Here is a 55910-nt window from a genome sequence, read left to right as displayed (position 1 = left end):
GGCAATGGAGCTGATCACAACTTCGGCCTGGCTCGACGTCTCGTTCAGTTTGGCCTGCAGTGCCTGGGTGGCCTCGTGGGCGGCAATCTCAACGGGCGGCCGGTTGTGCCAGACGATGTACGTTACCAGCAGCGGCAATTCGGCGGTGAAGAATGCCAGGATGAAACGGTCGATGCCATGGTCGCCGCTTGGGAAGATAATCTGCCAGGCTATGAAAAAGTTGCTGATGATAGCCAATGTGCCGATGCCGGCAAACCCGAACAGGCCGCTGAAACTGGCCAGTACCAGCCACAGCGAAAGGTATGGCGACACCAGGCCGCCGGTCATATAAATCAGTACGGACAGCGTAATGGTCAACAAGGTATAGGCTACGGCATCCAGTATGCCGGCCGACGAACGCCTGGCTCCGCGCAGCAAGGCTGCGGTGGCGGTCACCGCCGTGATGCCCGCCAGGACGCCGACGAGGGTCGGGATGCGCAGCGCGTTGTCAAGCACGGCATCACGGCTGAGCGACACTACGAACAGCACCAGGATGATGCCGGTCATAATCAGACTCAGTATGCTGAGCCGGCGATACCAGTGTGAGCCAGCGGCAATACGCTCCATCAGGTTCATGGCAACGTTCCCCTACTCCCTGACCTTCATGCGGATATGTCCCCTCCCATTCCCGCTAAACTTTTACTTCAGTATACATGTTGGCGCGGCAATACTACAAGCCGCCATACCCGTAGCCATAGCCCTGGAAGCTGCTGCTGGCCTTGTGGTAATCGCTGATCTTAAGCAGTGGCAAGCCCTCGATCGGACCACTGGCCGGCATGACGAACAGCTCGCTGCCGCCCTTGCTGACCAAAAGGTATTCCTCGCTGAACCATCCATAGGCCGCGTATTCGGAGCCAGTGGCGATCTCCTTGCCATCGGTGCCCTGTTTGTTGCCGGTGATGAGGGCGAATTTGCCGTCGCGCTCATCAGACCAGAACGATTTGTCGCCCTTGGGGGATATCAGATACGTCGGCGAAGGCGTATTCTCGGCTTCGATGACTTTGGCCTCCTCCGCGTCGCGGACCTGGCCGTTCTCGTATTCGAGGTAGAGGTTCGAATCGCCGGCGTTGCGGGTCCAGCCCCTGAAATAGACTTCCTGCGGGGCATAGGCGACGCCGTACAGACTGCTGATATCGACAGCTTTGAACGTCTTGGCGGCCTTGGTATTGTTACCGTCCGGCTCGGCGCGCATGATGGCTGACTCGCGCGACTCGAGATTGTGGGTTATCTCAGGACTTTCCACCAGGCCGGTCGTCTGCCAGATCTTGGTGTAGACCACGGCGTTCTCAATGATGTTGTATGAGCCGAGTGTCTCGTAGCCGTTCATTTCCGGGCGGTCACCAAAAGCTTTGTTCTCATCCAGGGTGATCGGCTTCTTATTGACGGCGTCATAGCTCTTGAGGACGGTCCGTTTCTCCTGCCACGGCGAGGTGTTAGGGTCCTGAGTGGCATAGAGGAAGTAATGGCCGCTCCAGCCTATCGGGGTGACGTTCAGCCCGCTCTCTTCAATCGGGATGACCGTGTCATTCTCGGTGATGATGAGATACAGGCCGGCAGGTTGGGCTGAACTTTGGCGCTTGGCGCTGAGTGCGGCGTACTTCCAATCGCGTGAGGCAAGCAGCGCCGTACCATTGTCGGCTTCGGTGCCCTTGCCTGCCAGCACGACGGTTCGGCCGGAGCCGTCAAGGTTCGACTTGACCACATCGATCGTGCCGCTGGCTTTGGACAGGAAGTAGACGGTGCCGCTCGGCGTTAACCGCGCCGTGTTCTTGTCGGCGCCACCCAACGGGTCGATGGTCAGCTTTGCCTCGTGAAAATCCTTGCCGGTGATGGTGGCTTCGCGCTTGTCGCCGGTGCTGGCGATGACCAGGCTGGCTTCGCCGTTCTTGTCGGTCAGGGCAGTCGTTTCCTTGTCCAGGCTGACCGTACCGCCGATGACCGGTGCCTGATTGATGGCGTTGACTACCTTGACGGTGACCTGTCTGCCGGTGGCCACCAGGCCTTGTTTGTAGATAAGATTATGGAACAGCTCGACTTCCACCGGTTGCTGGGACTGCTTGTAGTGCTTCTTGGTGATCGTGGCGGTATGATAGCCAGGCTTGACGCCCTGCAGTATCACCTTGCCCGTCTGGTCGGTCTCGCCCTTTATGCCATCGATGGTGACTGTGGCCTTGCTGACCGGTTTGTCAGTCTGCTTATCGGTCAGGACAACAGTGACACTGCGGGTGACGACCAGGCTGCCGATGCCATAGCGGGCGCTGGGCACGAAATATGCCCCGACGACGCCGATAAGCAGCAGTGCCGGAATAGTGAACCATTTCTTATGCCAGCACCAGGCAAAGAACCGCCGTACGGGGCTGCCCGGCTTCTCTTCCTGGGCGCTGCCTTCCAGCTCGATGTGATCGCTATCGGTGTCGGCGCCCGAAGACGCCAGCCATGATTCAGCAGCCGAGTGGTCAGCCAGCCCATCGCGGTGCTCGTCGGTCATGGCGGGTGGCGTCAGGGCGACATCTTCCGGTCGCGTATCCTGCCTGGGTGAAGGTTGAGAAGTTTGCGGATTGGCTTGCGGCACCGGCCGCGGTTCGGAGTCGTGTTTGTTTTGAGGTTTCATACGATGCCTACGTTAAATCCTCTTTAGCATAAGTGTTTCGAAGTTGAAAGTAAATGGCGGCTGGCCTATGTGAACCGCTTGTGGTAAAATTTAATTCAACGTTAATTAACATCGAATACAGAAACGAATGGCACGCTTACCGATTCCTGGCTCAGACGAAAATACTTGGGGTGACATTCTTAATGAATATCTTTCACAGACCTTGGGAAGCGACGGTACCCTTAAGGAAAACTCGGTCGGTGTCGAACAGCTCAAGCCCAATTCCGTCGGTGCCGACCAGCTGATAGAGAACTCCGTGACGGCGGCCGTTATCGCCGACGGCTCAATTACCGAGGCGCAGCTCCATGCCGACGTGCAAACTAAGCTGAATGCCGTCGACCCCACCCTGGACGGCCGCTTACAGACGGTCGAGGAGGCTACCGCCCGCCTGTTGGCTGCACCTCTTGGGCTGACCGACCAGGCGACTATTGCGACCAACGCTGCGCTCTCCACGCATTTCCGAGTGACCGTGGCAGCCGATCGTACGTTGGGCGTGCCGGCTAATCCCGCCGACGGCATGAATGCCCTTTGGGAACTGACAGCCAGTGGTGATAATCGTGTCGTCATGTTGACAGTCGGCGTGGCGGGTGGTTTTGAGCTGACTGGTGCTGTACCGTCGGTTGAGATTGCCATCCCCGATAGCAAGACGGCCGTGTTATTTGCGCGCTACAATGCAGGGCGGCAGCGCTGGACGACACTGGCCCTGACGGTCACCGCGTAATGGAAGAATACCGCGCCTTTCCCGCCACCAATGGCCCCGACTCCTCCGTGAATGATGGCGAAGTTAATATAGCCATGGATTTCCGCGTCAGGAACGCCAGCCTGTTGACGCAGGCGTGGTTTTACCGTGGCACCACATCAGTCAACCCGGACAACGTCCGGGTGTATCGTATTACTAACGTAGGCGCCACCGCTGGTGAAGTTGTTGTAGAAAGTACACCAACATTCAGCGGCACCGGCTGGCAGGCGACAACGTTCGCTGAGCCAGTCGAAGTAGTACCTGGCAATGAGTACCGGGTGGTGTTCCATATGCCGGCTGGCAGCCATATCACGGCTGCGACGGCAAGTTATTTCAACGGGTCGTTCGGCGGCATCGTTAATGGCGCGCTGGTAGTGCCATCAGTTACAATGGGGCCATATCAGAAAGTTGCTCAAGGTGTCAGTAATTTTAAGACCGGTGCGCTCGGTTTCCCTTCCACCACCTTTAATGGCAATAACTACTGGTTGGACATAACCGTCACGGGCATACCGGACGAATATCGCATCTGGCCTTTGACGAACGGCGGCTCTTCCGGCGACGACACGGCCATCGTCAATCTGGGAACGGAATTTTACGTGACGCAGACCTGCTGGGTAAAACGTGTGTACTATTATCACGACTCCGGCTCGGGTATCGCTCCGCCGACGGCGGCGCTCTGGGAAGTTAACTCGGCGACGGCTGGCACCTTGGTGGGCGGTGCCAACCTCGGCACATTTGAGACCGCTTTGATTGCCGGCTGGCAAACCCTGACCCTTCCGGAGCCCGTGCAGATAGTGGCCAACCAGCGCTACCGCATTGCCGCCCTATTCCCCAGTAAGTACCCGGCGACCGCGCATTACTGGTCGACCGGCGCAGGCAACGGCGGGCATATCAATGGCCCATTGGTTGCTCCCAATGCCACCGAGGCCACTGGCGGCGGCCAGGGCAGCTTTCTCTACCAAGACAGCATCGGATATCCTGAAAATCAGTTTAACCAGACGAACTACTGGGTTGACGTCGCCATCAGTGACACATCCTTGGCCCCGCTGGAACCGACGGTCAATGCCGGCAATGGCCGTCCCGTGCTGAATGGTGGCAGCGTGGTGCTTGACGCCCAGGTGGATCCGCCCGAGGGCGAGACGATTACGGCTTATTCCTGGACCGTCGAGACCGGTGGTGGCAGTCTGGCGGATGCCACGACCGCAGCCCCGACATATACCGCCCCGGACAACGGCGAGGGCGTCGCCATCATACGCTGCACGGCAACAGCTTCCAACGGCGCGGACGGCAGTGATGTCATCCGCGTGGCATACGCCTCCAACATCATCGTGGCCGAAAATAAGCTGCCTGGCACTTCCCGTAGTATATGGGATTTGGCGCACTCCAACTTTGGCGGCATGGAGGAAGTCCAGGGGTTCTGTGATGGGTTCAGCGTCAACAAGGACGAGGTAGTCAGCTTTAAGATAGCCCAGTCCGATACTGGCGACTGGGCGGCGGATGTCTATCGTTTGGGCTACTATGGTGAGAATGAGGGTGCACGCCTGATTGAAAGCCTGACGCCGACTGCTCAGCAGCTGAGCGACTCCAGGAACCAGCCCGTCCCGCTGAATGTCGATCCCGGCAGGACAAAGCCGTCGCTCGACTGCGGCAACTGGACCGAAACGCTCCACTGGACACCGCCGGCCTGGGCGGTATCCGGCGTGTATATCCTGCGCATCAGACGCGTTGGCGGCGGTGTCGGCCATATCATTTTCGTCCTGCGTGATGATGAGCGCGAAGCCGATATCATGATGATGCCGGCTGATTCGACCTGGCAGGCCTACAATGCATTTGGCGGCCTTGGCGCTGACTTGCTGACGGGCAATAGTCTGTATTATGGCGTGGATGTCAATCAGTACGAGCTTAACTGCGCCCGGTTTATCAGCTATAACCGGCCAATCGTCAACCGTATCGCCGCGAACGTCGGCCAGGCCTACGGTGCTGTGGAATACTCGAACTTCTTTACCAGCGAGTACAACATGGTGCGCTTTTTGGAACGTAACGGCTATGACGTGAAGTACTACGGCTGTATCGATGCGGCAGGCGACCCCGAAGGTGATTTGTTAAGGCCGGTCAAGGTCGCAATGATGGTCGGCCATAGTGAGTACTGGTCTGACCATATGCGTGCTGGCTGGGAGGCCGCCAAGCAGCGCGGCACCTCCGTCTTCAGCTGCTCCGGCAATGAAGTCTACTGGCGCCTGGTTGGCAGCGACCTGGATGCTTCCGGTCGTCCGCGCACGTGGGAGTGCCAGAAGACGACCATCAATGGCCGTGGTGCTGAACGCCCCGAATGGACGGGCGCCTGGCGAGACCCGGACGGCTTTGGCGAGGGCGGCGGACGCCCCGAGAACTTGCTGACGGGTACGATATTCGTCGTCAACGGCCCTGATTTCCGCGAGCTGAAGGTGCCATTTGAAGGCGGTTACTCCAAGCAGCCGCTCTGGAGGCTTACTGCCGTCGCTGATATTACCCAGGGTGAATGGATCAGTCCTCCACAGATCCTTGGTTTTGAATGGGATACATTCGGGCCTGATGGAGTGACGACCGGTGCGGCCGAGTTCCTGGCCGAGCCGCATGCCCAGGCACGCTTCTGTTCTCGCGTTACATACAACATCAATGCCGGCATGCTGCTGACTGACGCAGGCGATGTCTACGACGCCGCCGGTGCCGCAGAGCACCGCCTGGTGGTGCAGCCGTCGGGCACGAACGGTGGCATCACCTTCGGCACCGGCACGGTCAACTGGTCGTTCGGGCTTGAGTCTGCCAATACGTACCAAATCGGCGGCAATAATACCTCTACGCCGCTACGTCAGGCCACCGTCAACATACTGCGTGATATGGGCGTAGTGCCGGCAAGCCTTATGGCCGGACTGGTCGTGCCCGACCCGGTTGAATGGTTTTCGCCTTCGGATGCTGCCAGTACCGGATTCTTCGGTGTCCTGGACAACCAGCCGTCTTAGCGCCGGATGCGCAGGAAGGCGTCGGCTATGGCCTGCTGGCCGGTCGCTGTCGGATGAAATGGCTGCGCATCGCGCGACCCTTGGACCCATGGGTCACCGGAGCATAGTTCGTGACCGCGGAAATTAATTGGCACGTAGGTGGCGTAGCTGCGACCACTGACTGATCTGCTGATAGTGCTGTTAAGGCGGCTCGTCTGCGACCTGAGCCAGCTCATTTCGGTGCTGGTGATGCCTTCGCTTTCGCCGCAGCTGGTGCTGGAAAATGGAAAGTAGTAGCCGCTTATCAATACGCGCGGCGGCGCGCCGTTGCTCAATGTTTCGATCCGGTTGAACATCTTGTGTAGTTCCAGTCTGAGGTCGAGGGCGTATGCCCGGGTGAGGCCGCGGTCCAGTGCCGAGCCGCAACGCCAGGTGTAGCAATCACGGATGTAGCCGGCCCAGCGCATATCGTTCGCGCCGATAGTGATGGTCATTAATGCCGGTGTGCCAAACGCGAAGGCCTGATCAATCTGCGGCGTTATATCATAGCCGTTCCGCTCCTGTTCGCCATACATGCCTTCATCGACTTTGGCGCCGGAACAGGCCAGGTTGATGACGTTGGTGTTGAGCGCTGCAGCGATGCGGCGGGGGTAGGCATCGAGCGTGCGGTCGCATAGTGCGTCCTCCTGGCCGGATAGCCCGATGCCGGCAGCGACTGAGTCACCGAGTGCCACGTACGGACCGTTTGGTGCGGGGAGCGCCGCGGCGGACGGGGCGGGCGCCAGGCCGATGACTGCGATAACCGCTGCGGCCGAGAGGGCCGGGCGCCAAAAAGCGGTGATGACTCGATGCATGATGACCTCCTGTGGGTGTCTATGTATTAGCGACTGAGGGCGCGGCGCTGGATGCCGTCGTGTACTACTATTATACCATATTCAGGCCGATAATCTGCAATTGAAAGACCCGGAGAGCTGCTGCTCCCCGGGCCGTGCCTACCTCGGCAGGCGGTTCATGCTGAGGATGAATTCGTTGATGCCGCCGAACTTCTTCCCCGCTGAGCGCCTGATGCTGGCGTAGCGTTCGTACAGCCCGATGATGTCGCGCTGCGCCAGTTCCGCCTCATCGACGGCGGCGGCGTACTCCTGGGCACGCTCCACCTGGGCGTCGGCCCGTGCCTGAATGACGCGCCGCTGGGCGGTGATGTGATCCTGCTTCAGTTCAGCGGCGATCTGTTCGCGCTGCACGGCGAGGGCGGCCTTCTCGCCTAGCTCAGCGTTCTTGAGGCGCGTAGCTTGGTCGACCGTGCCCTCGGCGATCCGCACGGCCACCTCACGCTCACGCAGGTTCAGCGCCTGTTCGGCCACGGACTCTTCGCCCGGGCGAAGGGACTGTAAGCGGATGTGCAGAACGCGGTAGATGAGCACCAGCGCTGCAAGGCCCAGTGTCAGGACGACGGCCGGCCAGATCAGTTCCTGCGGTGACATACCCCACCTTTCCAGGGTTGTAGCATATGGATGACGAACATACTATACCGTATATTTGCCAATAGTCAAAGTGCGCCTTGTCGCACCTGTTTTGACATACTCCGCAAAGATTCTATAATACTTGACGACGTGCGTTAGATTGCATGCGTCAACCACTGCCGGCAGACTGCTGCAACTGGAAGGGGTACGGGTATGAGTCATATCTTGCGCCGCAACGGGGTTCGCTTTGGCGGCCATTTCCTAGGTGCGCCCGATGTGAGCATGGTGCCGATCCGCCTGGCCGAGCGGAGCTTGTCGCGGCCCATCGAGATCGTCCACTGGTTCCAGGCTTGGAACGATGGTGATCGTCAGTGCTTTTCGCCCGTCTGGTTCGAGCGTATCGGCTGGCGCTTGCCACTGGTGACCTGGGAGCCTTGGGCGCCGGGCTGCGGTGTGGAGCAACCTGCGTACCGACTGTCGGACATCGCTGGTGGCCGGTATCACGGCTACGTCAGCCGCTGGGCGGCTGCCGCCGCAGCCTACGGGCGTGAGTTGTACCTGCGCCCGATGCACGAGTTCAACGGCAATTGGTACCCATGGTGCGGTGGCGTCAACGGCAATACGCCGGACGACTTCATCCGCGCCTGGCACTACCTGCGCCGGGTCTTCGCCGAAGCCGGTGCCGAGAATGTGCGCTGGGTCTGGGCGGCCAACGCCGACGACGTGCCGTACGACAACTACCTCGAGTCGTACTACCCCGGTGACGCAGCGGTGGACATCCTCGCCCTGGACGGCTACAGCGCCGCCGAGGTTGAAGGCATGTCCTGGCGCAGCTTCCACCACCTGTTCCGGCAGCCCTACGAGCGTCTCTGCCGGCTGGGCGGCCAGCCGGTCTGGATCACCGAGACGGCGTGCGGTCTGGACGGCGGCAGCAAGCTCAACTGGGTGGCAGGCATGCTCGGAGCGCTTCCGGAGATGCCGCGCATCGAGGCCATCTGCTGGTTCGACCTGAAGAAGGAGACGGACTGGCGGCTGACGGAGGATGCGGAGGCGGCGAGGATGCTGCGGTACGGCTGAGGGGTGGCCCTCCACTTGCCTGATGGCGGGTGGAGGGTTTTTACTTGGTGACCTGTACGAGGCTAACCACGAAAAGCGCCCACCTTGCGGTGAGCGATTTTCGTGGTGACCCCTGCGGGGTTCGAACCCGCGATCTTCAGGATGAGAACCTGATGTCCTGGACCACTAGACGAAGGGGCCGTATGTAAAGCCAAGCCGGCTTGGCCGGTCATTGCATAACAGCGTGAATTATATCATGCCATGCCAGATGGCTGCAAGCGCCACTAAGCTGCCTGGTCGAACGCCTGCCCGATAGGCGTTTCTTCGGGCGGTGGCGCCGTGGCCGCATCGCCCGGGGTGAATGGTATGTCGGGTCCGGCCCACCAGGTTCTGCCGCCGTGCGTGAACAATTCGACACCTGCTTCCCACTGCACGGCCGGCTCCTCCGTCCGGGCATTGAATGCTGCGACCCAGGCGGCTATTTGTTCGGGAGACATGGTTTCTTTCGGTTCGACGGGCGTACTGGTCCATCGTATCGACTTGATGCTGTCCATGGGCGGCAAGTGATGCTCCTCTCCATCGGCCAGCTGTGATGCGTAAGTGCGTAGCGCACGATGTCTTCCTTCGCCACGGAGTGCCGACCGTATAGCCGCTTCATGCTGTGGTGCTGCGGCGATCAGCGTCTCAACTTGATCCAGTGTGAGGTCGCGGACGTAACCGCCCTTGTCATCAAATGTCTCGTAGCTGAAGGCCAGAAATTCGCCCAGGCCGAAGGTTTGAATCACGTAGTTGCTGAGTGCGATGATATCCATGGCAGTGGTCTCGGGCGTGGTCGCGTACCGCTTATATAACAAATACTCGGCCGATTCGATGTCGTAGACTACGCGCTCGGTGTGATGCCTGCCTTTATCGGGATGATGACGCGAAAGCAGCTCCAGTATCTCCTGCTCGACCGTAGCGTCGACGAGGCTTATCAGTTCGATAATCTGCCATTGAGCCAGGTGTTGCAGCATGTATAGCCGGCCGTCTTCATCAAGCCGCTGGTATAGCTCATAAGCTACCTCTCCGCAATCAAGCTCGATGTACAGGCGGTCAAAAAGTTCCTCTTCGGTGAGGTCGGCAAGTTCATTGCTGGCGGTATAGCGCTCGCGAAGCCTATCTTCGCCGGGCGCCATCTCAATAGACATGATTACTAATACTGTATCACTATTGCCACGAAACTGTACGCTCAGTAGTAATCGCGGTCAGCCAGGTCTGGCCGGCATTGAGCTTGACGGGCTGCTTATTGCCGTCGATGAACCGAAGCGGCGCCTTAACGTCGGCCTTCTGCCACTCGCCTTCCGTCACTGTGCCGTCCTGGAAGATATACGCGGCACCGCTGCCGGATGTCTCCATCTGTTCGCGATAGCCGTCTTCGAACCCGGCCGTCATCGGTATTTTCATGACGATGACGACATTAGGGGAGATCTGTCCCGACTCGCGGTCGATGTGTGCCTCGCCGCCCTGTTGCCGGTCGTAGCTGTTTGTCTCCTTCTTGTAAGTATAGGTAGGGTTATAGAGCGGCCCGCTGATAGTGACGTTGATGCTGCTCGCATTCGGTTCGGCGGCGGGCGCGTCAGCTTTGCGCGGCCAGCCTTCAAAGATGCTTTCGGTGTAGCTTTTGCTTTGGTTCAAGGCATCGAGACGGTCGAACGTGGTATAGACGTTGTGCGGAGCGTAGCGGTCGGTGCTGCGATAATACGCGTCGGCGTTGAAAAACTGGTCGATATCGCGGTAGCCCTCGCCGCGCACCATTTCCAGCGCCCGGGCGCTGCCGCCGACATGGGCAATAGCCGGGTTGTACGGTGTTATCCATTCGACGAAGTACGGACGGAGACTGCGGACCGGGCCTATCAGGCCGGGCCGGGCCGCTTGGTACAGCGCCGCAAAACGGGTGATGCCGCCTTCGGCGATGGCTTCGTAGACCACCCCGGCTTCCTTCAAGCCTGATTGCGGACGGGCATCCGGGCTGTTCTCGACCATGATGGCGGTGACGGTCCGTTTAGTCATGGCCTCATCAGGCATTTCCCTGCCCGTCAGCGGTGAGTAGTATTTTTTGGGCGGTGCCTTCGCCTCCGGCTTTTTGACGGTCATGTCGACTGGCTTGTAGGAAGCAAAGACGACTGCCCAATACGTCACGGCTCCTGCAGCGATCAGGAGGGTGGATACGACAATAAGCACCCTCACCCGCTTGCGCTTATGCCACGGCTCACGACCCTCCGATTGTGGCGAGGGCTCTGGCGGCGATGGTTGCTGCGGCTCTGGTGCTGCTGCAGGCGGCAACGGTGAGACTGGTGGTAGTGTTTGTGTTGGCTCCATTTGCTACTTATTATAGCAAAGCGTTTGTGTCTATTGCTTTTTCACGTGAAATATTGTTAAGAATCATATGCGCTTACTGCAAGGTGCTACGCAGACGCGACAGACTGGCATCCTTGCCAAGCACATGCAACGTCTCAAACAGTCCCGGCGCGACATTGCTGCCGGTGACGGCCACACGCACCAGGCTGAAGAGCACTCCTGGCTTGGCGCCTAGCTGTTCTACCAGCGCGCGCAGCTGCTTTTCAAGATCGTCCTCGCTGAAGTCGCTGTTTTCGAGCGCACTGATGACGGCGGCAAGAGCGTCGTGCCGTTCGGTGCCTGTCAGCTTGCGCAGCTGCTTGTTGGCGGCTACTTGCTCTGTGACTGCTTCACTGCTGGGTGCGACAAAGAAGAACCGTGTCAGTTCCGGCAGCTCGGCAAAGAACTTCAGCCGCTCGTGCACGAGACGCAGCACGGCTTTTTTGTGTGCGTCGTCGGCATCCGCTGCTTCTGCCGGCCAAAAGTCTGCAACCTTTTCATATAGTTCATCCAGCGACAGCCGGCGGATGTGTACACCGTTCAGGTACGTCAGACGCTGTTCGTCAAAGATACCGCCGCTCTTCTGAATACGGCTGCTGCTGAATTTTTCAATCAGTTCCTGGACGGTGTACACCTCTTGCTCGGTGCCATCGTTCCAGCCAATAGTAGCCAGGAAATTCAGCACGGCGCTCGGCAGGTATCCCAGGTCGCGGTAGGCCAGGATGGGCTTGGCGCCATAGCGCTTGCTGAGCTTGCGCTTGCCACTTTCATCCAGGACGGGAGGTACAGTCAGGTTTACAGGTGGCGTCAGCCCGAGTGCTTCGTGGGCGGCCAGGAACTTGGGAATGCTCGAAAGGAATTCCTGGCTGCGGGTGACGTGCGTGATCTTCATCAGGTGGTCATCGATGATGTGGCAGAAGTTGTATGTCGGGAAGCCGTCACTTTTGATGATGATGAAATCGTCAACCATCTCCGGCCCCATGGTGATGTCTCCCATGACGGCATCATGCCAGCTATATGACTTCGGCTCCAGCCTGATGCGAAGCGGCTGGCTGCCGTCCCAGGCGGGTGGCTGATCAGGGCGATGGTCGCGGTACAAAAACGGCCGTTTTTCAGCCTGTGCCTGCTCGCGAAGGGCCTGCAATTCTTCCGGACTGTAGGGATCGGCGTAGGCCTTCCCCGCTTCGTACAGTTTCTGTGCCCACTCCTTGTAGATATCGAGACGCTGGGACTGGGTATAGGGAGCGTAGGGGCCGCCAGTATCAGGGCCCTCATCCCAATCAAGGCCGAGCCAGCGCAGGCTGTCCATGATGTTTTGGATGGCGCCTGGCACTTCACGTTTCTGATCGGTATCCTCGATGCGCAATAGGAACTGGCCGCCAGCCTGGCGGGCTAGCAGCCAGGCAAAGACAGTGGTACGGATGGTGCCGCCATGCAGGGCGCCGGTCGGGCTGGGAGCAAAGCGGGTGCGGACGGTTGGGGTGTTCTCATTCATTGTTTGCTAGTATAAGTCACTCGCCGGCAAACTCCAATTTGTCATTAAGCCTTAATGAAGAACCCGGAATATTGATACATTTTTGGCAAGTAAAGAAATCGTTAATACATGCGCTGTATGATGAGGCTGGCGTCTTACAGAGTGCTGGAAGCAATCTTCTGGATCTGCTCGCTTGAAAGCGGCGCGTTGCCATCGATTGTGTACAGCACGCCACCGTTCACCCAAGTCGCCTTGTTGTCGTAGAGGTAGATGGTCAGGCCGCGCTCCTGCAGCGTAGCGTATTCACGGCTCTGTTTGACGACGAAGTTGTCGAGTACCGCCTGGCTGTCCCAGCTTGAGGCTTTTTGTACCAGGCTGTAGGCGTACTGGTTGGTATTCGACTTAAAGCGGACCTTCACCTCTCCGGGGCTGTAGGCAACGGGGCCGTTAAAGCTGTAGCCGGAGGGCTGGTAAGAGGGATAAGTGGCGGCGAATCCTGCCTGGGCGGCGGCGACCTTGATGGAGAGACTGGGAAGGTTCAGGTATGTCAGATACCCGCCGAGCAGGACGATGGCGCTGACGCCGGCGACGATCGAGGCCAGACGAGGATGGCGGCGCTGCTTCTTGTGGGCGACGGGCTGTTGTTCGACGTCGACGTGGCGCAGCTGCTCCTTGATAAGGGCTTCCTTCAGCTCACTGCCCTGTAGCGGCGCAGGCCGGGTCGGCTGCGCGGCGGCGACGGCCGGATGCGCGGCTTTGTGCTGGCCAGTAGGCTGGCCCTGAGGGGCGTGCTGGTGCGCGGCCGGCGTGGCTACGCTTTGCCTGGAGACTGGTGCCTGCTGTGGTGCCGCAACGGCTGCACGGACGGGGTGAGGCTGCTGAGTTTGGATTGCGTGCGGTTGGCGTGGTTGTGAAGGGCGAATCGCCTCGGTCTGCCGTACTGCGGGCGCGGGCGAAACAGGTTGGGCTGCCTGGCGAAGATTGACAATCTCGGTTTCACGCGGCCGGACGTGCAGACTGGAAGGTTGTGGCTGTGAAAAGCGGCGGATCTGCGAAGAGCGTTTGACTGGCTGCTTGGGTAGCGCGGAGGCATGTGGTGCTTTGAGGACGGAGCGCATCAGGGTTTTTGACTTCTGTGGGCGGCCATGAACCGCCGTGGCGGCGGTACGGACGGTGCGCTGCATGCCATCGGTCGAACGGACCGGCGCGGGTGCGGGCACGGGGGCTTGGGCGGGAGTCGGCACCGGAGCCGATGAAGGTTGGGCGTATGCCGATTTCGGTAAAGGCATGCCGGTAAGGGCATCATATGGCTGACCGTTGATTGTAATGATGTTTGAACCCCGCATAGTGTTCTTTGTATACCCCTGACTTAGCAATCTCACCAGATGAACATGAAATTGATGGCGGTTATGTTTTTATCCAGTACTTCATATGATAGAAGTTAACTTTCTAATATGCAAGTGCTTCGGAATGTATCAACCTGCAGCACTTTATATAAGTGACCTGTTATACTATACCGCAGCATTATGTATAACCAAGATCCTGCCATCCGCCGCCGGCGCGACCGTCTCCGCTTCTTCGGCTATGGCGCCATGACAATCGCTACTATTCTGCTGGCCGTGCTCAGCATCTATTTCGTATTAGGATACCGGGTGAATAAGTCACTTCAGGTTGAGCAAGGCGGCCTGATGAAGTTCGACTCACGTCCGCGCGGCGCCACAGTGACGCTGAACGGTGTCCAGGCGCGCCAGACCCGCTACCAGGTCAATGCCGAGACCGGTGAGCACACTATCCGCTATGAACGCGAGGGATACCATCCATGGCAGAAAACCGTCAGTCTGCACGCTGGCGAAGTGCTATGGCTTGAATACGCCCGTTTGATTCCGACCCTGGTCACCACGCAGCCGGTCGCCGACCTGGCTGCTGTTCATCAGGCGTCCACCGCGCCCGATCGCGAGTGGATGTTGCTTCATGCTACGCCGGAAACGCCGGTATTCAGCCTGGTTGACGCCCGCAATGAGGGTAAGCCGGTCATCACGGAGCTGGCATTGCCGGCTGCCGCCTTCACCGTTCCGGCCGAAGGTAAGCCCTCCCTCTTTGACATCCAGATGTGGAGCCGGGATAGTGACTTCGTCCTGATAAGACACAGCTTCAATGACGCTGACGTCGAATATATCCGCCTCCCGGTCGGAGACCCGGCCCGCGCCGAGAACGTATCCCGTCTGTTCGGCCTGCCGCTGGCGTCGCTACGCTTTGCCGAAGGCAGCAACGCCGTATTCTTTGCCCAGGGTACCGATGCCAGCCTGCTGCGCCTCGATCGTGGCGACCCCGCGAAGCCGGTTACCATTGCCAAATCGGTGGTGGCGTTTGACGAATTGAACGAGGGTTCGGTGGCGTACGCCGTACGCCCTGACCCGGCCGTCGCGGAGCGGCAATTGTTTATCTGGCAGCGCAATGGTGAGAAGCGGACGCGCATCAAGACCATCAACGAAGACGTGCCAATGCAGCTGCAGTTCAATCAGTACTACAGCCATACATATCTGACCGAAGTCTATGGCAGTCACTTGGAGGTGACGGAGGACCCCCTGCTTGCACCACGCAAGACAATCATCAGCCAGTCCTTGAGCTTTACGCCAGCTGCGCTGCAGGCCTCACCGGGCAACCGGTTCATCATGAGCCAGACCGGCGAGAGCATCGCCGTCTTCGACATTGAACTGTCTCAGCTCTACACCTTCACCTCTCCCGCAGAGGCCCGTCTGCCGCTGCAATGGGCTGATGACCATCACATCGCCATGACGGGCAATGGCTCGTTGCGCCTGGTGGAATTTGACGGTACTAACAGCCAGCACATCACGGCCTTCGCCGGCATCGGTGATGTCCTGGTTGGCACCGAAGGCCGCTCATTGCTGAGCATTGGCAAGCAGGATAACGGCAGTCTGCGCCTGCAAAGTTCGACCCTGCTGACGCCGGCAGACCAATAACTATAGCCCGAACACTCGCTGGAACAGGCTGGGCTCATTGCCCGGAATGTCTGATTGCCTGCCATTCTTGCCGGCATCCTTATTGTCTGTAGCCGCGCTGGGGTCGGGGCTGATCTGGTCGGCAAATACGAGCAACCGCTGTTTTGAGGTGCCGATCGGCACACAGGTCACCAGGGTGGCAACCGGCTTGTCATTCGGCAGGACCAACTTTGACACTTCGGTGGGCAGGATGACTTCGGTCCGGCTGATGCGGTAGATGAACCGTTTTTTCTCGTGATGGATATAGAACAGATCGCCGGGCTTGAGCCGCTCCAGCAGGACGAAAGCAAACTTGAAGTTGCCGGGCACGAGCACATCATTGCTGGAGTGACCCAGGATGACGTTGTTGCCTTTCTGTCCTGGCATGCTGTTGGCGCCGGGAATCGGATAGTGGACGACGCCGTTTTCCAGCAGTTTCTGAGTGGAATCGTTATCGAGTGAGGTCAGGCCGTAGACGATCGGCACATCGACGTTGATCTTGGGAATGATCAGTCGCGGCTCCGAGCCGACTTCGGTGTTGGCGTTGGGGTCGACGATGACGTTGTCGCTGACCGTACTGCTAGGGCTGATGTACGAGTTGACCTCGGCGGCCAGCACCTTGTTGTACTGCAAAAAGAAGAACAGGCCGCCGACTATCAGTGCCGTCAGTACCGGGATGAAGTGCGAGCTGGCCCGGACCCGGCGGGCGTGCGACTTGACCTTGCGGGTCAGCTCCTGGCGCAAGGCGTCGGCGGCTGCCTGGCGCTGATTGGTCTGACTGGTGCTCTCGCCCGTCAAGGCAGTCGGCGCCTGGGGGTTCAGCAGTTGTTGCTTCTGCAGCTCGGCGTTGTAGTACTGGGCATAGTACTGCTGGTAATACTGTTGCCAGGCGGCGTGATACTGGTTCCAGTCGTAGCTGCCGGCTTCGCTATGCTCGCGGTTATAGACTGAATCATCGGCCAGCTGTCCGGCCGCCTGTTGTGTGGCGGTTTGATTGGCGACCTCGGCATGTGGCGGATTGACGGCGTAGATATTGTCGAGCTGAGCGCGGGCCAGGCCGGCGGTCGGTGCGTCACCTGCTGCAGGCTGACTGGCCGCCGGGTACGGCTGCGACGACGAAATACCCGCTTGCTGCGGGAGTGGATAGACGGAAGCGTCGTCGGTAGGAGGTGAATTGCTGCGCATGGATAATTACTACTCTTTATTGTACAATGATTACGCCGTCGACTGAAGTCTAAAGCTTATGCTTTAGCCGCCTGGGCCAATGCTTACGCGTGACTGCAGCTCCGACACCCGGCATCTGGGCAGATGGCGGAACTGGTAGACGCGCTGGACTCAAAATCCTGTTCCAGTAATGGAGTGAGGGTTCGATTCCCTCTCTGCCCACCAAAGAAATGGCCCCGCCAAAGTGCGGGGTCATTTCTTTGGTCGATTGGAGAAGTAATATCGATTCCCAGCCCAGACAAAGATCAATACCCAGAAAAGTAATCCGTTCGGATGTACCCTCTCCTCACACCCATCCCCCTCAACATTTTCTTATACGCCCTCACCATCCCCCCAGGCCCCGAAACAAAGAATGTATGCAACCCCACATCCTTCACATACTCTTCCAGCATCGCTTCATCAAACCTCCCCCTTAAGCCATCCCACCCATGCGCCTCCGCATCCGTCGTCAGCACAAAGTAAATCTTCATGCCCACCTCCCGCGCCTCCTCAAACACCTCCCGGTACATCACATCCTCCGCCTTTGCCACCAGATAGAACAACGTCACATCCCGGCGCTCACCGGTGTCGACCAGGTACTTGATCATGCTCCGAAAGGGCGTGATACCGATGCCGCCGGCAATGAACACCAGCTTCTCATTCCGATCATCTGGCAGCACAAAGTCGCCACCCAGATTACTGGCCCGTACATATTGCCCTTCCTTCAGTCCCGTCAGTGCCTTCTTAAACGAGCTTGATGCCTCCGCCGTCTTTAATCCCAGGTGGATCTCCGGCTCGGTCGGCGACGAAGCGATGGTGAAATACCGCCGCACGCCCCGGGCATCGCTGCCCTTGTGCGGCACGGTCCATTCCAGGTACTGGCCCGGTTTGTAGTGAAGTGGCCGTTCGGGCGTGAACAGAAACTGATAACAATCATGGCCGCACTGACGGATAGACTTCAGCTTCAGGCGGTAACTGCCCTTGGCGTTGACTGCAAAGGCGAACAGGTTCGCCAGTACCAGTGCGACTTCTGGTGTCGAATACACAGGGCCAAGTTGCCAGCGCGATGCAATCAAGCCGCCCGCCAGCGCGCCATACAGCAGCAGATACCGCCGACGGCTGGGCGACGTGAACGGCTCAGTCAGCATGATGGCACCAAAGAACACCAATGGCCACGAGGTGATGGCTTCAAGCAACACCCCGCCGACCGGGCGGCCATCCTGCACGGCAAAGTAGGCCAATACTGCCAGTGCCGTGGCCACGAACGCACCTAACAACTGGAACCGCTGCATCCGCCGCAATACCACCAAACTGAACAATGCTACCGCGGGCAGCATGACCAGACTGCCGACCCACCAGCTCGCCTGACCGATGCCCAGCAGACCCGGGACGACAATGGCAATCGCCGCCGGATTGAAGATGTGCCGCCCGCGCCAAGCCAGCAGGTATTTTGATGCCTGCGCCAGGACGGCGATCATTACCAGTATCAAACCTTCCTCCAGGCTGGCGGCAGGTGCGACGATCAAGGTCAGGATGAGCGCGGTGATAAGCGCCGATTCTGTATTCTGCGGCGCGTTGAAAATATAGCCGAACGTCTTGTTCGTCAGGGCGGAAACACCGACGAACACTGCCGAGCTAACCAGCAGCTCAAGCGCAGAAAACGGCAACCACCCAAGAAGGCTGAACGCAAGCGCGATTACCAGCAGCCCGTTCAGGCCGATCAGCAGCAGCCGGTACATGGTGGTACGGCCCAGGTTGAGGTCAAAACGGTTCCAAAGATCAAGCATATTCCCTACTTTCGTTATTGGCCGCACCACCGGCTTCATTACTCACTGAATAAGGTGCCCGGAAAATCAGCGGATACCTCGGCTGTCATGTCGGCATTGACGATGACGTACTCAAAGGTGAACTCTTGCGCCAGCGTCTCGACCGGCATAAAGAACAGTGCCGTCGCCAGGCCGTCGGCCAACAGACCGTTGGCGGCACCTACCCAAGTGGCAAGGATATGGCGCGGGCTTTGCAGGCTGCGCGGATTCAGGATGTGCGTGTATTCACCCCAAGCCCGTCGATTACCGGCAGAGCCACATAGGCTGCCGTGGCTCAGGGTCGCGGTGCCGATAACCTGCTCAGGGTCACCCGGATGTTCCAACCCGATAGTCAGTGTGGTATCCGGCGGACAGGCGGCCACCAGGTCGCCGCTGGCATTAATGCAGAAGTGACGAATTCCTTCGTCTTTGAGTACATCGGCAGCCAAGTCGGCGGCATAGCCCTTGCCCGCAGCGCCGAAGTCGAGCAGTACCGGCTCGTTGACGGCCAACAGCGGGTGGTCGTAGCGCATTACCGCATCCCAATCCGGGGGATGGTGGATGTCGCCCGGGCGCAGCGTATAAGCGGCATCATAACCGGCCTGCTCCAACGCCCGCCCGATGAGCGGCGTCACCAGTCCGTCGCTCAATTCATAGAGCCGCCGGTAGAGCTGCATCAACGGCTGGGCGGCATTGTCCAGCCGATACTCACCCGCTCTCCGTGCGATGCCGCTGACCAGTGAATCGTCCCGGAAGCGCGAGTATTGTTGCTCGTATAGCTCCAGTCGGGCCTGCATCTTGCCGCGCAGTTTTTCGGCGGCTATCGGATCGAGTTCATCGTATATATCGATGTGCCATGGCGCACCGAGCGCTTCAAAGCTGATTGACTGCTGGACAGACGGCTCGCTCATGCCCGTGCCTTATGCTTTTGCCTCTGTCTTAATCTTTTGGAGTGCATCCTGGAAGCCCCTGCTGGTCAGCGACGACCCCGATACCGTCGTCAGTTTGATTTCGTTGACATTCTTACCCACGACCAGCTCGGTGTAGTTGCGGATGAACTTGGTCTGGTAGCGGCGTGAGGTGGGGTTGTCCGAGGCCGACTCCGCCTTGGTGTTGACGACCTTGCCGCTGCCGTCGATGGTCAGGGTGATGTTGATCCGGGTCTCGCCTCCGGGCGAAGTGTAGACGCCTTGCGCCCGATAAGTGCCTCCCTTGTATGGACCGTTCGGTACGGCTGCGGCTTCGCCGGTCGGCTCGGCCGTCTTGGTCACGCCTGGCGTGCTGGAGGTCGTCTGCTGTGTCTCTGTGCTGCTCTGCTGGGCGGGCTTATTACTGTTGGCCAGGACACCAGCGATGACAAGCGCAATGATAACGATGATCGCAGCGCTTAACGTCACCTGCCGGCTTCGGTTCTTGTACTGTTGTTGGTTGCTTTCCATTGATCCCTCCGTTTACCAGGCCGTGGCAGCCTGTATCGCTATAAATTATATAGTCTTGCCTTAAAAATAGCTCAAATAGTTAATGAAAAGGTCATGAATCAGGCCGTCGCGGCATGGACGGCAGCCTCAAACCACTTGCCAGGATGCTGCATCAGGGCCACGGCCAGGGCGGAAGCGGTACTGCCCCGCCAGATACGCATCGGCATGTCATAGCCCAGGCTGGCCACCTTGCCGTCCAGCGCAATCACCAGCTGTTCACTGTGGTACGTCACCAGCATTGCCGGATAGCTCAGGCTGGCCTTGTGGAGTACCTCGACCAGCTGGCTCAGGTGCATCGAAAAGACGATGCTGCGTGGAAAATACACTGATTGCAACAGCTTTTGCAGCTGCGCGAACGAGACGACCAGCGCGGTCTTTTCGCGGTCGAGCAGTACCTGCGGGTTGGCCCGCAGCAGATCGATGGCGTCACGCGTGATGACGGCCGGTGTGTCGCTGCCGCTCAGCAGATGCTCAAGGCAGATGGCGGTCTCAGAGTTGCGGCCGGCATCTCCCGGGAGTAACAACATGTCAGCCCAGCCGGCGGCGGCGCGCATGTCCTGCTCGGCCTGGGCGGCAAAGGCACCAATTTTATTGCTTGGCGTAAAGATGCCGCTGCTAATCACCCGCCCGAGCATCGGCTGGAGCGCGTCGGGCAGCACGGCCCGTACTTCGCCCGCTCCGGCCTCAAGCGACTCCTGGTAGCTGGTGGCAACGGCCGCGAATCCCAGCTTGGTGCCGCCGATGGTGGCCAGCCTTCCCCGCTGATCCCGGCGTTCAGGTTTCTCCCACTCCAAATGGGCGAAGGCGCGTTCGCCTGGTTTGGGCCGGAGCCAATAGTCATAATCCATACGCCTCATTTTACCATTCATAAAATGGAAAGCGGGGCGCCACCTGCGGATGATCCGCTGATGGCGCCCCGCGTAGGGGCCTACTCCTCGTCGGCGAGGGTCACGTGCTGGCCGATCTCGTCCACCTCGGTGTCCGGGTCCTCGTCGGCGTCGGCGGCCTTGTCGGTCACCGGTTCACTGCCGGACGGGGCCTGCTCCGGCCGCTCCCACATCTTGGTGGGTACGGCCACGATGACCGGCGCGCCGGCCGGGCGGATGCCGCGGAACACGGTCACGCCGCCGCCCAGGCCCAGGATGGTCTCGGGCAGTGCGTAGTCGGTGGTGGACATGGTCACTCCTTGCCTTCGTTGCGGTCGCTGTGCCGGGCGGCGCAGCGGATGGAGCTGGTCGGCGAGGATCGCCTACTTGCCGCCGTCCGCGGACGGCTTGGTCGTGCGGGCCTGCCTGTGCTGGCCACCCGTGTCGCCACGGAACTGAGACTTGGACTGCCAGTCCAGGCCGCACAGCGCGAACAGATCACCCACACAGCCGGAGGGTGCCGGACGGCGCGCGGTACGCTGGGCCGGGGTGGTGCGGGACGGGTCGTTGCTCATATCGCTCCTTGCGTATGAAGTCTCGCGTGGTGCCTGGTGGCGCCACGGGCCATGCGCAGTACGTCAGTCCGAATGCTCGTCGTCCTCGCCGCTGGTGGCGGCGGGCAGGGCGGGCTCCAGGAACGCCACGTGCACGAGGGCCGGCCGTTCACTGGTGTGGACGGTCTCCGGCTCGCCCACGACGGGCGGCAGGAACTGCGCGTACGGGCTGGGTAGCGTGTGGTTACGGGTGCTACCCAGTGCCTTGGTGTGCGACGACATATCATTCCTCTGCTCGGCACGCTCCCGGATGGAACGTGCAACCAGTGCAAGGCCGGATGTAGAGAGGCCTATGCTTCTATTATACTACAAAAATATATAAAAGTCAATAAAAAGCGCAAGCCCGACGTATGCTATATGTCCATCTCAATGCTTACCGGACAGTGGTCACTTCCCAGTACATCCACATGGATGCTGGCTGCTCTCACCTTGTCCCTCAACGCGGCCGAAACTAACACATAATCAATCCGCCACCCCACATTCCTGGCCCGCGCATTCGCCCAGTGCGTCCACCAAGTGTAATGGCCATTCCCCTGCGTGAACAGGCGGAACGTATCGACGAAGCCGGCCTGCAGGAACTTCTCAAAGCCTTCCCGTTCTTCGTTGGTAAAGCCATGTTTGCCGATGTTGGGCTTGGGGTTGGCCAGGTCATCCTCGGTGTGCGCTACGTTCAGGTCGCCGCAGAAGATGACCGGCTTGGCGCCGTACCCTTCATGCGTCCCCTGTTCCAGCGCCTTGCAGTGCGCCAGGAACGCCGGATCCCACTGCTTGTGGCGCAGCTCCAGCCGGCTCAGGTCGCCCTTGCTGTTGGGGGTGTACACTGCCACCACATAAAACTGCTCGAATTCAGCAGTGATGACGCGCCCTTCCTTGGCCGGGTCGCCATACGTATCGCCGGCCAGGCCGCTCTGTTCGGCGATGCCGGGCAGGAAGCCGCTCAGCACGTTCAACGGCCTGGTCCGGCTGAAGATAGCGGTGCCGGAGTAGCCCTTCTTCTCGGCTGAATTCCAGAATTCATGGTAGTCGGGCAGGTCGATCTCGGCCTGCCCCTGCTCGGCCTTGGTCTCCATCAGACAGAGGATATCGGGCTGGTGCTGCTGTATGAACGGCACGAAGAGGTTCTTTTTGACGACGGCGCGGATGCCGTTGACGTTCCAGGAATAGAGTTTCATGGCTCCAAGTATACCAATAAAATACGGCCTGGCTGCGCCATGCTTGGTGCTTATGGTAAAATAACAGCAATTATGCGGACTTCTACGGCAACACGCGCATCGGGCTTTACTATCGTCGAACTGCTAATTGTCATCGTAGTGCTGGGCATCCTGGCCCTTATCGCCTACGGCGCTTTTTTTGAAGCGCCAAAGCGGGCGCGCGATGCCTCTGTGCGGACTGACTTGAAAAGCGCAGTCAGTGCCATCGAGTCCATCCGGGCCGAAAACGGCAGCTACCCGTCCGTCAGGCCGGCCAATCTGCCCGCCAGTCCTGGCAGTACGTATCAGTACTATTACAGCCCGGCCAACGACACGTACTGCATTAACGGCACTAACAGTGACAGCCAGTTCTATTCATCAAATGCCAACCGCAGTGCTCAGCCGGGCCGCTGCCCCTGTACCGTAAATAACGGGCTGCGGGCGGAGTACTTCACCAACATCTCGTTCACCGGTTCGCCGGCCTTTACGGATACTGCCTCGACCATCAACTACTTCTGGTCCGGTGCACCGTATGCCGGCATGCCGAACGATAACTATGGTGTCCGCTGGAGCGGCTGCGTCGTTGCGCCCGAGACCGGAACGTATACTTTCATCGGTAGCGGCGACGATGGCATCCGCCTGACGGTCAATGGCGTCCAACTGTTCGACCGGCCATTCTGGGATCCAGGCAGCCAATCCGCCACCATCAGCCTGACGGCCGGCCAGGTATACGACCTCACCTATCAGATGTTCGATACTGGCGGCAATGCTGGCGCCAATCTGAGCTGGCAGTTGCCCAGCGGTCCGTCGGCGACCATCCCGGTTTCGGCGCTGCGCTATTGATATCGTCTCTTGTCGCTTATGCTAAGATAAAGCTATGATTTTCAAGCGGCGCAGTGTTCCGGGCGGCTTTACCATCGTTGAACTGTTAATTGTTATCGTCATCATCGCCATCCTGGCACTAATCGCCATCAGCAGCTTCGGCCAGGTCCAGCGGCAGACCCGCAATACCGCCCGCATCGACTATGCCAAAGCGATGGAGAAGATGCTGTACAGCGCCAAGGCCCAGAACAGCACGGTGCCGACGTTCTGGTCCGGCCCCGGCGAGGCTACCTGCCTGGGCGAGGGCTTGCCGGATGTCAACTCGGACGGCAACGGTGACTGCTACTACAACGGCACCTCGGCGTACTTCAGCGTCAACCCTGCTGTCATGAACTGGCTGAAGGGCGCAGGATCGATATCGGGCGAATATCCCACGCTGCCCGTCAGCGGCAACAATCCATACCGGGCAGCCATCCTGGCTTACTTCCCTTCGACCGTCGACGGCATCAGCACACAGTTCCAACTGCGCTATTACCTGGAGGGTGCCAACCAGAACTGCGTCCTTAAGGCTGCGGCAGTCGTCTCCAGCGGCGTTTATACACTCACTAACCCTGCCAACAATAGCGGCAGCGATGCGACGACGACGGCATGTGTTATTCCGCTGATCAGGATGGAGCGGCTCTAGGCAGGCCATGCTGACGCCGCTGTTCAGCCTCTGGCGCAGCTGCTACAATAAGGTTTTAGTATGACCACATCCCCAACACTCCGATATAAGCGACTATTCCTTAAACTCTCCGGCGAACAACTGGCTGGCAAATACGAAAGCGGCGTCGATCCCGAAGTCATCGCCTGGATCGCCAAAGAACTGAAGCTGGCGCGCGAGACCGGTGTCGAGATCGTCGTCATGGTTGGCGGCGGCAACTTCGTGCGCGGCGCGCAGGTGGCCGGGCACGGGCTGTCCCGCGTCAATGCCGACTTCATGGGCATGCTCGGTACTGTGATGAACGGCCTGGCTGTCACTGACATTTTCAATGCCTGCGGCGTACCGACCCGCCTGCTCAGCAACGTCAAGATGGATCAGATCGCCGACCAGTTCACGACCCGCCGCGCCAACAGTCATCTGTCCAAGGGGCGTATCGTCGTCATCGGCGGCGGCACCGGCCGGCCGTACCTCACTACCGACACGGCGGCCGTCAACCTGGCCCTCGAACTCGATTGCGATGTCGTCTGCAAAGTCACTAAGGTGGATGGCGTCTACGACCGCGACCCGGCCAAGCACGACGACGCCGTCAAGTACGATCACCTCAGTTTCCAGGAAGCCGTCAGCAATCCCGCCATCGCCGTCATGGACAAGGCTGCCATGGGGCTGGCCATGGAGCATGACAAAGCCATCATCATCTTCGACCTGCACCGGGCAGACAACATCCGCCGCGTCGCCATCGGTGACAGCGTCGGCACGGTCATCAGCTAGACGCGTCGCGGGCGTCCCGCGGCAGTATGGCTTAACTATGCTCTCTTTTTGCTAATATTGACACTTTGTGCTATAATAAGCATTAGCAGTGCCCTTTTATAACTGGACCGTCCGGAGGACAGCGTGACAGTCGCTCGCCCCCTGCATGAACGTCGGCCCTACCCTACGACGCCTCGTCCACAGTCCCGCCTGGTGCGGTGGCTGTGGTGGTTGGCAATCGGCACCGTCGCCGTATTGCTTGTAATTTTCGGCTTGCGCCATATCCCGACTCAGGACCAGCTCCTGACGGGGCGCGGCATCGAGTGGACGGCTGACAGCGGTGGCTTCCCCGTTACCGGCATGACGTACTACGGCAGCTACGACGACCCGTTCGACGTGCAGCTGCCGGTCGGGCTGCCGGGTTTCCCGGAGTGCGATGGAACGCTGCGGTCCCACTCCCAGCTGGGGGTGGTACTGGACATCAGCCGTGACGGCGTGCCTGTCGTGACGCTCACCAGCCCTTGGGTCAGTGAGTTGGACGAATGGCCCATCGTGGTCAGGTCGTGCCGGCCGGGTGCCGCGGCATCCGGCTAGTTGGTACTGCGATCCCGGCGTGCGCTTCACCGCGTACGTCGGGCCCGCTCCGCTATCTCCGCTTCCGCTATCCTCGTTTCCGTAATAATGCGGATTCGCGCGCAAAGTCGCGCTTTTTTAATGCCTCGCGTTTGTCATAGCGCTTCTTGCCCTTGCCCAGGGCGATAATCAGCTTGATAAAGCGGCCCTGGTTGAGCAGCTTAAGCGGCACAATGGTCATGCCTTCTTTCCTGGCGGCCGTCAGCTTATCGATTTCTTTGCGATGGGCCAGCAGTTTGCGCGGCGAGGTGTCGACTGCCCGCTCGTTATGGCCGCCTGGCTCATTGTGTTTGACGCTGAAGCTGGCATTGGTCAGCCAGAGCTCGTCCTGCTTGATGGTGACGAAGGCGCCTTTCAGCTGGATATGGCCGTCGCGTGCCGCCCGTACTTCCGGGCCACTCAGGTGCAGGCCGACAACGAACTCATCCCCCAGCGCGTAATCGTAATGGGCGCGGCGGTTGGTGATGGCCTTGGGCTGTGGTTTGGCCTTGGATGTGTTGGCGGCTTTTTTCATCTGATGAATAGTATAGAACACTTTTTGAAATGACGAAGCCCCGTCCACGCCACGACGCTGTGATGTGGACGGGGCTTGTCCCCTACCTCGGGATCCGGCTGGTCCGGCCGCTCTGCAGGCCGATGAGGCCCTCGTGATGGTCGAGATGCGGAATTCCGCTGACACGACCGGCGAAGCAGGCTTCGACGACTTGCGCCACCCTTGATGGGAAGTTGGCCGTCATGTCGTGGCCTTGCCCCGGCAGGATCCGCCGCAGCGCGTCCGGGTAGGCGCTGCGCCACTCGGACCAGGCGGCCTCGGTGTCCACGAGCGGGTCGCAGATGCCGTGGTCGCAGACGACCAGGCCGCCGAGGACGTGTTCCAGCGGCAGCCGGGTGACGTTCATGCCGTGCAGGTACTGCGCCTGGGCTGCCAGTGACTCGCCGGGCGCTGCCCAGATAGTAGCGGCGCTGATCTTGAGGCGATCGAGTGCAACCCCCGGTTCGCGCGGATAGTCGGCACGCTCAGCCAACCACTTGCCCATACGGTAGGTCAACCGGCTGGTGCCCACGGGCAGTCGCACGTAGCGCAGGGCGCCGAGCAGCCAGTCCGGGATGGTCAGGCTGTGCCGGCTGCCCTGGGCCGAACAGGCCACCAGGTACGGCAGCTCGATGGCATGCCCTGCACTCATGTAGTGCACGGCATACTCGGCGCCGACACTGCCGCCCATTGAGCGGCCGATGATGACGACCTTGCGGTGCTTGGCGGCGCGGGTCATGCCCGTGACCTCGGCATCGATTTCACGGAACAGTGCAGGCAGATCCATGCCGACCTCGCCATACTCAGCCATGACGATGTGGCTGGTCCTGCGCAGTTCATCAGCCAGCGGCAGCGAGGCCACGACGCCCTGGCCGCGCCAGCCGCTGAAGATGACGACGACCTGGTCACTCTCGATGACCTCCGAGCGCAGGCCCAGGACGTACGGACCGCGGTGCGTGGTGCTGCGCGGCAGGTAGCCGCTTGCCAGCCAGCCGCCGGCGGCGACGGACAGTGCACGGGCAGGTGTGATGCGCGGGCGCATGACAGCCTTTCTGTTTGAGGTACGAAGACTATAGGATGTAAGCACAAATGTGTTGTTTTGTCAAGTGGCATACTTAACGTTCACACCTATTGTTTTATCCTTAGTGCCTAAAAATCCAGAAAATGTATGAGTTACAGCTTGCTATTAGTAGCGTTAAACTTTTTCCACTCACGGTAAGATACGAGCGAAAGAAGGATTAACCAAAATATACTTATCAACCAGTCAAGCACCCCTCCGGTACCGAGGAATGGCTTTACTGCGAAATATATCATTAGTGGAGCCGCTGTGAACAGACGCGTTTTCGGTAAAGCGTACAGGAGCAGGCTTGCACAGGTGAGTAGAGCTAGTAGTATTAACGAATCAACGTTCATTATTCAATTATCTCATAAAAATTTGAAATGGGCGGGGCGTTGAAGACTATCGACGCCCCGCCCGAGGCAGGTCAGCTCAGCGCGTGTCTCCACATCGCCGAACCGTCACACGCACCCACATACCAGCGCCACTCCCACGGCCGGGTAGCCCATGTCGGGTCCCAGGGGTTGTTGGCCTGGATGTAGATGCACCCATTCGGGTTTTTCTTCAGGATGAAGGCTGCGGCCTCGCCAATTGCTGCGCCCACTACAGCACCTTGCACACCGCCGATGGAGCCGATTGATGCTCCCCCTGCGGTGGTGGTGATGTCCAGGAAGTCAGGTGAGATGACCGCCACGCAGTGATTTGCAACTGGTCGCTGGTCATACCACCCTGAAGGGCAAGTGCCCTGCTTTGGATCCCATGGCCCTTCCGCGAAGGCCGTGGGCGGAGTGATGATGCCACCGGTCAGGATTGCCCCAACCAATAGCAGTATTGCCAACAGGCGCGATTTAATGCGCATGTCGATCCCTTCCGGGCATGTTCCAACTCCGCTGGAACTGCGGAGAAGCGTTGAGTGACGCTCCTGATTAATGTTATAACGATAAAAGTTTCATTTGTCAAAATGCATAAAGTGTAGATATTGCTTTTATCTACAAAAATGATATAGTTTACTAGATTCTCGTTCAGGCAGAGCGAGTGGCTGCATAATCACGCAGCAACGGTCTAGCGCCAGACCTATCCGGCGAATCTTCAGAGGTGGCACATGGCTCAGCAGCCTGAGGTTCATGATTGTGGCGACGCTCGGCTTTCGGCGGCTATTATCAGAGGGCCACGCATCATGGCACTTGCAGCCAAGGTGGTGGATCTTATGAATCAGCACAGCACCAATCCGAGCGCTACGGTGCCTCTGGTGTGGACCGTCGTAGTGGATGACGAGGAGCGTCACATCAAGATGCGACTTGTTGACATCTGGCTCCCAACGCCCAGTAATATCCACCTCTACGAGTTCAAGGGACTGTACAAGCCCCCTCACACCAGTGAACAGATGACAGTCCGGGGATGGTTTGACTTCTCGGCTCGTCGCGGCCATATCTGTGGACGCTGACGCACTGTTCATGCTCCACACCCCCGCGCCACCACGGCGCGGGGGTTTCCAATTTGCCGCTCCAGCCCCGCCGTAAGCTATAATGAAGATAAGCATGAGACACATATCTGACACCGTCGCCCACGAGCCGCTCCAACATATCGAAAAAGAATTCATCACCTTCCAGCGCCACCACAATGGCGTGGAGTACCATTTTTTGGCCACTAATACCAAGGCCAAGCGTGGCGTATTGCTGCTGCACGGCGTCACCGGTAATAAGCTGGACATGGTGGTGCTCGGCCGTCACCTGGCGCGGCAGGGCTATGCCGTTTACGCGCCGGATCTGCCCGGCCACGGCAGCGCCAAGGGCCTGGTGGCTAAGGATTTTGACCAGCTGGGGCGCTGGCTGGACGGTTGCGTGGCCAGTCTGGCGGCGCAGGGTGTCAGCATCAATCTGGTCATTGGCAATTCCTTCGCGGCCGCCATCTGTTATAACTACGCCCAACAAGGCCTGTTGCCGGATGGTTGCCAGCTGCTGTTGAACTGCCCGACGCCGGACATCAGCCGCGCCTCCCGCCTGTTGCGCTACATGGGACAGGCCTTGCCGGAGGTAGTGGCCTGGCGGCTGTACAATTCGCACCTGGTTATTTCTATCCGTATCAAGTACCTGCACGTCAGCAAGCGGCCGGAGGCCAAACGCTGGCTGCGTGAGTCAGAATTATATAAACGGAGTTTTCTGGACGTGCCGGTCAGCAATGCCATGTCCGCCCTGCTGCACACCCATAATCCCTACGAGGGGCGGCGGCTGACCAAGGCCGTCCAGCAACGCACGGAATACATCATCGGCGACCGCGACAACGTGGTGACGCGTCACACGGCTACGCGGCTGCGCCAGCTGTTGCCGGATGCCACGCCGCATGTCATCCATGGCGCGGGTCACATCCTGCATTTTGATGCTTGGAAAGAGTGCGCGGAGATTGCGGCGGCGCAGTTGGCGAAGGCTGAAAAAGAGTAGCCGCGCCTACTTCTTGGGCTTGTCCTCGCCACCCATCTTGTATTCATAAATCGGTTTGTCCACGCGCAGGCCGTGCGTGTAACGGTAAAACTCGCCGTAAAAGCCGCGCTTGAGCTGCTGCAGGCCATCCTGCCCTTCGTAGCGGCGCGGCGAACTGAGGAAATACGTGCCGGTGATGATGCCAAAGCTGCCGCCGGCCCGCTTGGCGCGCAGGGCCACGTCGTAGTCCTCCATGAGGTAGAGCGATTCATCAATGCCGCCGATGGCCCGGAACAGGTCGCGCTGGACGATGTAGCAGCTGAAGAAGATCGGCCACGGCGTGATGCTCATTGCCAGGGCATAGCCGTTCATCAGCCGGCCGCCGGCGCGCATGCTGAGCGACGATGATAAAATTCGCTGTTTAAAACCGGCAACCGTCAGGTCGCGCCGCCCCATCTCTTTGCGGGCGGCCTCGATGAACAGGCGTGGCAGGCGCACGTCCGCATCGCAGAACATAAAGAAGTAGCCGCGGGCGACAGCCGCGCCACGGTTGCGGGCCAGGCTGGCGCCGGGCTCATCCACGCGCACTACCTGCAGCGGCAGGCCGTCCCCATGGGTGCGGACGGCATCCCCGGTGCCGTCGGTCGAGGCGGAATCGACGACGATGACTTCAAAGCTGCCGTAGGGCAGATCGGTCTGGGCGCGCAGATCGTCGAGCAGGCCGCCGATGGTTGCCGCCTCGTTATGGCACGGGATGATGATGCTGATCAGCGGTTCGTTCATGCTGCCCAGTATAGAGGAAGCTGAAAGCCTGCACCAACCGTCGTGCCTGCATAAAACAGCTTCCTCTCGATAAAACGCCACGGTTATGGTATAATGTGATGAAGTTTAACCTCCGAATTATGAGAATTGCATTTTTTACCGATGATTACCTGCCATATATTCATGGCGTGACGACATCGATCCAGAACCTGCGGGCCGCCTACGAGCGGCTTGGCCATGAGGTCTTCATTATCGCGCCCAAGTGTGCCGATTATGAGGATAATGATGATCATGTCATCCGCACCAACTCCTTCAACTCGTATATCTTTGATAAGCGGCCGGTATCCATCGTCTATCCCGGCATGGCCAAGAAGTTTGATGAGTATGAGTTTGATGTCGTCCACAGCCACACCCAGTTCTGGATGGGCGCGCTGGGCAGCATGGTGGCCAAGCGCCAGGGTATTCCGCATGTCTCGACCATGCACACCCTGTTTACCGAGCTGCTCGATAACTACCCGGCGGCAGTCATCTCCGGCATGATCGCCGTCTCTATCGGCTATCCTATCGCCTTCAAGACCCGGCCAGTGCTGCCGTTTGAGTTCGGTTCTTTGCAGGGTCTGAGTATGGACAGTCGCGACCTGTTCAAAAAGCAGGCCTGGCGGCTGATGAACACCTTCTTTGCCCACACGTCGGCCTGTATCGCCCCGTCCGAGCACCTGTTTTACACTATGGCCGCCCACGGGCTGGAGGCGCCGTGCTACGTGCTGCCGAACGGCATCGACCTCGAACAGTACAAAGCCCGCACTGACGACGAGCATTCCACCAGCACCTTCAAGAAACCGCGCGGCCAGCGCTGGATTACGGCAGTGGGACGGCTGAGCGGCGAGAAGCGCCAGCGCGTCCTGGTTGAGTCCATGGCCGGCATTGCCGACCCCAAGGTGCGCTTAATCCTGGTTGGCGACGGCCCGGAGCGCGAGAACCTCGAGGAACTGGCCGAAGAGCTGGGCGTCGCCGACCGCATCTGGTTCACCGGCAAGCAGTCCCCTGCCTGCGTGGCCTACATTCTCAGCCAAAGCGATGTCTTCACGCTTGCCTCTTACCGCTTTGATAACCAGCCGATGGTCATCCTGGAAGCCATTGCCAGCGGTCTGCCGGTAGTCTACTGTGACGACAACCTTAAGGAAGGCCTGACCGCCGAGAACTCCATCCTGACTGATACGCCGGAGCCGGCCGACTTTGCCGAAGTCTTCCGCACGCTGTTGGCTGACCGTGAGCGGTTGAAGCAGATGTCCAGCGCCTCGCGCAAGCTTTCCAAGGAATTTGATATCAACCGGCTGGCGAAGCGGATGGTTGAGATTTATAAGGACGCGCAGCCGTTGGAGTAGCGCAGTGAGTCCGCAGATTCACTATAGTTTTCGGATCTAACAACTTTCGCGCAGTCTAATTCTCGCGTGAACGTCATGCTATGCTTATGTTATGAAAAACCACAGGATGTTGTTAGTAGGTGCTTTTGCAGTAGCGTTGTTAGCTGTAGTGGCTTTAGTAGGCTTCAACATAAGCAATACAAAGCAGCAGGTTGATACTCCTACGCCCGGCTCAACCGGCACTGTAAACAAAACTTCAAAACATATAGAGACCGCAGATAAAATTGACAATATTGATCCACTGCTAAGTCCGCCTGCTGACTGGAAATCTTACAAAGATCAAACGCTTGGCTTGGCCTTGAGTCATCCTGCCGAGCTATACCCTAAATCAAAAGAGCTTTCCTCTACTGCTAACGGAGGGCCGATTACTCAGCGTAGTGTATTATTTTATGATAAGGATGGTGTAAAAAGTGAAAAGTTTAAAATTATTATCTACGACCTTCCAGTAGAGGGCGTCATCAAAGATTTTGAAGATAAAGATACTGGAGATGACGGTAGAGTGGTGCAGAAACCCTTGGTTATTTGGGTGGATATCAAGTCTAAAGATTTTTTTAAACTTAACGACAAAGAAGGTGTTCGGCTGGTTAGCACTAAGAGGACTTCGTCAAGCTCGCAATATCAAATGATTGTAAGCTATATAATTGGGCACAAAAACAAAACTTATGTTTATCAAACCGACTCCGACTCAACAGAGAATGATGCCTTGGCATTTATGATATTGCGCAGCATTACTTTCGAATAACTAGAGACGGGGTAGTTTATAGCATCGAGAACTACTGATTCACATTATTTGCAGTGCAGTCGGCTGGCCCGTTATCTTCATCGCCCTTCGTGTTGCAGGTAAAGTCATCCAAACCGTATTGCACCGGAGTCCAGTCATCATGATCTTCATTGCCGTGCGTGCCGTTCGAGTAGCTAGGTACTGTGTAAAAATCTTGTAAATATGCATAACCCATTACACTAGGGTAGTAGCCATTTAAGCCCAAGGTATTATAAATGCCTGCATAGCCATGAACCTTGTCGGAAGCGCAGATTAAGGGCTGGCCCGCATACTGACCTTGCTGGCTATCTGGGCTAAGACAAAGATTATGGCCCAATTCATGCATAATTAATTTTGCAATTTGTTGATCAAAATTATCCCAGTTTACATTTTGAGTAAAAAAATCATTTTTTATTAAATCGTAAGCTATAACCGCATCATCATCCCCGGCGTATGCAATTCCACTAGGGTTGTCGTCATCATCATCCTCCAGATAGCTTCCGGATATCATATAGCGCCACTTCCCGTAGCGATTTGATTTGTCAAAATACACTGGAGTTAATTCGTTCTTGTAGCTATACAAGTCAACATCCAAATCATTTTCCGATTCTAAATACAAATCCCTTATGTATGGTAGGTTTTGCCCGCCACCAAAGTCTCCAATTTCTACTCCTGGCGTTGTGATGTTGGTAGTGGTATGAGGACCAATGTCGAAATGCGTATATATATTCTTTGCGTGAAATGCAAGTCCGACGAGCGACAACTGACTTGGTGATGGCTGTGTAGGATAATAATCGTAGCCCTGGCCGTTAGATTCAACTTTGGTCATCCAGTCAATTTCCACAAATATATCCTTCGCATTGGGATGAGGAGTCGCGCATGAGATTGGAGTAGCTGATGTGTTGCAGAAAGTGGCATGTCTATCGGGATATGCGTTAGATTCAACGTAATCTGTCAATCCGTCGCGATCAGTATCTGGCTTATCGTCTAGTGTGCCTTGCATTACTTCTTGACTAAGGCTTAGCTCATCATTATCGCCATCTACCGTGTAAGCTTGCAGTACTTCGGATTGCGGATAACGGTTGCCTATGTCCACTCCTGTTGCTTTGATAATGCTAATGTTTTGAGAAGCGTTGCAGTTACTATAATCTGATTTGCATTGCACAAAGTAAAATGTGCCATTTTGAATATCCGCTCTGCCTGTTGTTACAAATCGTTCGGATGTATTTCCGTCAAGCCCCGATACTTCCGTTGACGAGTAGACTACGGTCGATGCTCCGGTTGTGGCCTCAAAACGACGCACAATATTGTGTCGGTCGCGTGGCCAGCTGGCGGTTAATTCAGCGTTGGAAACAATGTATATTGCGCCATTAGTATCGACGATCGGACTCGAACTTGAATAAGGCTGTTCATACCCAGCGCTCACTAAAGTGCTATTGAGATTGATGTCGAAAACTACAGAGCCTGTTGCGGAAAACTTAATTATTCGGTCGTCAAGGCTACTCGCACTGCTATTGTCCGGACCCCCTAGTGTCACGAGTCCCCCGTCTGGAGTTATGGCCATAGAGCCTAATTTGAAATTGCAATCATCATTCGCTAGATAGCTTAAATCGGGGCCATTCGCAGTTTGCCTTAGCACCGCAATCTCATAGTCGCTAGTACAGTTGTTGTATGGATGGGTATCAGGATAAAGTAGTGCATATATCTGGCCAGTGCTATCACCGGTAATCTGGGCAACACCTTGCCGATTGGCATAAGGCTGGCTGGATACATCATGATTAAGGGGGCTGTTCTCCGAGAAAGAGTAGGTAGTGTTTGTTTTATTAAGATTAAAGTAACGGACACTAATGTGGTCGGTTTGTGGTGCATTATTACTATCGTAGTCAATGGTATTTTGCAATATTGCAACCCCGCCTGATGTTATAACCAGGGGTGAAGTTGACGGGTAGACTGTATTTTCGGCAATTTGGGCATTTGCCCTGACGCTGCCATCTAGCATACTAAGTGCGTATAACCTGGAATCTTGATCAGTGGATGTACATTGTGAGGAAGCTAGTGACATTACATACAGTGTGCCATCGCGACCTATGGTCGGGTGCGCTGCTCGACCTTGAGCAATATAGTCAGGACTCGTGGCAGTGCAGGCCGTGAGGGGTATTGCCCATAGCTCGGCATTATTACGATAAGCAGCTAAGCGATACTCTAGGTGATTACTTATTGTCCGAACTTCCGACACATAGGTCGTCCCATCAGTTCCTGCTACTATGCTGGACTCGTTGCACGATACTGGGCTCCACGTAGTACTTCCATGGTTGCTGCTGACAATATTATTTGTTGGCGTATCTTCAGGAGTTAAAGTCTTAAGATATGTATAGTTATCATAATATGGGCCTAAATTGCATGATGCAGCCGAAATGTTGCCGTCGAGATGCGCATATAACGCTGACGGGACGAACCGCAGAGGTTGACCTCCAATTGAAATTTGAGTAGCTGTTGCTCCCACTGGCTGGCTGAAAACTATTGTACCCAAACCCATTAGCAGCCCTAGGCCAATAAGTTTATTTAAGAGACTGCCATGCCTTTTCATTGTGAAGTTCCTGTTTCTTGTTGTGCCTATAACCTAAGCATAACAAAGAGCTTACGCAGTCGGCAACTAATCCAAAAGTGACACTACATCTCAACGCTATTGGTCTGCAGATAGCTCCCTGACTCCTTGACGGTGCAAGCACCCCACAACCCCGTCCTCGAATTCTTCGCCGCCTCCTGCAGCTGCCTGAACTCTTTCTTTTTCTCGGTATTGAAGTTCGTGACAAATGCATACCCGCCCGTCACCAGCAGCTCATTCAACTCCCGCCCATCCTGCAAAAAGACATAGCGCAGCAGCCGCCCGTATTTATCGCGATTGGGCTGTTTGGTGTCTGCCACCAGTTTGACCGGCTTGCCTTTGACGAGATTGCGGGTGAACTGCGTGGCTTCTGTGCCGTAGCACTGCGCCGGCTTGCTGGGGTGGTGCGTCTCTGGCGTGTCCACGCCCACCAGCCTGATGCTTTCGCGGATGCCGTCCATGCTGACGTAGATGGTGTCGCCGTCCGCGACATCGATGACGGTGTACTGCCCGGGCGGCGCCGGGTCATCTGGCGTGAACGGTCCCTTGCCTTCCAGGCTCTGGGCCAGCGTGAAGACGATGAAGGCCAGCACCAGGCCAAGCGCACTGCGCAGCAAGGTGCGCGTACGGCGTTTCAGTAGCGCGTTCAAACTGGCCATCGGCCGCCCCCTTTCTTTTAGCTGTTAGTAATCGATGCCTTTTTTGGCCAGGTATTTGTCGTCGAAGTGATGCTTGATCTTTTTCATCTCCGTCGCGATGTCGACGTGGTGCAGCATATCCTCCGGAAAGTTGCGGCCCGTCAGGCAGAGGCTGACATCTTCCGGCTTATCCTTGAGCAACGCCTCGAACTCCTCGCGCGTCAGCAGGCCATCGTGCAGGGCATTGTTGATCTCATCGCAGATGACCAGGTCGTATTCCCCGCCCGTCAAGGCGGTGCGTGCTTCGGCCAGGGTCTCTTGGGCTGCCTGCTTGTGGTCGGCGTCCGTCACATCGGCGGCACTAAGGTCGTCCGGCGCTTCATAAAACCCAAGGCCACCCTTATAGAAAAACAAAGAATCATTAAATAAAGGTTGAATCTTGCGGATGAAGGTGTGCTCGCCCACCTCCCAGTTCTTGACGAACTGGATGTAGGCTACCCGCCAGCCCCGCCCCAAGGCGCGGCACATCAGGCCGATGCTGGCGCTGGTCTTGCCTTTGCTGTCGCCGGTGTAGACTACGACGACGCTTTGCTTCTGCTTGTAATCATCAAACATCTGAACCTCCTTGACCCTGCATATCCTTACCGTAGCAGATTTTCCAGGCCGGTGGTGCCGTCATATAGACCACGCTCCAGCAGCCAGGCTTCACCCAGCTTGTCCCAGCCGAAAATGATGCTCAGGCCCACGGCGATGAAGAGTACGGCCAGCCCGCGCCGGAACATGCCTGTGGGATTGGCCGCCCAGCGCAGGCGGGCTATGAGCCGCTGTCCGGCCAGAGCGAGCAGCAACAAGGCCGCAGCCAGGCCGATGGCATAGATCAACACATACAATGCCCCGAGCGTGAATGAGGCCGGCAGTACCACGGCAATCAGCAGGCCATACACCGGACTGCAGCTGGTGAACACTGGCCCGAGCGCCGCCCCGATGATGATGTCGCCCAGCGCGCTTCGACGGCTGCTGCCGGCGCGCAGCGCCCTGTTGGCGCCGAGGTTCATGCCCAGTGCCAGCCGCTCCCATAGCTGCGGGAACAGCTGGAAGACACCCAGTAGCACCACGAGGCCGCCGCTTATCCCCCGCCATACCTCCTGCGGAACCGCCAATAGTTCAGTAGTCCCTTTCAGCAGCAGGGTGAATACCGTGACACTCAGCGCCAGGCTGGCCACGATGCGCAGTGCCTTGGCCGTGTCCGGCTTGGCTGAGACGCCGATGCTGCCGCCGACGATCACGGGCAGCACGGCCAGCATGCAGGGCGCCAGCACCGTCAGAAATCCTGCCAGCAGGCTGATGAAGAGCAGTTCCGGACCCATGTTACTCGTCGCTACCGTTGATACCGAGGCCGGTCAGTGCGGGCTCGAGCCGCGGATCGCTATAGGGCAGGAACAGGCCTAGTTTTTTGCCCTCGCTATCGACGTGTACGACGGTGGTCTGCTGTACGACGCCGTATTCGCGGCGCAATGGCTGGTTGCTGTCGTAGTCTGCCTTGAGGATGGTGACGCCGGCCGGTACGCCGTTCTTCTCGATGTCGGCCTCAAGCTGGCGGCACTGCGGACACCACGGCGCGTGGAAGAATATGACACGTTCATTATCGCCCGCGGCAGCCAGGGCTTCGGCGGAGTAATCAGTGTATGTGCCGGCGGTCGACGCGGCGGGTGCTGCCGTCTCGTCCGGAGTCGTAGTGCCGGTGGCGGGCTTATTTTCTACGGGCTTCGTGACGGCCGGTTCCTGGCGGGTGGTCTCATCGGCCCGTTGTGCCAAGGCAAAATAGCCGCCAGCGGCAGCCAGGATGACCAGGATGCCGGTTATCAGCAATGTGCGGTTGGTGCTGGACATAGTACTCCTCGTATAAAATCAGGTTAGGAATTGGATCAGGCTTTTGCCAAAGCTTGGTTGATGCGCCCCAGGTCGTATCCCAAAATGATCTCACCGTACACATCAAGTACCGGTACGCCCTGCACCGGCCCGCCGAGCTTCTGCATCAGTTCCTGGGCGGCACCTGGTTCGCGCTCGATATCGTGGTAAACATAGGCGACGCCCTTCTTGTCAAAATAGGCCATGGCCTGATGACAGTATCCGCACCACTCGGCGCCGTATACGATTACCTTCTTGTCATCATCAAGTTTGATATCACTCATAAGCAGTCTCCTCTCAGAAGCATATACGTCAGTCTTCTGCATCTATTGTATCTGATTGGCGGCGGCTTGTCAGATGCCAGCCGAAACATTCCAGGCATTGGTAGGTGCCCAGGGTGATCCAGGGGCGCATCAGCTCGGCGTCATCGAGGGCGGCCTGGACGGCCTGTTGGGATTCATAGCGCCGCTTATCTTCACAACGTGAACCTGGCCGCGGCAGCGGACGGGGGATGTGGCGGGATGGTGGCGTGCGGCGGGGCATGTCCTCATGGTACGGTCGCCCCTGGCAAAACGCAAATGGTGTCTGCACGGCATGTCTGGCCGCCACCTTCGACATATAAGTCGAAAGCATCGGTCAGTCCCGAACCGCCGCCGTGAGGCAGGCGGTCCGGGAGAAACGTGAGGCAGCGACCGGCGCGGCCGGCCGGCGGCTACAGGATCGCTTCCAGCGCCGCGGCGATGATGCGCCGCCGTTCATTCGCATTCCTGCTGCTCCGTACCTTGCGTACGGTGTCGAGCAAGCGGATGAGGCTTTCATCGCGTGCACTCGTGTCCTGTCCGAGTGGCTGGGCGCTATGCAGCGCTTCGTCCAGCTCGTCATCCGGCCCGAAGGCGGCGGCCACGATGCCAGTCAGTACCGCGTTGTGCGCGGCACTGAGCACGCCATGGGTCAGTACCGCCAGGCTGATGAGGGCCAGGCGGACGTCGCCATACTCCAGGGCCGATAGCGCCTGGCGACGACTGGCGGCATCTGCCCGGTGGACGTTCAGCCAGCCGCCACCGGTACGCAGCCGGCTTGGCGTCTTCTGGGTCCTGGCGGTGAGGTGGGCCTGGGCGAAGACCTCAACCGGCACAGGGCGCTGATCCGTCATGCTGCTCCTTCGATATGCCGTGACGGGCCACAGTGGCCGGTCGTACTGCATTACAATACATACGGCGCGACATGTCAACGGAATGAAACCGGGCATTTGCGCGCCCCCACATCTGGAATATTCATGAAATCAAGTTGCCTAAACCTACAAAAATTGCTATAGTAATCCGTAAATGCCAGAAAAGTCCGAAAAGCATGGCGCGCACGCACCCATGACCGAAGCGGGTACCCCTACTACGCAATCGGCCATTTTAGTGTTCGGCACTATCGCAGACACCACCTGGCGGTTATTCGTCCCGAGCGTCGGCGGTACCCTGCTGGGCGTCTGGGGTGATAACAGTTTCCATACCAAGCCGTGGTTGACCCTGACCGGCATCGTCCTGGGCTGTGCCCTGGCCGTCCTGCTGGTCCGGCAGCAGCTCACAAGCGTTAAGACTGACAAAGGAACCGATCAACGATGACAATCAATATGCTCACCAATTTCGCTGCCGAGACGCCGCATGTCAGTCTGGCGCCGGACACCTTTTTTCACGTGGGGCCGATTGCCATTACCAATTCCATACTGTTGGGCATCATCGGCTATGCACTGGTCATCTGGCTCTTTGCCTTCATGGCTAAGGCCGCCAGGAACAACAGCCGCAACCGTTTCGCCGTCGCCCTGCTCTGGCTGTTCGAAGGACTGCTGAATACCATCGAGCAGGTCACTAATGACAAGAAGATGGCGCGGCAACTGGCGCCGCTGGCCATCACCCTGTTCTTCTTCATCATCGTCAACTACTGGACCGGCATCCTGCCTTTCGTCGGTCCGGTGACGTATAACGGCCTGCCGCTGTTCCGCGGCCTGGCCGCCGACCTGAATGTCACCTTCGCCCTGGCCATCATCAGCATGGTGACGGTGCAGATCTACGCCATCCGCGCGCACGGAGCCTTCGGCAACCTGGGACGCTATCTGCGCAACCCGTTCCGCGACCCCGCCGGCGCCTTCGAAGGTGTCCTGGAAATCATCGCTGAGTTCTCGCGCCTGGTCGCCCTGAGCATGCGTCTCTTCGGTAACGTCTTTGCCGGCGAGGTGCTGCTGGTGATGGTAGGCTTTTTGACCAGCTACTTCGCCGTCATCGCCCTGCCGTTCTTCATGGTATTCGAGCTGTTCATCGGCGCCATCCAGGCCTACGTCTTCTTCATGTTGACCATCGTCTTCATTTCCCTGGGCACCGCCAGCCACGGCCCGCACGAGACGCACGATACCGAGACGTCGCTCGACAACAATCCATCCCCCACTTCACCCCCGCATACCCACCCTGATAAGCATGCCAAAGCGGCCGCGCTTTCAGATTGATAATGACGGTATGGCAATAATAAGTAGAAAGTAACTAAAGGAGTAGTAACAATGGAAGAATTAGCATTTGGTCTGACCTACGCAATCGCAGCCGGCCTGTGTGGTGTCGGTGCCGGACTTATCGGTGCCGCAGCCGTCGGTGCTGCCGGCCGCAATCCGGAAAAGATCGGCGACATCCGCGGTCTGATGATCCTGGCCATTTCGTTCGTCGACGCCCTGGCTATCATCGCCATCATCGTTGCCATTATCGCCAAGTTCCTCTAGGAGTAGTCAGACGTGCACACGATGACTACCAACCTTATGACTGTCGCCCAGGCAAGTGCCGGCGGCGAGGGCGACCTGTTTGGCGCCCTGGGTATCCAGTGGGAGCTGCTGGTTCTGCAGGGCCTGGCCTTCCTGGTCCTTGTCTTCCTGCTGGGCAAGTTTGTCTACCCGGTGCTGATCGCGTCCATTGACCGCCGCCAGGAGCAGCTCGACGCCGGTGCCAAGGCATCCGAAGCTGCGCAGAAGCAGGCCGAAGAAGCCGAAGCCCGCATCGCCGAGCAGCTCAAGGAGGCCCGTGCCGAAGCCGACGCCATCGTCGCCACCGCCCACAAAGAGGCTGGCGACATGGTGGCTGCCGCCGAGGAGCGCGCCGTCGCCCGGGCCGAGCACATCGTCGAAGAAGCCAAGAACGGCATCGAAAGCGACATCACCAGCGCCCGCGCCGCCCTGCGCCAGGAGGCCAAGCAGCTGGTCGCCGAGGCGACTGCGACCATTATCGGGGAGAAGCTTGATGCCAGCCGCGATAACGCCCTTATCGAGAAGGCGCTAAAAGAAGGAAAAGCGTAAGGCTATGGCGCAACGGTTAAGCCGCCGGCTCGTCGTCCGTGCCTTCGTCGACGGCCTGACCCGCGGCAAGGACAGGAAGGCGCTGGTCCGCTCATTGGCCGCCTATCTTATTGAGACGAAGCAGGCCAAACAGCTTGACAGCTACCTGGCAGATATCAGCCGCGAGCTGACCCGCCACGGCATCGCTACCGCCGAGGTCACCAGCGTCCACAAGCTGAGCGCCGGGGTGGCTGAAAGCCTGAAGCAGATCGTTGCCCGCCACACCGGTGCGCACCGGGTCGCCCTTAATCAGACCATTGACGAAAGCCTGATCGGCGGCGTCCGCCTAAGCTTTGACGGGCTTGAGATCGACGAGTCCGTCCGTACGAAATTAAATAGATTGCAGGCCTAAGAGAGAGTAAGAGAATCATATATGACAGACATCTCAGTGAAAGAACTATCAAGGGATATCCGCGATGCCATCGAGGGCCTGCGCAGTAGCGAGGGCCTGGTCGAGACCGGCATCGTCACCCGCGTCGGTGACGGCGTCGCCTGGATATACGGCCTGAGCGGCTGTGGTGCCGCCGAGGTCATCAACATCGATGCCAATGATGGCAGCAAGGTCGAAGGCTTCGTCCTGAACCTGGGCGAAGACGAGATCGGTGCCGTGCTGCTTGGCGACGACACCAAGGTTGCCGCCGGTGCCAAGGTCCGCCTGAGCGGCCACGTCCTGGAAGTACCGGTGGGCGAAGGCCTGCTGGGCCGCGTCGTCGACCCGCTTGGCCGCCCGCTGGACGGCATGGGCCCCATCAAGGCCAAACACCACAACCCGATTGAACGCGCCGCCCCCGGCGTCATGGACCGCAAGAGCGTCCACGAGCCGATGATGACCGGCATCACCGCCATCGACGCCATCATCCCCATCGGCCGCGGCCAGCGCGAGCTGATCATCGGTGACCGCCAGACCGGCAAGACCGCCATCGCGCTTGACACCATGATCAACCAGGGCCGCCAAAAGACCGGCGTCGTCAACGTCTACGTCGCCATCGGTCAGAAGCTGAGCAAGATCGCCCGCTTAGTCGACCGCCTCAAGGAAGAGGGCGTCATGGAGAATTCCATCGTCGTCGCGACAGGACCTGCTGATGCCGCTTCCCTGCTGTACCTGGCTCCCTACGCCGGCTGTGCCATGGCTGAATACTTCCGTGACAACGGCGGCCACGCCCTGATCATCTACGATGACCTGACCAAGCACGCCACCGCCTACCGCCAGATGTCCCTGCTGCTGCGCCGCCCGCCGGGCCGCGAAGCCTACCCGGGTGACGTCTTCTACCTGCACTCCCGCCTGCTGGAGCGCGCCGCCAAGCTCAACGACGAGCTGGGCGCCGGTTCGTTGACGGCGCTGCCGATCATCGAGACGCAAGCCGGTGACATCTCCGCCTACATCCCGACCAACGTCATCTCCATCACCGACGGCCAGATCTTCCTGGAGACCAACCTGTTCTACCAGGGTATCCGCCCGGCTATCTCAGTCGGCCTCTCGGTCAGCCGTGTCGGTGGTGCCGCTCAGACGAAAGCTGTGAAGAGCGTCGGTTCCGGTATCAAGCTTGACCTGGCCCAGTTCCGCGAACTGGCCGCCTTCATGCAGTTCTCTACCGACCTTGATCCCGAGACCAAGCAGCGCCTCAACCGCGGTCAGCGTCTGACCGAACTGCTCAAGCAGCCGCAGTACCAGCCAATGGGTGTCTGGGAAATGACCGCCACCCTTATGGCGGCCAACGCCGGCGCCTTCGACCACGTTCCGGTCGAAAAGATCCAGGATGCCAAGACCGCCCTGCTGACCGAACTCTGGCACGAGCACAAGGACCTGATGCGCACCCTCAGCAAGGGCGACAAGCCTGACGAGACCATCACCTCGACCGTCCTTGACACTGCAAAGAAAGTAACGAAAGGCTTCAAAGCCTAATGCCGGCAACTCGCGCCATCCGCGACCGTATCGGTTCCGTCAAGAACACCCGCCAGATCACCCGGGCTATGGAACTGGTGGCGGCGAGTAATCTTCGCCGTGCCCAGGAGGCTGCCGGTGCTACCCGTGAGTACGCCGCGACCGCCCGTGAACTGCTGGCCCACCTGAATGCCGCCGGCGATGCCGAACGGCAGCCGCTCTATGCCGAGCGCGCCGTCAAAAGCCGGCTCTACATCGTCGTCTCCAGCGACCAGGGCCTGGCCGGCGCCTACAACAGTAACCTGCTGAAACTATTGACCGTCCGTCTGCGCGCCGACAAGCATGATGGCATCGCAAGCAGCCTGATCACGCTCGGCCGCCAGGCTGGGAACTTTGCCGCGCGCCTCGCGGGCGTTACCGTCGACGGTGCCCACACCGACCTGCCGGACGCACCGGACCAGAACTTCCTGCAGCCGATCATCGGCAGCGCCGTCCGCCAGTTCCTCGATGGTGAATATGATGCCGTCGATATCATCTACACCAACTACGTCTCGACGGTCAGCCAGGAGCCAGTCGCCATCCGCCTGTTGCCTGCCGGCTTCGATGATGTCGAGGTGCCCGCCAGCCTGCAGCAGGCAACGTTTGAGCCATCGGCCGAAGAAGTACTGGAGACTATCACCATCCGTCTGTTGGAAAGCCAGCTGCTGCAAGCCATGCTGAGCGCCAAAGCTTCGGAGTACATGATGCGCATGATGGCCATGCACAACGCCACCGACAACGCCAACGGCCTGATTGACGACCTGACCCTGGAGATGAACAAGGCCCGCCAGGCCTACATTACCCAGGAGCTGGCCGAGATCACCGGTGGCGCAGAGGCGATGAAGTAGTACCGAGATTAGACCGACAACCAAGGAGAATAATGAATGAGTGAAGTAAAAACCAAGCAAGGCGCCATCATCCAGGTCGTGGGTGTGGTCGTCGACGTCGAGTTCGAGCGCGGCCACCTGCCCGCCATCTATGACGCCCTGCACATTGAGCGCAAAGACGGCACTGTCGTACTTGAGGTCGCCCAGCACCTGAGCGAAAACTCGGTCCGTGCCATCGCCCTCTCGAGCACTGACGGCCTGAAGCGCGGCGAGAAGGTTGCCGCCACCGGCGCACCCATCAGCGTACCGGTCGGCGCCGACACCCAGGGCCGTATGTTCAACGTCGTCGGTGAGCCTATCGACGGCAAGCCGGTGCCTAAAGGCATTAAGGTGTCGCCGATCCACAAGGCGCCGCCAGCCCTGACCGAGCAATCCAACAAGGCCGAGGTGCTGGAAACCGGCATCAAGGTCATCGACCTGATTGCGCCCATCACCCGTGGCGGTAAGGTCGGCCTGTTCGGCGGTGCCGGCGTCGGCAAGACCGTCATCATTCAGGAGCTGATTAACAACATTGCCAAATTCCACTCCGGTAACTCCGTCTTTGCTGGTGTCGGTGAGCGTACCCGTGAAGGCAACGACCTCTACTACGAAATGCAGGAGGCCGAGGTGCTCGACAAGACCAGCCTGGTCTTCGGTCAGATGAACGAGCCGCCTGGGGCCCGTCTGCGCGTCGCCCTGACCGGTCTGACCATGGCCGAAGCCTTCCGTGACGAAGGTAAGGACGTGCTGTTGTTCATCGACAACATCTTCCGCTTCACGCAGGCTGGCTCCGAGGTATCTGCCCTGCTCGGCCGTCTGCCGTCCGCCGTGGGTTACCAGCCCAACCTGCAGCAGGAGATGGGCGCGCTGCAGGAGCGTATCACGACGACCAAGAAGGGTTCGATCACCTCGATTCAGGCCGTTTACGTGCCCGCCGATGACCTGACCGACCCGGCGCCGGCGACCACCTTCGCCCACCTCGACTCGACCATCGTCCTGAACCGCGCCCTGACCGAGATCGGTATCTACCCGGCTGTCGACCCGCTCGATTCCAACTCGACCATCCTCGACCCTGAAGTCGTCGGCGAAGAGCACTACCGCGTCGCCCGCGAGGTCCAGCGCGTGCTGCAAAGCTACAAAGACCTGCAGGACATCATTGCCATCATGGGCATGGAAGAGCTGAGCGAAGAGCAGAAGCAGACCGTCAACCGCGCTCGCCGCATCCAGCGTTTCCTGAGTCAGCCGTTCTTTGTGGCTGAGAAATTTACCGGTAACGCCGGCCAGTACGTGCCGCTGAAGGAAACCATTCAAAGCTTTGCTGAGATTCTTGAGGGTAAGCACGATGACAAGCCGGAGAGCGCCTTCTACATGAAGGGCAGCATCAAGGACGTAAAGTAACGGTTTGATATTTCACGTGAAATATTGGATAACACTATGAAACTCGACCTGATCACCCTTTCTGGCAACAAGTTCTCCGAAGAGGTCTACGAAGTGCAGCTGCCGACGGCCAACGGCCCGATCGCGGTCTTTCCTGGCCATCAGCCGCTGATCACCCTGATGCAGACCGGTGTCATCAGCGTGCGCCGTAAGCGCGGTGATAGCGACAGCCAGCTGGAAATCTTTGCTGCCACCGGAGGTGTCGCTGAAATTACGGCCGAACGCGTCAAGCTTCTGATTGACGAAGCCGAGCACTCCGACGACATCACCGAGGCCCAGGCTACCGAGGCCCTCAAGCGGGCCGAAGAGCTCAAAGCCCGGGCGAAAGACAGCCTGGAGCTCGAAAAAGCCCAGCAGCTTATCGACCGGCATGCAGTCCGCATCAAGGTGGCGGGGCTGCGGCGGCGGCACATGCGCTAGTACTGCAGCGTCTTCAAAAAAACAGGATCCAGCCGGGTCCTGTTTTGCACTATTGCATATTTATACTATTTGTGTTATACTATGCACGCATCTTCGTCCGACAGGAGGGTATTGTGATCAGAGTAATCGTCATCGGCGCCGTTGTCGTCGGTGCGATCTTCTGGAACGCCATCGAGAAGGGCGACGGAGGAATCGTCGCCGCGATCATCGTCGGCGCAGTCATGCTGTTCTTCGGGCCGCGTCTGGTGATGAAGGCTCGCGAAGATCGCGACATCACCACGCCATGGGGTGCAGTGCTGACCCCAGGGGATCGCCGGGTACTCCACGCGTCCTACCTGGCGCTCTGCTCTGTGCGCGGGAAGAATGATGAACGTCGCACTGAGATGGTGAACAACCTGCATGATTCGGGTGGACTACCGGGCTTCAAGAAAGGCCAATTCGGCTTCCATGAGCTGTTCGCGCACATAGAGCGACACATGCTCGAACCCTGAGATGCACCAGCGCCGACAGTCCGGCATCCACCACCCGTGGGTGCCGGGCTGTCCGGCGCGCTTTTGCTTTTTGGGCGTCCGTCCTGGCCAGTTGCCCTCTTGAAGCGCAACCAATATACTGGAGTCAAACACTACCTCAAAAGTCAGGAGCGCTATGGAGCCGCAACCCCCGGTCAACAACCCTGATCAGCCACAATCTCCGGGGGTGCCGATGGCGCCGCCCATGGCCCAGCCTCCTGCTCCAGCCGGCACAGTGCCGCCAGCACCCCAGCCAGCCGATCCCGCCGGTCCTCAGCCGGCACCTGGCTACGGCCAGCCACTCCCGTCACCCGCCCAGCCCGCGCCGGTCAAAAAAGGCTTGCCGACCTGGGCGAAGATACTTATCCCGGCGGCGCTTGGTCTGTTCGTGCTGATTGGCGGCGGGATTGCTTTGCTGTTCGCCCTTGTCGGCAACGCCACCAAAGATGCCGAAATTGTCAGCAACCAGGTGGTCAACGCCATCCAGGCCGAGGATGCCGGTACCATTTACGATTTGGCATCAGGCGATTTCAAGCGGGCGACGTCCGAAGCACAGCTTGAAGAAATCGTCTCCTCCATCTCGCCGGCCCTGCAAGGCGAGGAGTCCATCAGCGGCCGGACCATCAAGAACGACAATGGCCGTGAAATGGCCTCCATCGTCTACACCATCGCTACTGGCAGCGGCACGGTGTATGTGCGCGTCGTACTGGAGAAAGACGGCGGGGAGTGGCGCGTCATCAACTTCAGAAGCTCGGAGACGCCGCTTAAGACCGAAGTCAAATAATCAGGCGCGGCGCTGTGGCCATGTGGCGTAGTACGATGAGTATCATTGCTTTTTAAGCATATGTGTGATATAATATAATGATGTACGTTCCTTACCGTCCGCCCCTGCCATAAGGCCAGGGCACAACCGAGAGGCCGGACATGGCACCCTCCAGCATGTTCTGCACGACCTTCAAAACCGGCGAGACCGGCCTGGGCACTGCCATTGGCACCCGGCTCGATGACGACGAACTCCGCGACGCCGCCGAGATGATCTCCAGCGACCGCATGTGGGCGACGCCCGGCGCCACGCTCGAACCGGACTGCATCGACTGGCAACGCACCGGCGGACTGGCTGGTGGCGGACTGAGCGCCGCGCTGATGCACCATGCGCTCTTCGGGGGCGACAGCCTGACGGCCAACCTGAGTCAGGTGGCCGATCTGCCGGGTGTCTGGCTCAGTCTCCACGAGGAGTGCGTGGCCCTGCGGCACTGGCTGGCGTCTATGCGGCGCCTGGCCGATCCCCAGTCGCCGCTGTACGCCCTGCGCGACAGGCTGCACGGCTACCGCGCCGACGGCGGTCAACGGCCAGGGCGGCTGACCACGGCTGATGTCGACTTCATCGTCAACTGGGCCGGTGGCTTCGCGGCGCAGTACTTCCCGTCGGAGATGGGCGGCAAGGCGGCGGCTGATGCAGCAGGCGTCGTCTGCAACGAGACACCGCCACATCGGTTGCTGGACCTGCTGGTCTACAACCGCAGCGGGCTGCGCTGGGCGGGGCACGACGTCATGTTCGTCGGTTTCAACGGCCGGCCGGTGGTCATCGAGGCCTGGATGGCCGATGCCCTGGCCAGCGCGCTGACGACGCATCGCGTTCTGGCTCGCCGGCTGGCGGCCATCGCCCAGCTCTTCAGCCTGTCGGTGGCGACCGGCACGCTGTTGGGCCCGGAGTCGGACATCTGTGCCGTCGCGGTGCGGAGCCACTAGGCTGCCGCCCTGGCCGCCTGCCTGGTCTGCTCAGTAAGGAACGATTCCACGCCCGGCCCGTCAACGAAGACGGCGCCGGGTGTGGGATTGTCACATTGCCGCACTAAGCCGCAGGAGCGGCTGTTTTTATTTGCAGACCGCTACTCCTATTCTTTAAGATAAGACCAGGCGTCCCATCCCCGATCCGAGAGGAAACTGCCATGGAGTACGACCCGGACGTTCACATGTCGCCTACTGTCAGGACGCGCGAAATCGGCCCGGCTGCACCAGAGACTCCCGACGAGAATTTCGCAACTGCCCGCCTCAATCTGGACGAAACGGGATTGGAGCTGGCCCGTCGCACTTTGTTGCAGCCCGCCAGCTGGTGCGGCGGCTTTGGCACGTCGCTTGATTGCCTCGACTGGTGTATCAGTGGCGGCGTGGCCGGCGGTCCGTTGGTAGCGGCGCTGCAGCTGTCGTTCCTGCACGGCGGCACGTTCATCGAGAACCTGGCGGCGGCCGCCCGCAACCCGGGCGACTTCTGGCTCCACCGGGACTGCCTGGCGCTGCAGGGTGGCTGGCTGGAGTGTCTGCGGTTACTCTCGGATGTACGATCGCCGGCGTATGAGCTATACGAGTGGATACATGCCGAGGATCATCCAGCCGAAGGCCTGACGCCGCAGGCCAAAGCCGGTATCGCCGCCTGGGCCGCCCGCCAGACGGCCGAGTACCTGCCGGTGACTGCCAACCTGTCCGACCTCATCGCCCCCGAGGCGAAGCAGTCGGTGCGGGTTGAAGACGCCGCCACCCGCCCCGGCGTAACGGTCGCGGGAGCGCTGGTCTACAACCTGACCAGGCGGCGCCTGGCAGGCACGCGGCAGCTGCGGGATGGCTTGGGCGGTCATCCGGTGGTACTTGATGCGGCCTCGCCTGCCAGGACGGCCGGCTGGGCGTCTTCAATCCCGCTGGAGCAGGTGCTGGTGGCGCATCTGGGCCGGATATTCAGCCTGGCATACGCCGCCCGGCACCTGCTGCTGTCGACGCACCATCTCTTCGTCGTGCGGGACCGCAACGTGCGGTAGGCACCAACTCCGCCCCGGCCTGTCACGCAGGCCGGGCGCGGAGTCTTTTCATATTGCATAAAATATAAAAATGTGCTATAATAGTAAAGTACGCTCTTCCATTCGAGAAAGGCACGCACCGTGTCCGACACCGATTACCCGTCCCGCCGCTACGCCGGCAGCTCCTGCGCTCTTGGTACGGCCGGCATGCAGGTCCGTCCTGCTCATGCCCGGCCTGCCGTCCACACTCCCACCCGGGAGCAGATGGCGGCTGCGCTGCGGCTGGCTGCTTCGCCCGGCGTCTGGGGTGAGACCCCCGATGACGTCGTGCTGGAGTGCTGCGACTGGAAGGTCACCGGCGGTGTCGCCGGCGGCCCGCTCAGCGCGGCGTTGCAGTTGTCTGTCCTGGGCGGCGGCAATCTGCTGGACAACCTCAGCACCGTCATCGCCCAGCCAGACTGCGTGGCCACGCTTCACCGTGACTGCCTGGCTGTCCAGACCTGGCTGCTCGCAGCACAGCGTCTGGCCAGTTCGGGCTCTCCGTTGTACGACTTGTACAACTGGCTGCACCGCGACGAAGCCGTTCGCGGCAACTGGCTGTCCGATACCCACCGGCTGCGGATTGCCTCATGGGCCCGTAGCCTGACGCGGGAACTGCTGGCGGCTGGCCTGGACGACGAAGACCCGGCACAGCGGCCCGCCGGCGTCCCCTTCCTGGACACGGCTACCCGCCGTGACAGCGAGGGCGCCGGCATGCTGGTCTACAACCGGACCGGCCAGCGCTTCCAGGGTGCGGTGTCTGTCAACGGACTCGCTGGCGGCTACCCGGTCGTCATCGACGCCGACGCCCTGCGCCGCAGTGCTGTCATGCTGGTGTCCCAGCCCGACCGGCAGCGGCTGGCCACGGCCGCCGCCCAGCTGTTCAATCTGGCCTACGCCACCGGCTGGCTGCTGCAGCCGCTCAGCGGCGTGGTCTGTGTCTGGAGTGAACCCGTCACCTCGTGAGGAGCGTGCCGCGCCCGTGCCAGCCATTGCTGCTGGCCGGGCGCGGCATCGCCAAGTTTTGCACTGACACAACAGCCGCTGAAGCGGTATTTTTATTGCAAATACATATATTTTATGTCATAATACGCACGCACGTCCCAACTATGAAACGAGGTACCAACGTGTCAACGTCCGACTCCAAGCGAATCAGCTGCACCGTGCTGACCATCGGCGATGCTGCTCTGCCGGAGCCGTCCGAGGCCCACCCGTTCGCCTGGTTGGCCCTGCACGACATCGACGACCAGATGGTCGCCCGTGCGACCTCTCTTCTGGAGCAGCCGGCCAGCTGGGGCGGCAGTGGCGTCTACTCGACCCGCTGCCTCGACCAGTGTGAAACCAGCGGTGTGGCGGGCGGCGCCCTGCTGCCCGCGTTGCAGTTGTCGGTGTTCGAAGGTGGCGATTTCAGGTCCAACCTGGCGAAGCTGCTCGGCCGCCGCAGGCAGCTCAACGTGCACGAGGGCTGCCTGGTGCTCAGTGGCGCCTGGCTGGCTGCCGTCCGGCAGCTGGCTGACCCCGACGCACCGGTCTACGAGCTGTACGAGCGGATCCACGCCGGCTGCGGCGACGGCCCCTGGCTGAAGCCTCCGGCCAAGGACCGGGTGGTTCGCTGGGCCGCCGGCCTGCCCGACGACTTCGTGCCGCCGCTCCGGACGTCGCTGAGCGACTACCTGGGCGACCTGTCCGGGCGGATGCTGCTCGGCGAGCAGGCTGCGCGTCCCTGCTGGGACGGTGCCGGGCTGCTGGTCTACAACCTGACGGGAAGCAGCTTCGACGCGATGAGCGCCATGAAGCAGCTGCTCGGCAGCGCTCCGGCCGTCCTCGACGCCCAAGCGGCGCTCAAGACGGCCACCTGGGTGACCGGGGAGCCGAACGCTGCCCTCATCCTCCGGCACGTCGGCCAGCTCTTCAACCTGGCCTGTGCCGTCGGGACGCTCATAAAGTCCCGGCACAAGCTCGTCGTCGTCCGCCAGGGTGACGACGCGTGAGTACTGCTCCGCCCCGGCCTGCCACTGCGCGCAGGCCGGGTGCGGAGGTTTTTTATTGCAAAAACTTCATGGATATGCTCTTATATAGTACGGACACCGTACCGACGACGAAAGGTGCCTTCGATGCCCGACCCTCGCCCGACCCACCGCTTTCTCTCGCGTGTTACCAGATTGGAACAATGGGGGCCGAGCGTACGTCCCCAGCTGGCCCGCCCGGCCATCTACCCGCTGGACGACGAGCTGCATGCCACCGTCCAGCACTTGGTGACCAGCGGTTTCAGCTGGGGCCAGCGACCGACCGCCGCCATGCTGGAATGCCTGGACTGGAAGACTGTCGGCGGCGTTGCCGGCGGTCCCCTGTCGGCCGCGCTGCAGATATCGGCCGTGCGCGGCGGCTCGTTCCTCGAGCACCTGGAGTACATCGCCAGCCTGCCGCAGTTCTACGCCAGCCTGCACCGAGAGTGCCTGGCGATGTGGCACTGGTGGGTGGCGCTCCAGCAGCTGGTTGATGAGCGTTCGCCGGTGTACGACATGTACGAGTGGCTCTACTTCGACAGGACCGGAGGAAAGACCGATCAGGAGCCGCGTCTGTCGCCAGAGCTGCGCCGCTACATCGCCGACTGGGCGCACCGCCTGACGCCGGAGTACATGCTAAACCTGCAGGAGGTGCTGCGGCGGGCTGCACAACTGCCGCCCGGCACGCTGCACGAGATGCACCTGCCGACCCGCAGCCCTTCCTACGGTGTCGGGCTGCTTGTCTACAGCCGCACCGGCCTGCCCTTCGAGGCGGTGGACAACATCTGGCAGGCGACAGGTGCTTACCCGGTCGTCCTCGACGCCCAGGCGCTCCATCGTACGGCGCAGCTGATCGGTGACAGTCCGGAGCACCGCCTGCTGGCCGAAGCCGTCGGCCAGCTGTTCAGCCTCGCCTACGCCACGACGTTCCTGCTGCGGCAGGACCATCACGTCATGAGTGTGTGGTGTGAACGACTGGCCCACTGAGGCCGCCGCCCCGCGCCCGCCCGAGATCCGGTTGGGCGCGGGGCTTTTGCTTTTTCGCCCATGATGTGTCGTGAGTCGTATGTACTGGCGCGTCATTCGTGATAAAAAAGAACACCTGCCAGCCTGGCGGGTGTTATATGTTGCGTGGGATAGGCGCCGGGGCCCGGTGATCGCGTCGGAGGGGGGGCGCAGATCACCGGGACACCCGGCCTGAATGACGTGCGGACGGACCGCTTTCGTCACCCAGCTTCAGCGGGTGGTGGCCCACTGAAGATTTGTATGCCCGCCATCAGGCGGACGTGGCCCTGGTGGTCAGGGCGACCGGTTGGTGCGCGGCGGGGTCATTTGCCGTTTTCATCAACCCACTGCTTGCGGCAGTTGGAGTTGTGGCCGGTGCCGCCGCAACCACCGCCGCCAAGGACGCCTCCACAGGTTCCGGTGCCACCGCGGTCTTGACGGCTGGTGCCGTCGCAACGCCCGCAGCAGCCGGAGCACTTGGTGCTGGTGATGTACTTCATCGCTTCACCTCTGGGGTGTCGTCGGAGTGTTCCGGTCGTGCCAGTAGTGCGACAACTGGTAATACTATTATAGCATACTGCAGCGTATAAGTCAATAATGTGACGTCATGCACAGCATAAGCAGACAAAGCAAAAACCCGCCAGCGTGGTCGCCTGTCGCCTCTCGAATGAGGGCGACGGGTGGCCACGCTTATTGCGGGTGTCACGGAGTGATGTAGAACGGCTGGGTGGCCGGACCCCTTCGCGCTGGAGGGGTCCGCGCGTCGGGTGGTGGCCCGGCCACCCAGCTTTGGAAGCACGTGCGCGAGCGCGCACTCATCATCCCGGGCACGGGATGACGGTAGGTGCTTCCGTTATGCACGGCAGCGGCTGCGTAGGGCGTGGAGACGCCCGGAGTGCGAGGCGCAGCAGCGGCCGGGGCTTATCTGTAAGGTGCCGCGGAGCGGATCAGAGGTCGGGGGCCCTTCCCCGCTCCGCGGCCATGCCGTCGGCGGGCTGGATTCCCCTCGCGGAAGGGAGGAACGCCGGCGGCCACTAGCAATTGCAAACAAATATAGCGAGTTCTACGATGACTCAACGTCCATAAGTAATAACTTACCCACTCTTTGTACAAATATTACGCAGAAATGTCAATAATATGGCGGACTTCCGTTGTAGATTTCGCACTCATCAGCCGTTCGCGCAGTTCGCTGGCACCGTCGAAGTTGCGTATATATATTTTGAAGAATCGTTTGAGCGGGTCGAATTTGCGCGGCTGGACGCGGCCGGCCGCATCAAAGGCATCCAGGTGCGAGCGCAGCAGGGCCAATAGCTCCTTCCGGTCATGCTGGCCTGGCGCGGTAGAAAAACAGAACGGGTTGGTGAAGATGCCCCGCCCGATCATGACGCCGTCGAGCCCGTACTGTGCCGCCAGGGTTTCGCCATGCTGGCGATCCATGATGTCGCCATTGCCGATGACCGGTGTCTGTGGAGCGATAGCGTCCCGGAGGGCGATGACCTGTGCGAAAGCCTCGTGGTGTGCCGGCACCTTGCTCATCTCGCGCTGGGTACGGGCATGGACGGTCAGGGCGGCGAGGTCCTGGCGCAGCAGATGACCGATCCATTCCTCTATGACCGGTGTGGTGAAGCCGATGCGTGTCTTGACGCTGACTGGCAGGCCGCTTTCTTTGGCGGCAGCGATGAGCTCTGCGGCCAGCGGCGGGTTGTTGATGAGTGCCGAGCAGGCGCCGGTCTTGATGACGTCCTTGACCGGACACCCCATGTTGATATCGATGCCGTCATACCCCATGTCTGCCAAGGCACGCCCCATCTGTGCGAATTGTTCCGGGCGGGTACCCCAAATCTGGGCGACTAACGGCACCTTGGGCACCGGCTGGCCGCCGGCCGCGGCGATCGGGTCTTCGGTAGCCAGCCGGCCGCGGGTCGAATGGATGCCTTTGGGGCTGCAAAAACTGGCCGCGTTGACAAACTCCGTGAAATAGATGTCCGGGGCGGCAGCCTCGCTGACGACGCGACGGAAGACATTGTCGGTCACACCCTCCATCGGGGCAAGCACAAAAAACGGGCGTGGCAGTTCATTCCAAACAGTCTTCATATGATTACGGTATTTAACTTATAATATAACTTTTCATGTGAAAAGCAATGTGGCAGTCCTTCCCTATTCCTCCAGCGTCGAGATCAGCCAGTCTTCAAACTTGATGATATCTGAGAGGTTGCTGTTGTAGAGGCTGACATCCGGCAGCTCCAGCCGTTTGACGTGCTGCCACATGGCGCGGATAAGCAGCCTGGTGCGTTCGACCTCCTTCGGGTCGCAGGTCAGCTCCAAAGTATTGATGGCACCCTCGTTATCCGGGTCGACAAACTCCAGCAGGCCTTTGTCGACCGTGTAGCCGCGGTACGTATGCGAGCCCTCGACCAAAAGCTTATAGGCGTAGAGCTGCTGGCGGTACTTGTGCAGCTTGGTGTCGCTTTTCCAGCGGGCGTAGCTGGCGCCGGTCTTGTAATCGACGACAGTGATCTTCTTGGCCTTCTGGTCGATGCGCAGCAGGTCGACCTTGCCGCCGAGGTGCGCCGGGCCGATAAACACCCCTTCGTGCTTGAAGTTGACCTCTGCCTTGTCGCCCGGCCTGAAGCTGGCTGCCCGGGCTGGCAGATAGGTCGTCAGGGCGTGGCTGCCCCGCTCGCTGAGTTGTTCGAGCACGTGTGGTGTGAGATGGCGTTCTTTGAGGTGGTCGCGGAAGTGTTGGGCCAGCTGCTCCGGCGTCGGCATGGCGCTGCCGCCGTTGAGCTGTTTTTGGAGCCACTCGATGGCTTCGTGGATGGCGGTGCCGTAGATGCTGTCGGCGGTCGGGGCCGATGGGAAGCGCAGCAGCACGCTGAAAAAGAAATCTTCCGGGCCGCCATATTGCAGGTCGGTGAACTTGGTCAGGTGGGTCGGGCTGAGCTGGTAGGCGTCGAGCCGCTCGGCCAGCAGGTCGCGGATAGTGACGGCGCCGTGGTGGTCGAGGTGTTTGGTGCGCCAGTTCAGCTCCAGATGATCGAGGGCGATTGGTTTTTCATCATGTGTGTGAATGGTCCGGACATGCTCGGGCAGGATAAGGCTGGCATGTGACCCGTCCGGCTGCTCAAGCTCGTTCATGTACTTCAGGCGGCGGTTGGTCTTGCCACTGAAAGTCCCGGTGAAGCTGGTGAAATGCAGGCCGAGCTTGGCGCGGGTGATAGCCACGAAGAAGATACGCAGGCGTTCATCCGGTGTGGTGGCCCCTGGCCGGACCGGTGCCATATTGGCCGGCAGCGTCAGGCGGTTGCTGTTGCCGCGGGATGTCTCGCCCCAGACGTCATCGTGCAGGCTAGGCAGGAAGACATGTTCAAACTCCAGGCCCTTGGAGCGGAAGACGGTCATCAGCTGGACGGCATCGGCATGCTGGTTGTACGGGCTGGTGTTGAGCATCTGCTGACCGGCCCGTTCGTACAGGCCGATGAAGTGGATAAGGTCGCGCAGGACCAGCGGCCGGTCGCTGGCTTCCTGGTGTTCGCGCAGCTTGGCGCGCAGCACCGTCAGGTGCGACAGGGTGTGGTAGAACAGCTCGGGCTCCTTGAGGCTGCCTCCCGCCAGGTCGCTG

General features: G+C 59.5%; 60 protein-coding genes and 2 tRNA genes (2 of these 62 running past the window's edge). 29 read left to right on the top strand and 33 right to left on the bottom strand.

The annotated features are described in order from the left end of the window. On the bottom strand, positions 1-606 hold the 5' end (the start) of the coding sequence (locus JNJ66_04640; GenBank protein ID MBL8159719.1) for a PAS domain-containing protein. The gene continues 2049 nt to the left of window position 1, outside the view; the window shows 606 of its 2655 coding nt (coding positions 1-606); the start codon lies at positions 604-606; the stop codon falls past the left edge of the window. Positions 607-709: 103 nt separating this feature from the next. Beyond that, positions 710-2650, bottom strand: coding sequence for a hypothetical protein (locus JNJ66_04635; GenBank protein MBL8159718.1), 1941 nt, complete (start codon positions 2648-2650; stop codon positions 710-712). Between the two features lie 127 nt (positions 2651-2777). Here JNJ66_04635 and JNJ66_04630 point away from each other — a divergent pair, with 127 nt between their 5' ends. Then, on the top strand, positions 2778-3410 hold the full coding sequence (locus tag JNJ66_04630) for a hypothetical protein (GenBank protein MBL8159717.1): 633 nt from the start codon (positions 2778-2780) through the stop codon (positions 3408-3410). After that, a complete protein-coding gene (locus JNJ66_04625; GenBank protein ID MBL8159716.1) occupies positions 3410-6427 on the top strand; it encodes a DUF4082 domain-containing protein in 3018 nt (1005 codons plus the stop codon). Before JNJ66_04630 ends, JNJ66_04625 begins: the two co-directional genes overlap by 1 nt. Here JNJ66_04625 and JNJ66_04620 read toward each other — a convergent pair. After that, complete coding sequence (locus JNJ66_04620; GenBank protein ID MBL8159715.1) at positions 6424-7260, bottom strand: SGNH/GDSL hydrolase family protein; 837 nt, start codon at positions 7258-7260, stop codon at positions 6424-6426. The two genes, JNJ66_04625 and JNJ66_04620, sit on opposite strands and share 4 nt — an antisense overlap. 138 nt (positions 7261-7398) lie before the next feature. Further along, positions 7399-7890: a hypothetical protein gene (locus tag JNJ66_04615; GenBank protein MBL8159714.1), complete on the bottom strand. Its 492-nt coding sequence runs from the start codon at positions 7888-7890 to the stop codon at positions 7399-7401. Between the two features lie 192 nt (positions 7891-8082). Here JNJ66_04615 and JNJ66_04610 point away from each other — a divergent pair, with 192 nt between their 5' ends. Continuing rightward, the gene (locus JNJ66_04610; GenBank protein ID MBL8159713.1) at positions 8083-8946 is read left to right on the top strand and encodes a hypothetical protein; all 864 of its coding nucleotides are present in this window, start codon (positions 8083-8085) and stop codon (positions 8944-8946) included. 103 nt (positions 8947-9049) lie between these two features. Here the strand turns inward: JNJ66_04610 and JNJ66_04605 are convergent. From JNJ66_04605 to JNJ66_04585, 5 genes are all read right to left on the bottom strand, one after another. Then, positions 9050-9126: transfer RNA gene (locus JNJ66_04605), tRNA-Glu, on the bottom strand. A gap of 83 nt (positions 9127-9209) precedes the next feature. After that, entirely contained in the window at positions 9210-10112 is a 903-nt protein-coding gene (locus JNJ66_04600) for a hypothetical protein (protein MBL8159712.1), read from the bottom strand. Between the two features lie 19 nt (positions 10113-10131). Continuing rightward, positions 10132-11283 carry a DUF3048 domain-containing protein gene (locus JNJ66_04595; GenBank protein ID MBL8159711.1) on the bottom strand — a complete coding sequence of 384 codons (1152 nt, stop codon included), beginning with the start codon at positions 11281-11283 and terminating at the stop codon, positions 10132-10134. A gap of 73 nt (positions 11284-11356) precedes the next feature. Continuing rightward, entirely contained in the window at positions 11357-12796 is a 1440-nt protein-coding gene (locus tag JNJ66_04590) for a glutamate--tRNA ligase (GenBank protein ID MBL8159710.1), read from the bottom strand. A 134-nt stretch (positions 12797-12930) separates the two neighbouring features. Continuing rightward, the gene (locus JNJ66_04585) at positions 12931-14121 is read right to left on the bottom strand and encodes a hypothetical protein (protein ID MBL8159709.1); all 1191 of its coding nucleotides are present in this window, start codon (positions 14119-14121) and stop codon (positions 12931-12933) included. 180 nt (positions 14122-14301) lie between these two features. On the opposite strand from JNJ66_04585, the gene JNJ66_04580 reads away from it, so the two are divergent. Continuing rightward, positions 14302-15756, top strand: a complete 1455-nt coding sequence (locus tag JNJ66_04580) for a PEGA domain-containing protein (protein MBL8159708.1) — start codon at positions 14302-14304, stop codon at positions 15754-15756. Here JNJ66_04580 and JNJ66_04575 read toward each other — a convergent pair whose 3' ends face one another. Then, complete coding sequence (locus JNJ66_04575; protein MBL8159707.1) at positions 15757-16959, bottom strand: sortase; 1203 nt, start codon at positions 16957-16959, stop codon at positions 15757-15759. A gap of 117 nt (positions 16960-17076) precedes the next feature. On the opposite strand from JNJ66_04575, the gene JNJ66_04570 reads away from it, so the two are divergent. Further along, positions 17077-17163, top strand: a tRNA-Leu gene (locus tag JNJ66_04570). An 80-nt stretch (positions 17164-17243) separates the two neighbouring features. Here JNJ66_04570 and JNJ66_04565 read toward each other — a convergent pair. The 8 genes from JNJ66_04565 to xth all read right to left on the bottom strand — a co-directional run bounded on the left by JNJ66_04565 (position 17244) and on the right by xth (position 22912). Then, positions 17244-18764 (bottom strand): oxidoreductase, encoded by a 1521-nt coding sequence (locus tag JNJ66_04565; GenBank protein ID MBL8159706.1) that lies wholly within the window; start codon positions 18762-18764, stop codon positions 17244-17246. Positions 18765-18802: 38 nt separating this feature from the next. Next, positions 18803-19693 carry an FAD:protein FMN transferase gene (locus JNJ66_04560; protein MBL8159705.1) on the bottom strand — a complete coding sequence of 297 codons (891 nt, stop codon included), beginning with the start codon at positions 19691-19693 and terminating at the stop codon, positions 18803-18805. Between the two features lie 9 nt (positions 19694-19702). Further along, positions 19703-20221, bottom strand: coding sequence for an FMN-binding protein (locus tag JNJ66_04555; protein MBL8159704.1), 519 nt, complete (start codon positions 20219-20221; stop codon positions 19703-19705). A gap of 98 nt (positions 20222-20319) precedes the next feature. Further along, on the bottom strand, positions 20320-21108 hold the full coding sequence (locus tag JNJ66_04550) for a hypothetical protein (GenBank protein MBL8159703.1): 789 nt from the start codon (positions 21106-21108) through the stop codon (positions 20320-20322). A gap of 80 nt (positions 21109-21188) precedes the next feature. Then, on the bottom strand, positions 21189-21437 hold the full coding sequence (locus JNJ66_04545; GenBank protein ID MBL8159702.1) for a hypothetical protein: 249 nt from the start codon (positions 21435-21437) through the stop codon (positions 21189-21191). Between the two features lie 72 nt (positions 21438-21509). Beyond that, the gene (locus tag JNJ66_04540; GenBank protein MBL8159701.1) at positions 21510-21701 is read right to left on the bottom strand and encodes a hypothetical protein; all 192 of its coding nucleotides are present in this window, start codon (positions 21699-21701) and stop codon (positions 21510-21512) included. Between the two features lie 63 nt (positions 21702-21764). After that, positions 21765-21962, bottom strand: a complete 198-nt coding sequence (locus JNJ66_04535; protein MBL8159700.1) for a hypothetical protein — start codon at positions 21960-21962, stop codon at positions 21765-21767. Positions 21963-22093: 131 nt separating this feature from the next. Beyond that, positions 22094-22912 (bottom strand): exodeoxyribonuclease III, encoded by an 819-nt coding sequence (xth, locus tag JNJ66_04530; protein ID MBL8159699.1) that lies wholly within the window; start codon positions 22910-22912, stop codon positions 22094-22096. Positions 22913-22984: 72 nt separating this feature from the next. Between xth and JNJ66_04525 the strand changes: the two genes are divergently transcribed. The 4 genes from JNJ66_04525 (at position 22985) to JNJ66_04510 (ending at position 25796) form a co-directional block, all read left to right on the top strand. Then, positions 22985-23773, top strand: coding sequence for a prepilin-type N-terminal cleavage/methylation domain-containing protein (locus tag JNJ66_04525; GenBank protein MBL8159698.1), 789 nt, complete (start codon positions 22985-22987; stop codon positions 23771-23773). A gap of 34 nt (positions 23774-23807) precedes the next feature. After that, the gene (locus tag JNJ66_04520; GenBank protein MBL8159697.1) at positions 23808-24437 is read left to right on the top strand and encodes a prepilin-type N-terminal cleavage/methylation domain-containing protein; all 630 of its coding nucleotides are present in this window, start codon (positions 23808-23810) and stop codon (positions 24435-24437) included. Positions 24438-24497: 60 nt separating this feature from the next. Then, complete coding sequence (locus JNJ66_04515; GenBank protein ID MBL8159696.1) at positions 24498-25223, top strand: UMP kinase; 726 nt, start codon at positions 24498-24500, stop codon at positions 25221-25223. A gap of 123 nt (positions 25224-25346) precedes the next feature. Then, a complete protein-coding gene (locus JNJ66_04510) occupies positions 25347-25796 on the top strand; it encodes a hypothetical protein (GenBank protein MBL8159695.1) in 450 nt (149 codons plus the stop codon). Between the two features lie 67 nt (positions 25797-25863). Here the strand turns inward: JNJ66_04510 and smpB are convergent, their stop codons facing one another. The 3 genes from smpB to JNJ66_04495 form a co-directional block, all read right to left on the bottom strand. Continuing rightward, entirely contained in the window at positions 25864-26349 is a 486-nt protein-coding gene (gene smpB, locus JNJ66_04505) for an SsrA-binding protein SmpB (protein ID MBL8159694.1), read from the bottom strand. Between the two features lie 82 nt (positions 26350-26431). Then, the gene (locus JNJ66_04500; protein MBL8159693.1) at positions 26432-27409 is read right to left on the bottom strand and encodes a hypothetical protein; all 978 of its coding nucleotides are present in this window, start codon (positions 27407-27409) and stop codon (positions 26432-26434) included. 442 nt (positions 27410-27851) lie between these two features. Then, complete coding sequence (locus JNJ66_04495) at positions 27852-28283, bottom strand: hypothetical protein (GenBank protein ID MBL8159692.1); 432 nt, start codon at positions 28281-28283, stop codon at positions 27852-27854. 348 nt (positions 28284-28631) lie between these two features. Here JNJ66_04495 and JNJ66_04490 point away from each other — a divergent pair, with 348 nt between their 5' ends. Together JNJ66_04490 and JNJ66_04485 are read left to right on the top strand one after the other, a co-directional pair. Continuing rightward, on the top strand, positions 28632-28868 hold the full coding sequence (locus JNJ66_04490) for a hypothetical protein (protein MBL8159691.1): 237 nt from the start codon (positions 28632-28634) through the stop codon (positions 28866-28868). Positions 28869-28962: 94 nt separating this feature from the next. Beyond that, on the top strand, positions 28963-29862 hold the full coding sequence (locus tag JNJ66_04485; protein ID MBL8159690.1) for an alpha/beta fold hydrolase: 900 nt from the start codon (positions 28963-28965) through the stop codon (positions 29860-29862). A gap of 6 nt (positions 29863-29868) precedes the next feature. On the opposite strand, the gene JNJ66_04480 is transcribed toward JNJ66_04485, so the two are convergent. Next, positions 29869-30624, bottom strand: coding sequence for a glycosyltransferase (locus tag JNJ66_04480; GenBank protein MBL8159689.1), 756 nt, complete (start codon positions 30622-30624; stop codon positions 29869-29871). Between the two features lie 119 nt (positions 30625-30743). Here JNJ66_04480 and JNJ66_04475 point away from each other — a divergent pair, with 119 nt between their 5' ends. Beyond that, entirely contained in the window at positions 30744-31988 is a 1245-nt protein-coding gene (locus JNJ66_04475; GenBank protein ID MBL8159688.1) for a glycosyltransferase, read from the top strand. A 91-nt stretch (positions 31989-32079) separates the two neighbouring features. Continuing rightward, complete coding sequence (locus tag JNJ66_04470; protein ID MBL8159687.1) at positions 32080-32769, top strand: hypothetical protein; 690 nt, start codon at positions 32080-32082, stop codon at positions 32767-32769. 31 nt (positions 32770-32800) lie between these two features. On the opposite strand, the gene JNJ66_04465 is transcribed toward JNJ66_04470, so the two are convergent. The 8 genes from JNJ66_04465 to JNJ66_04430 form a co-directional block, all read right to left on the bottom strand. Further along, positions 32801-35374 (bottom strand): hypothetical protein, encoded by a 2574-nt coding sequence (locus tag JNJ66_04465; GenBank protein MBL8159686.1) that lies wholly within the window; start codon positions 35372-35374, stop codon positions 32801-32803. An 83-nt stretch (positions 35375-35457) separates the two neighbouring features. Then, complete coding sequence (locus tag JNJ66_04460) at positions 35458-36051, bottom strand: thermonuclease family protein (protein ID MBL8159685.1); 594 nt, start codon at positions 36049-36051, stop codon at positions 35458-35460. A 24-nt stretch (positions 36052-36075) separates the two neighbouring features. After that, positions 36076-36645 carry a cob(I)yrinic acid a,c-diamide adenosyltransferase gene (locus tag JNJ66_04455; GenBank protein ID MBL8159684.1) on the bottom strand — a complete coding sequence of 190 codons (570 nt, stop codon included), beginning with the start codon at positions 36643-36645 and terminating at the stop codon, positions 36076-36078. A 26-nt stretch (positions 36646-36671) separates the two neighbouring features. Then, on the bottom strand, positions 36672-37397 hold the full coding sequence (locus JNJ66_04450; protein ID MBL8159683.1) for a cytochrome C biogenesis protein: 726 nt from the start codon (positions 37395-37397) through the stop codon (positions 36672-36674). 1 nt (position 37398) lies between these two features. Further along, the gene (locus JNJ66_04445; GenBank protein MBL8159682.1) at positions 37399-37920 is read right to left on the bottom strand and encodes a thioredoxin family protein; all 522 of its coding nucleotides are present in this window, start codon (positions 37918-37920) and stop codon (positions 37399-37401) included. Positions 37921-37955: 35 nt separating this feature from the next. Further along, a complete protein-coding gene (locus tag JNJ66_04440; GenBank protein ID MBL8159681.1) occupies positions 37956-38222 on the bottom strand; it encodes an NrdH-redoxin in 267 nt (88 codons plus the stop codon). A gap of 28 nt (positions 38223-38250) precedes the next feature. Beyond that, complete coding sequence (locus tag JNJ66_04435) at positions 38251-38556, bottom strand: hypothetical protein (GenBank protein ID MBL8159680.1); 306 nt, start codon at positions 38554-38556, stop codon at positions 38251-38253. Between the two features lie 94 nt (positions 38557-38650). Beyond that, positions 38651-39091: a hypothetical protein gene (locus JNJ66_04430; GenBank protein ID MBL8159679.1), complete on the bottom strand. Its 441-nt coding sequence runs from the start codon at positions 39089-39091 to the stop codon at positions 38651-38653. Between the two features lie 172 nt (positions 39092-39263). On the opposite strand from JNJ66_04430, the gene JNJ66_04425 reads away from it, so the two are divergent. The 16 genes from JNJ66_04425 (at position 39264) to JNJ66_04350 (ending at position 52270) form a co-directional block, all read left to right on the top strand. Then, entirely contained in the window at positions 39264-39551 is a 288-nt protein-coding gene (locus JNJ66_04425; protein ID MBL8159678.1) for an AtpZ/AtpI family protein, read from the top strand. Positions 39552-39649: 98 nt separating this feature from the next. Then, positions 39650-40426 carry a F0F1 ATP synthase subunit A gene (locus JNJ66_04420; GenBank protein MBL8159677.1) on the top strand — a complete coding sequence of 259 codons (777 nt, stop codon included), beginning with the start codon at positions 39650-39652 and terminating at the stop codon, positions 40424-40426. A gap of 51 nt (positions 40427-40477) precedes the next feature. Next, positions 40478-40690, top strand: coding sequence for a H(+)-transporting ATPase (locus JNJ66_04415; GenBank protein MBL8159676.1), 213 nt, complete (start codon positions 40478-40480; stop codon positions 40688-40690). A gap of 12 nt (positions 40691-40702) precedes the next feature. Beyond that, positions 40703-41257: a F0F1 ATP synthase subunit B gene (gene atpF, locus JNJ66_04410; protein MBL8159675.1), complete on the top strand. Its 555-nt coding sequence runs from the start codon at positions 40703-40705 to the stop codon at positions 41255-41257. Between the two features lie 4 nt (positions 41258-41261). Beyond that, positions 41262-41648 carry a F0F1 ATP synthase subunit delta gene (locus JNJ66_04405; GenBank protein MBL8159674.1) on the top strand — a complete coding sequence of 129 codons (387 nt, stop codon included), beginning with the start codon at positions 41262-41264 and terminating at the stop codon, positions 41646-41648. Between the two features lie 21 nt (positions 41649-41669). After that, positions 41670-43199, top strand: a complete 1530-nt coding sequence (locus tag JNJ66_04400; GenBank protein ID MBL8159673.1) for a F0F1 ATP synthase subunit alpha — start codon at positions 41670-41672, stop codon at positions 43197-43199. Beyond that, positions 43199-44065: an ATP synthase F1 subunit gamma gene (gene atpG, locus JNJ66_04395; GenBank protein ID MBL8159672.1), complete on the top strand. Its 867-nt coding sequence runs from the start codon at positions 43199-43201 to the stop codon at positions 44063-44065. The genes JNJ66_04400 and atpG overlap by 1 nt, the downstream gene beginning before the upstream one ends. Before the next feature lie 36 nt (positions 44066-44101). After that, complete coding sequence (atpD, locus tag JNJ66_04390; protein MBL8159671.1) at positions 44102-45481, top strand: F0F1 ATP synthase subunit beta; 1380 nt, start codon at positions 44102-44104, stop codon at positions 45479-45481. A gap of 36 nt (positions 45482-45517) precedes the next feature. Next, positions 45518-45940 carry an ATP synthase F1 subunit epsilon gene (atpC, locus tag JNJ66_04385; protein ID MBL8159670.1) on the top strand — a complete coding sequence of 141 codons (423 nt, stop codon included), beginning with the start codon at positions 45518-45520 and terminating at the stop codon, positions 45938-45940. A gap of 71 nt (positions 45941-46011) precedes the next feature. Further along, the gene (locus JNJ66_04380; GenBank protein MBL8159669.1) at positions 46012-46431 is read left to right on the top strand and encodes a hypothetical protein; all 420 of its coding nucleotides are present in this window, start codon (positions 46012-46014) and stop codon (positions 46429-46431) included. A gap of 154 nt (positions 46432-46585) precedes the next feature. After that, positions 46586-47233: a hypothetical protein gene (locus JNJ66_04375; protein MBL8159668.1), complete on the top strand. Its 648-nt coding sequence runs from the start codon at positions 46586-46588 to the stop codon at positions 47231-47233. 359 nt (positions 47234-47592) lie between these two features. Then, positions 47593-48198 carry a hypothetical protein gene (locus JNJ66_04370; GenBank protein MBL8159667.1) on the top strand — a complete coding sequence of 202 codons (606 nt, stop codon included), beginning with the start codon at positions 47593-47595 and terminating at the stop codon, positions 48196-48198. Positions 48199-48398: 200 nt separating this feature from the next. Continuing rightward, positions 48399-49259, top strand: coding sequence for a hypothetical protein (locus JNJ66_04365; GenBank protein ID MBL8159666.1), 861 nt, complete (start codon positions 48399-48401; stop codon positions 49257-49259). 120 nt (positions 49260-49379) lie between these two features. Then, the gene (locus JNJ66_04360; GenBank protein MBL8159665.1) at positions 49380-50243 is read left to right on the top strand and encodes a hypothetical protein; all 864 of its coding nucleotides are present in this window, start codon (positions 49380-49382) and stop codon (positions 50241-50243) included. Positions 50244-50338: 95 nt separating this feature from the next. Continuing rightward, entirely contained in the window at positions 50339-51268 is a 930-nt protein-coding gene (locus JNJ66_04355; protein ID MBL8159664.1) for a hypothetical protein, read from the top strand. A gap of 123 nt (positions 51269-51391) precedes the next feature. Next, on the top strand, positions 51392-52270 hold the full coding sequence (locus JNJ66_04350) for a hypothetical protein (protein MBL8159663.1): 879 nt from the start codon (positions 51392-51394) through the stop codon (positions 52268-52270). A gap of 341 nt (positions 52271-52611) precedes the next feature. Here the strand turns inward: JNJ66_04350 and JNJ66_04345 are convergent, their stop codons facing one another. The 3 genes from JNJ66_04345 to JNJ66_04335 form a co-directional block, all read right to left on the bottom strand. Then, positions 52612-52788, bottom strand: a complete 177-nt coding sequence (locus JNJ66_04345; protein MBL8159662.1) for a hypothetical protein — start codon at positions 52786-52788, stop codon at positions 52612-52614. Between the two features lie 616 nt (positions 52789-53404). Continuing rightward, complete coding sequence (locus JNJ66_04340) at positions 53405-54382, bottom strand: tRNA-dihydrouridine synthase (GenBank protein ID MBL8159661.1); 978 nt, start codon at positions 54380-54382, stop codon at positions 53405-53407. Between the two features lie 63 nt (positions 54383-54445). Beyond that, a protein-coding gene (locus tag JNJ66_04335; protein MBL8159660.1) for an ATP-dependent helicase crosses the window boundary here: on the bottom strand, positions 54446-55910 show its 3' end. Its footprint extends 1904 nt past the window's final position; the window shows 1465 of its 3369 coding nt (coding positions 1905-3369); the start codon falls outside the window, past its right edge; the stop codon is at positions 54446-54448.

The sequence above is a fragment of the Candidatus Saccharibacteria bacterium genome, assembly GCA_016789455.1.
Lineage (GTDB): Bacteria > Patescibacteriota > Saccharimonadia > Saccharimonadales > Saccharimonadaceae > CAIJKY01.
The sequence above is the reverse complement of the archived record's forward strand: the minus strand, read 5'-3'. Positions and strand labels throughout refer to the sequence as shown.

What these genes read in the sequence shown, in the direction of transcription:
- JNJ66_04635 (MBL8159718.1), bottom strand. Translation starts at nt 2,650, where the DNA reads ATGAAACCTCAAAACAAACACGACTCCGAACCGCGGCCGGTGCCGCAA.
- JNJ66_04630 (MBL8159717.1), top strand. Translation starts at nt 2,778, where the DNA reads ATGGCACGCTTACCGATTCCTGGCTCAGACGAAAATACTTGGGGTGAC.
- JNJ66_04625 (MBL8159716.1), top strand. Translation starts at nt 3,410, where the DNA reads ATGGAAGAATACCGCGCCTTTCCCGCCACCAATGGCCCCGACTCCTCC.
- JNJ66_04620 (MBL8159715.1), bottom strand. Translation starts at nt 7,260, where the DNA reads ATGCATCGAGTCATCACCGCTTTTTGGCGCCCGGCCCTCTCGGCCGCA.
- JNJ66_04615 (MBL8159714.1), bottom strand. Translation starts at nt 7,890, where the DNA reads ATGTCACCGCAGGAACTGATCTGGCCGGCCGTCGTCCTGACACTGGGC.
- JNJ66_04610 (MBL8159713.1), top strand. Translation starts at nt 8,083, where the DNA reads ATGAGTCATATCTTGCGCCGCAACGGGGTTCGCTTTGGCGGCCATTTC.
- JNJ66_04600 (MBL8159712.1), bottom strand. Translation starts at nt 10,112, where the DNA reads ATGTCTATTGAGATGGCGCCCGGCGAAGATAGGCTTCGCGAGCGCTAT.
- JNJ66_04595 (MBL8159711.1), bottom strand. Translation starts at nt 11,283, where the DNA reads ATGGAGCCAACACAAACACTACCACCAGTCTCACCGTTGCCGCCTGCA.
- JNJ66_04590 (MBL8159710.1), bottom strand. Translation starts at nt 12,796, where the DNA reads ATGAATGAGAACACCCCAACCGTCCGCACCCGCTTTGCTCCCAGCCCG.
- JNJ66_04585 (MBL8159709.1), bottom strand. Translation starts at nt 14,121, where the DNA reads ATGCGGGGTTCAAACATCATTACAATCAACGGTCAGCCATATGATGCC.
- JNJ66_04580 (MBL8159708.1), top strand. Translation starts at nt 14,302, where the DNA reads ATGTATAACCAAGATCCTGCCATCCGCCGCCGGCGCGACCGTCTCCGC.
- JNJ66_04575 (MBL8159707.1), bottom strand. Translation starts at nt 16,959, where the DNA reads ATGCGCAGCAATTCACCTCCTACCGACGACGCTTCCGTCTATCCACTC.
- JNJ66_04565 (MBL8159706.1), bottom strand. Translation starts at nt 18,764, where the DNA reads ATGCTTGATCTTTGGAACCGTTTTGACCTCAACCTGGGCCGTACCACC.
- JNJ66_04560 (MBL8159705.1), bottom strand. Translation starts at nt 19,693, where the DNA reads ATGAGCGAGCCGTCTGTCCAGCAGTCAATCAGCTTTGAAGCGCTCGGT.
- JNJ66_04555 (MBL8159704.1), bottom strand. Translation starts at nt 20,221, where the DNA reads ATGGAAAGCAACCAACAACAGTACAAGAACCGAAGCCGGCAGGTGACG.
- JNJ66_04550 (MBL8159703.1), bottom strand. Translation starts at nt 21,108, where the DNA reads ATGGATTATGACTATTGGCTCCGGCCCAAACCAGGCGAACGCGCCTTC.
- JNJ66_04545 (MBL8159702.1), bottom strand. Translation starts at nt 21,437, where the DNA reads ATGTCCACCACCGACTACGCACTGCCCGAGACCATCCTGGGCCTGGGC.
- JNJ66_04540 (MBL8159701.1), bottom strand. Translation starts at nt 21,701, where the DNA reads ATGAGCAACGACCCGTCCCGCACCACCCCGGCCCAGCGTACCGCGCGC.
- JNJ66_04535 (MBL8159700.1), bottom strand. Translation starts at nt 21,962, where the DNA reads ATGTCGTCGCACACCAAGGCACTGGGTAGCACCCGTAACCACACGCTA.
- xth (MBL8159699.1), bottom strand. Translation starts at nt 22,912, where the DNA reads ATGAAACTCTATTCCTGGAACGTCAACGGCATCCGCGCCGTCGTCAAA.
- JNJ66_04525 (MBL8159698.1), top strand. Translation starts at nt 22,985, where the DNA reads ATGCGGACTTCTACGGCAACACGCGCATCGGGCTTTACTATCGTCGAA.
- JNJ66_04520 (MBL8159697.1), top strand. Translation starts at nt 23,808, where the DNA reads ATGATTTTCAAGCGGCGCAGTGTTCCGGGCGGCTTTACCATCGTTGAA.
- JNJ66_04515 (MBL8159696.1), top strand. Translation starts at nt 24,498, where the DNA reads ATGACCACATCCCCAACACTCCGATATAAGCGACTATTCCTTAAACTC.
- smpB (MBL8159694.1), bottom strand. Translation starts at nt 26,349, where the DNA reads ATGAAAAAAGCCGCCAACACATCCAAGGCCAAACCACAGCCCAAGGCC.
- JNJ66_04500 (MBL8159693.1), bottom strand. Translation starts at nt 27,409, where the DNA reads ATGCGCCCGCGCATCACACCTGCCCGTGCACTGTCCGTCGCCGCCGGC.
- JNJ66_04495 (MBL8159692.1), bottom strand. Translation starts at nt 28,283, where the DNA reads ATGCGCATTAAATCGCGCCTGTTGGCAATACTGCTATTGGTTGGGGCA.
- JNJ66_04490 (MBL8159691.1), top strand. Translation starts at nt 28,632, where the DNA reads ATGAATCAGCACAGCACCAATCCGAGCGCTACGGTGCCTCTGGTGTGG.
- JNJ66_04485 (MBL8159690.1), top strand. Translation starts at nt 28,963, where the DNA reads ATGAGACACATATCTGACACCGTCGCCCACGAGCCGCTCCAACATATC.
- JNJ66_04480 (MBL8159689.1), bottom strand. Translation starts at nt 30,624, where the DNA reads ATGAACGAACCGCTGATCAGCATCATCATCCCGTGCCATAACGAGGCG.
- JNJ66_04475 (MBL8159688.1), top strand. Translation starts at nt 30,744, where the DNA reads ATGAGAATTGCATTTTTTACCGATGATTACCTGCCATATATTCATGGC.
- JNJ66_04470 (MBL8159687.1), top strand. Translation starts at nt 32,080, where the DNA reads ATGAAAAACCACAGGATGTTGTTAGTAGGTGCTTTTGCAGTAGCGTTG.
- JNJ66_04465 (MBL8159686.1), bottom strand. Translation starts at nt 35,374, where the DNA reads ATGAAAAGGCATGGCAGTCTCTTAAATAAACTTATTGGCCTAGGGCTG.
- JNJ66_04460 (MBL8159685.1), bottom strand. Translation starts at nt 36,051, where the DNA reads ATGGCCAGTTTGAACGCGCTACTGAAACGCCGTACGCGCACCTTGCTG.
- JNJ66_04455 (MBL8159684.1), bottom strand. Translation starts at nt 36,645, where the DNA reads ATGTTTGATGATTACAAGCAGAAGCAAAGCGTCGTCGTAGTCTACACC.
- JNJ66_04450 (MBL8159683.1), bottom strand. Translation starts at nt 37,397, where the DNA reads ATGGGTCCGGAACTGCTCTTCATCAGCCTGCTGGCAGGATTTCTGACG.
- JNJ66_04445 (MBL8159682.1), bottom strand. Translation starts at nt 37,920, where the DNA reads ATGTCCAGCACCAACCGCACATTGCTGATAACCGGCATCCTGGTCATC.
- JNJ66_04440 (MBL8159681.1), bottom strand. Translation starts at nt 38,222, where the DNA reads ATGAGTGATATCAAACTTGATGATGACAAGAAGGTAATCGTATACGGC.
- JNJ66_04435 (MBL8159680.1), bottom strand. Translation starts at nt 38,556, where the DNA reads ATGTCGAAGGTGGCGGCCAGACATGCCGTGCAGACACCATTTGCGTTT.
- JNJ66_04430 (MBL8159679.1), bottom strand. Translation starts at nt 39,091, where the DNA reads ATGACGGATCAGCGCCCTGTGCCGGTTGAGGTCTTCGCCCAGGCCCAC.
- JNJ66_04425 (MBL8159678.1), top strand. Translation starts at nt 39,264, where the DNA reads ATGCCAGAAAAGTCCGAAAAGCATGGCGCGCACGCACCCATGACCGAA.
- JNJ66_04415 (MBL8159676.1), top strand. Translation starts at nt 40,478, where the DNA reads ATGGAAGAATTAGCATTTGGTCTGACCTACGCAATCGCAGCCGGCCTG.
- JNJ66_04405 (MBL8159674.1), top strand. Translation starts at nt 41,262, where the DNA reads ATGGCGCAACGGTTAAGCCGCCGGCTCGTCGTCCGTGCCTTCGTCGAC.
- JNJ66_04400 (MBL8159673.1), top strand. Translation starts at nt 41,670, where the DNA reads ATGACAGACATCTCAGTGAAAGAACTATCAAGGGATATCCGCGATGCC.
- atpG (MBL8159672.1), top strand. Translation starts at nt 43,199, where the DNA reads ATGCCGGCAACTCGCGCCATCCGCGACCGTATCGGTTCCGTCAAGAAC.
- atpD (MBL8159671.1), top strand. Translation starts at nt 44,102, where the DNA reads ATGAGTGAAGTAAAAACCAAGCAAGGCGCCATCATCCAGGTCGTGGGT.
- atpC (MBL8159670.1), top strand. Translation starts at nt 45,518, where the DNA reads ATGAAACTCGACCTGATCACCCTTTCTGGCAACAAGTTCTCCGAAGAG.
- JNJ66_04375 (MBL8159668.1), top strand. Translation starts at nt 46,586, where the DNA reads ATGGAGCCGCAACCCCCGGTCAACAACCCTGATCAGCCACAATCTCCG.
- JNJ66_04370 (MBL8159667.1), top strand. Translation starts at nt 47,593, where the DNA reads ATGCACCATGCGCTCTTCGGGGGCGACAGCCTGACGGCCAACCTGAGT.
- JNJ66_04365 (MBL8159666.1), top strand. Translation starts at nt 48,399, where the DNA reads ATGGAGTACGACCCGGACGTTCACATGTCGCCTACTGTCAGGACGCGC.
- JNJ66_04350 (MBL8159663.1), top strand. Translation starts at nt 51,392, where the DNA reads ATGCCCGACCCTCGCCCGACCCACCGCTTTCTCTCGCGTGTTACCAGA.
- JNJ66_04345 (MBL8159662.1), bottom strand. Translation starts at nt 52,788, where the DNA reads ATGAAGTACATCACCAGCACCAAGTGCTCCGGCTGCTGCGGGCGTTGC.
- JNJ66_04340 (MBL8159661.1), bottom strand. Translation starts at nt 54,382, where the DNA reads ATGAAGACTGTTTGGAATGAACTGCCACGCCCGTTTTTTGTGCTTGCC.